Consider the following 56,644-nt stretch of genomic DNA (forward strand, 5'->3'; position numbering starts at 1 on the left):
GAGGGGGAAGGTTCCCAGCTATCTGGCGGAGGCGGCCTCGCGTCGGTTCCACCGCCCGATCACCGTTGATGATCTTGGTTGGGGTGTGGGAGAGGCTACGCCAACGGTGTCGGCGACCTTAGATTGGTCAGGAGACCCTGTCGCCGATCTTGTCACCGTGGGGAGAGCCGACTTGGAACGTCGAGCGTTTACCCAGGCCAGCGTCTACCTCCTGATGGGCGCCACCCTCCCGGCAACCACCTCGCGCGAAGCAGCCGAGCGAGGTGCCGCGGTTCAGGCCCGGGGCGGGCTCGTGGGCGTGGGGGACGTGGAGGCGGTGCGCGACATGATCGCCGCGCTGTCCAGGGTCGATGAACGCCAGGGCGGTGGCCACGCCCGCAGGGTGGTCGTGCAGTACCTGACCGATGATGTCGCGGCCTACCTCGACGGCAACTTCGCCTCCGAGGCGGTGCGGCGGGCGATGTTCTCCGCCGCCGCCGAGCTGACGTACCTGGCCGGGTGGAAGTCGTTCGACTCGAACCTGCACCGCCTGGCCCAGATGTACTACCACCGCGCCCTGCGGTTGGCCGACGAGGCCGATGACCGCGGCCTGGCCGGGTTCATCCTGCGGGCGTTGGCGCACCAGGCCGCCGACCTCGGACACGGCGCCGAATGTGTCCGACAGGCCGATGTCGCCCTGGACTGGTCCCGCAAGCACCGCACACCGGCCGCTGCCGCCCTGTTCACCGTCGTGCGTGCCCGGGGCCTGGCCGTCGACCGCCAGCCCGTCCAGGCCCGGGCCACTCTCCGGCACGCTGAGGGGCTGCTGGCCCGGGTCGACGTCGATGAGGAGCCGATCTGGCTGCGGCGGATGGGCTTCGGGGAGGCGTCGCTGGCCAACCAGACCGCCCAGACCCTCCGCGACCTCGGCGACCTGGGGGAGGCCGAGCGGCAGTTCCAACGCTCCACCGCCGTGCGCAACGGCGGCGCGCACCGCCGCATCCACGCCCTGACACTGGCCAACCTCGCCGCCACCCAGTGGGCGGCCGGGAAGCTGGGGGACGCGTGCGCGACGTGGAACGACGCGCTCGACCACATGGACGGCCTACGCTCCGCCGGGCGCGAGCGGCCGTGAACACCATGATCAGCACCTTGGGATCGCTGGGTACCCGGCTCACGCAACCCGCCCACGAGCTACGCCAGCGCGGCCTGGAGCACCGGGTCGCCAACGCCCGCAACGACCGAGCCTGACCACGCCCCGCCGTCGCAACCTGCCAGGAGAACCGCGTGCAGCACTTCCAGACTGTGACCAGCCCAGACTTGCCTGCCCTGGGCCCGTACTCGCCGGCCACCAAAGCCGGCGGCCTGATCTTTGTGTCCGCCCAGACCGGAGTGGACCCCAAGACCGGAACGCTCCCCGACGGAGGGTTCGAAGCCGAGGTCCGCCAAGCGTTGACCAACCTCAACGCCGTCCTGACCGCCGCCGGGGCCGATCTCACCCACGTCGTGCAGACCACGGTCTTCTACACCGACCTGAACAACCTCGCCACCATCAACAACGTCTACGCCGAACACTTCCCCACAGACGCTCCCGCGCGCTCGGCCGCTGTGGTCACCTTGGCCGGAGGGCGGGGTATCTCCCTCGCCGCGATCGCCGTCGCGTAGCCCTCCCGGAAGCGGGTGCCCGGGTGGAGCGAACGGAAACCGGGCGACGGATCACATGCACGTCAGCCTGCCAGGTGCCGGACAGATTCGCCGCCCAAAGTCCGCCCGCTTGCTGCCGTGGCGAGTGCGCAGTCTCAGGCGTGACGGAAGAGGTCGGGCGGTCCGTGATGCGCCAGGGACGTCTGGGCGTCGCGGTGTTCAACATGTTCAACATGCCCAGTGATCAACATGGGTACTCGCCGATGCGTTAGCGGAGTTTCCTCCTCGTAGAGGCAATCCGGGCGCGGAGGTGAGCGGTGGCGACAACGACGTGGCAGTCCGGCTCCAGGACCGACGGCCAGTGGGTGGGGTTGGTCTGCCCGCCGGGCTGGAACTTCGATGTGATCATCGCGCCAGTCTCAGCCGGGTGCGGGATCTTCGAGGCGCTGGATCGCCGAGCGCTGCACGTCGCGGTGGCCGAACGTGACGGTGAACTGCTGTTCCTCGTGCGGGCCGGGACCATCGGCGCGGCACAGGAGGCGCTGGGCGCGTGCCCGGTCTCGCCCATGACCGTCTGCACCCGTGGCCAGACCGTTCTCGGGAGACGCGCGCCGGCCTGGGTGTTGCCGCCGACTCTCACCGGGCCGCCGCTTGCCGAGGCGAGATTGGTCGTCGAGGCGCTGACGGACTCCTGGCGCAGCACCGCACTGTGATCACCCGGCACGCCGCTTCACCACCCGCTGATCTTCGCCTGGGAGGCACCATGGCAGCTCCGCCGGAACATCACCTTCACCTAACCGATCCTGCGGCAAGAGACTTCACCGGTCGGCAACGCGACCAGGTGGGCGACCTTGTCGCCCGCACCGGCTGGGCGTACATCACCGGGGCAGGCGAGTTCTTCGACCACGCCTCAGCTGTCGCCGCGTTCGGCGAGCTGATGCCGCAGCGCGACGGGCAACTCGTCGTCGACATCAAGCCCCGCCCTGATCTTGAGGACGTGCGCAGTTCGTTGAACACGAGCGAGCTGGCGCCGCACACCGAGAACTACGAGTTCCCCGGCGTGCCGCCCGCCTACGTCGCGCTCTGGTGCGTGCGGCCGGCCGAAGGCCCCGGAGGGGAGACCCTCCTGGTCGACGGGCACGCGTTCCTGGACACCCTCACCGGTGAGGAGCTGGCCACCGCGCGCACCGCGGTCACGTTCACCACCGGTGAGGGTCCGGCCCGTCTCGGGCTGCACCACTCCGCGACCCACCCGATGCTCGAGGAACTCGACCACGGCATGGGCCGGCTGCTGCGGTTCTCCACCTTCGAGGTCGACCGCACCGACCCCGCTGTCGACGCTCTCGTGGGCCGGACCGTGGACTACTTCGACGCCTGCCGGCACGCGGTGAGGATCGAGGCCAGTGGCCTGCTGGTCTGGGATAACTGGCGGGTTCTGCACTCGCGCAACGGCTTCAGCGATCCGCGCAGGCACCTGCGCCGTGCGCTCCTACGCTCACCCCTTGACCGTTTCCCCACACTTCAAGGAGTTTGATCATGAGTAGCAGTGCCGCCGGCTCGACCGAGACCACGACGGACGTCGCCTCCGCCCGCTGGGCGCGGTTCGCCGCCAGGCTGCATGCCCTGGCCCAGCAGAACCTGCTGTACGCCGACTCCGACTTCGCCCGCGAGCGCAACAGCGAGGTCCTCGACATCGTCGCGGAGATGATCGCCGACGGTGCAGGGGCCCCGGTCGCTGAGGTCCGGCCGTTCCTGGGTGTGGAGTTGGGTTGGCCGACGCCGAAGGTCGACGTGCGGGCCGTGATCTTCAATGACGCCGGCGAGTTGCTGCTGTGTCGGGAGTCTGACGGGTGTTGGTCGGTGCCGGGTGGCTACCAGGGCGTCGACGAGTCGATCGCCGCCGCGGTGGTGCGCGAGGTCGCCGAGGAGGTCGGCCTGACGGTGACCGCGACCCGGATCCTGGGTGTCTTTGACCGTTCGCGCAGAGCCGAGCACCAGCCGCCGTTCCCGTACGGGGTCAACATCGTCTTCGTCGGCTGTGACCGGAAGTCCGGGGAGGCTGCGGCCTCGAAGGGCGTCGGTTCGTACGGGGAGATCAAGGAGGTCGGCTGGTTCGCCCCGTCGGACCTGCCGGCTGATCTGTCGGTCACGAGGGTCATCCGCGACGAGCTGGTGGCGGTGTGCGCCGTGCACGCAGACCCGACCGCTCCCACCGTCTTCGACTAGCTGGAAGGGCACCCGATGAGCCAGAGTCCCGCACTGTCCCCGAACACCGCCCCTTGGACGCCGGCCGCCACCACCGGACCTGTGATCGTCTTTGACCTCGGTGGCACGTCGTTTCGGTCCGGCATCGTCACCGACGGCGCGCTGCACGACGACGCCCGTTCGCCGGCGATCAGCTACCTAGCCCGGCCCGAGGCGACGATCGCCGACCTGCAGGCGGCCCTGATCGACTACCTCACCACCACCGCCCGGGCACTGGCGCAGACGGCAGGCTGTACGGGTAGGCCGCGGGTGGGGCTGTCGTTCGGGGCCGCGCTCAACGGCGCCACCGGCTTCGTGTGGAACAACGGGCCCTTGTGGGGGCCGCTGTCCCGGCCGTTCGATCTGCCGGCGGCGCTGGCCGAGGCTGCCCCTGAGTTCGACTGGTCGGTGATCAACGACGTCACCGCCGCCCTGTTCGGCTACCTCGACGTGCGCCCGCAGACTGCGGCGAGGCGGGTGTGTCTGGTGACGGTGTCCACCGGCATTGCCGCCCGCACCGCCGAACTCCCCACACGTCGGGTGGCACTGGACGCCGTCAACGGGATGCAGGGGGAGATCGGCCACCTGCCGGTCCGGTTCGCGATCGACGGTGTGGAGCTTGAGGAGGTTTGCGACTGCGGCGGATCCCGGCACCTCAACGCGTACGCCTCCGGTCGGGGGATGGCGCGGATCCTGCGCGGACATGCCCCCTGGCTCGGTGTCGCCGACGAAGCCGACGACGCCGCTGTTCTGGCGGCGTTCGCCGTCGCGCTCCGCGAAGGTGACCAGGCGTCCCTGAACCTCCTCGACGCGTTCACCCGACCGATGGCAGAGGTGCTGGGGGTGTACCTGACGGTGGACCCTGAGGTTGAGGAGTTCGCGTTCACCGGCGGCGTTGCCCGCACGCTGGGACCGGTGTGGCTGGAGTCCCTTCTCGGGCAGATGCACAAGCTCGGTGTCTACCAGGCCCTCGACATCGACCCCGACCACGTGGCCCGGCGGCTGCGGCTCGCCGGCGACAGCGACGACCTGGGCCTGCTCGGCGCGGCCTCCTACGTGCTGGCCACCGCCGCCACCAAGGGCCCCGACAGTGAACAGCACCTGCGGGTCGGTCCGGGCCCCGGTTCCTGGACCGTCACGAGCGAGCGGCCGGCCACCTACACGGTGCGGGAGTCCGAGGGCGCGCTGTTCGACCCGGCCAACGGCCTGCTGGAACACGCCTCCACCGGTCTGGACGGAGACCCGCGTAGGCGTATGATCGTCATCGACGCCCAGGTGGACGCCCTGCACGGCGCGGCGATGCGGGCGTGGCTGGCCGCGCGGGGCTTTACCGCGCACATCGAGCCGATCGCCCTCACTGAGCAGACCAAGGGCCCGGCCGCGATCCTCGGCCTCGTCGACGCGATGCGCGCGGGCGGACTGCACCGCCGCGACACGGTGATCGCCATCGGTGGGGGAGTGCTCCTCGACGTCGCGGGGCTGGCCGCCGGTCTGTACCGGCGCGGCACCCCGTATGTGCGGGTCCCGACCACGCTGCTCGGGTACGTCGACGCCTCGGTCGGGGTGAAGACCGCCGTCAACTACGGCGACGAGAAGTCCCTGATCGGCGCCTACCACCCGCCGGCCACCGTCCTGCTGGACCGGTCGTTTCTGGCCACCGTCGACGACCGCCACATCCGCAACGGCCTGGGAGAGATCGTCAAGGTCGCCATCGTGCGCGACGCGGTTCTGTTCGCTGACCTGGAGAACCACGGAGCGAGGCTCGCCGCGGCCCGGTTCCAGCCGGCCGAGTCGGTCGGGGTGCTGCGCCGGGCGGTGCACGTGATGCTCAGCGAGCTGGCACCGAACCTGTTCGAGCAGCACCTCAACCGCAGGATGGACGCCGGGCACACCTTCTCCGGCGTGCTGGAGATGCAGGCCGCCGGTGAACTGCTGCACGGCGAAGCCGTCGCCATCGACCTGGCCGTGTGCGCCACCCTCTCCCTGCACCGACGGCTCCTTGACCCCGACGAGTACACCCGCGTCATCAACCTGATCACGGGCCTGGGCCTGGCCGTCACCCACGCGGTCCTCACCCCGAAGCTCCTCGTCGAGGGCCTGGCCGCATCGCTGCGACACCGCGGCGGTCAGCAGCGCCAACCCTTGCCGGCCGGTATAGGCAAGTCCGTCTTCGCCAATGACCTGACCGAGACCGACCTGCGGCGCGCGTTCGACGCGCTGACCGAAACGGCCGCTCGGTGACCGGCTGGAGCCTGTACCGCACGGAAACCGGAGTGCGGCTGGTCGCCAGGGTGCCGGCGGTGCTGCGCCACGGCGGGGCGACGGTGCGGGTGCGGTGGGCGGGGATATGCGGCACGGACCTGCAGATCCTGTCCGGCACCCGCCCCGACACCGCCCGTGTGCTCGGTCACGAGGCCGTCGGCGTCGTCACCGAGAGCCGCGCCCCGCACCTGGCGGTAGGGCGGAGGGTGATCGTCAACCCGGTCGACGCGGCCGCGCAGGACCACATCGTCGGCCACAGCACCCCGGGCTTGTTCACCGACACCTTCACCGCCGAGCCCGAACTGGTCTCACGCGGCGGTCTCGTTCCCCTGCGTGACGGGCTGCCGACCTGGGCCGGAGCCTTGGCCGAACCTCTCGCGACCGTGATCTACGGATGGCAGCTGGCGAACCTGGTCCGCCCGATCCGGTCGGCTGCGGTCATCGGCACCGGCAGCATCGGCGCCCTGCACGCCCTCTACGGGCAACACACCAGCGTGCCGACCTACCTGATCTCCGCCAACCCGGACCGGCTGGACTGGGCCATCAAACGCGGCTTGGTGCCTCCGCACCTGGCTCTGCTCGCCGCAGAGCGCCCAGCGCAACCGGTCGACGCGGTCTTCGTATGCGTCCCGCGCGCCGGCTTCGACACCGCCATCGACCTGGCCGCCCAGCTTCTTGACCCAGGTGGAGTACTCGACGTGTACGGCAACCCGTCCGCCGACAGCCGCCACGCCACACTCGCCACCTCGCTGGCCCAGGTACGGCGCGCGAACATCTGCGGCACGCGACCGAACTTCACCCCGATCGTTGTCGGGGGCGTGCATGCCAGCGGCGTCAGCCACCGGGGAACCAGCGCTGACCACCTCCAGGACGCGATGCTCGCACTCGCCACCGGGCCCGGCCGGTGGCGACCGGTCATCACCCACCTGGTCAGCCCCGCCGGAGCCGCAGCCCTCCTCACCCAGGCTGCGGCCGGCGACCGGCTGGTGACCATCGACGGGGCGCAGCGCGGAAAGATCCTCATCGATACCACCGCGACCGGGCGCACCCCTCTCTCCACCGACGAGGCGGGGCAGTGGTGACCGGCCGCCGTCCGACCGTGTTGATCACCGGAGCGGGCAAGGGCATCGGGGCCGCCCTCGCCCAGCGCCTGGCAGCCGCCGGCAACTACGAGCTGGTGCTCGTCTCGCGCAGCCCCGAGTCGCTCGAGGACGTCGCGACCCGATGTCGGCGCACAGTGCGGGTCACCGCCATCGCCGCCGACCTCGCCGACCCGGCCGCCGTGGACAGCCTCGCTCCGGCGATCGCAGAGGCAGAGGTCCTGCACGCGGTGGTCAACAACGCCGGCATCGGCGTCTTCGGCTCCCTGGAGGACTTGACCGTCGCCGAGTGGGACGGCCAGTGCAACGTCAACGTGCGCGCAGCGTGGCTGATCGCCAGGGCCTGCCTGCCCGCGCTGCACCGCGCCGGGCGCGGCCTGATCGTCAACGTGGGCTCCGAACTCAGCCTCGTCGGCAAACCCGACAGAGCGGCCTACATCGCCTCCAAACACGCCCTCGCCGGTCTGACCGCCGGGATGCGCGCCGACCTGACCCACCAGGGCATTCACACGTGCATGGTCTACCCCGGCCACACCGACAGCAGCTTCCGCGACCACCAACCCGGCGACCGCCCAGGGGCTCTAGACCCGGACGTGGTTGCCGAGACCATCGCCCTGGCCATCGACCTGTACCCGCGCGGAGTCCTGACCGAGGTGTGCGTCATGCCGACGAAGGACGACCTCACCGGCCCCCGCACCCTCTAGCCCTCAACCAACGAACGCGCCGAGACGACCGCGAGCACCAAGCCAGGAGAGGTGTCCAATGCCCAGGCCACCGAAGGAGCCCAACACCGCCCTGCGCGCCGCGATCACGGACACCGGCCTCACCTACGAAGCGTTCGCCGCGGCCGTACGCCGCATCGCCGTCGAGAACGGCGAAGCGCTGCCGGCACTGGGCCGCACGCACGTGGCGCACTGGATCGCCGGAGTACGCCCCAGCGGCCGAGCACCCCAGTTCATCGCGGAGGCCATCTCCCGGAGGACGCACCGTAGAGTCACCGTCGCCGAGATAGGCCTCACGACAGCGAAGGGCGCCGCTGAGGGGGAGCTGGGCTTAGATTGGTCGGGAGACGTAGTCACAGACCTCGTCACCCTGGGGAGAGCAGACATGGACCGGCGGAACTTCCAGCTCAACGCCTTGTACTCCCTCACGAGCCTGGTGCTGCCCCTGGATCGTTGGCAGGAGATCGCCGACCGGGGACGCACGGCCCGGGCCGCGGGCGGCAGCGGCAGGGTGGGAATGGGCGAGGTCGAGGCCGTCCGCGACATGGTCGCGGCCTCCCGCAGCGCCGACGAGAAGTTTGGAGGTGGGCATGCCCGCACGGCCGTGGTCGAGTACCTGACCTCCGACGTCGCCGCCTACCTCAACGGCACGTTCACCGCTGACGACGACCGCAAAGCCATGTTCACCGCCGCCGCTGAACTGGCGTTCCTCGTCGGCTGGAAGGCATTCGATACCTCCCAGCACGGGATGGCCCTGCACTACTACAACATCGGGCTTCGCCTGGCCAACGAAGCCGACGACCGGGCACTCGCCGGCTACATCCTCCGCGCCATGGCACACCAGGCCGTAGACCTCGGCCACGGACAGTTGTGCCTCAACCTCGCCGACTCGTCCCTGCAATGGTCAGCCCACCACTCCACCCCCGGCGCACACGCCCTCTTCACCGTCCTGCGCGCCAGGGGCCAGGCCGCCACCGGGGACAGCAAAGCTACAGCGGTGACCCTGGGCGAGGCAGAACGGCTGCTGTCGAAAGCAGCCGCCGACGCCGAACCAGGCTGGATCAGGTTCATGGACTTCGGCGAGTCCTCCCTGGCCTCTCAAGCTGGCCAAGCACTCCGAGACCTGGGCGACCACCGAGCCGCCGAAGACCAGTTTCGACGGTCCATCCAGCTGCGAGACGCGGCCAAATACCGGCGCATCCACAGCCTCACCCTGGCAAACATGGCCGACGCACAGGCCCGTCAGGGAAACCTCGGCGAGGCCTGCCACAACTGGAACAGCGCGCTCGACCTCATGACCGACATCCGATCCGCCCGAGCCCACAAGGCGATCGCCACCGTTCGAAGCACCCTAGGCTCCCTCGGCACCAACCTCCCCGCCGCAGGCAGAACGCTTCAAAGACGCGTTACGGAGGAGTTGCGCCAGAGAACCTCCGTGTAGCGCCCCCCGTACGACCCTCATGGGACTGCTCGCCAGTTCCAGGGTCTGGGGCCGTGCAGCCCCCGCAGGCAGGCGATCCGGTACTGCGCTTGTTCGGCGTGTTGGGGTTGTTCGTCGGCGATCTGGATGGCGAAGGTTGCTTTCCGTAGTTCTCGGATGTCGCGGAAGAGAGGGTAGTGCTGCCAGGTTGTGACGTCTCGTCCGTAGGTTGCGCAGAACTCGGTCCAGTCGGCGGTGGTGAGGGTGGCAAAGGTCTGGTGGTCGACGGCGCTGATGGTCAGGTCCCAGGCTGGGGGACCGATGGCGAAGCGTTCGAGGTCGAGCACTACGGGGCCTGAGGTGGTGGTGACGATGTTGTGGTCCCAGGCATCGCCGTGCAGGACGGATTCGGCTTCGTCGAGTCTGATCGCCGCGTACTGAGCCTGGAGCGCCGTCAGATGGTGCGTTAGCCATGCGCAGTTGCCCTTGGAGAGTGTCGTGCTGGCGATGATTCTGCGCTCCAGCCTGGCGAAGGGCTCCAGGCGGGGAAGGATGAAGTCTGTCGGTGGGGTGAGTGCGTGGATCGCTCGAAGCACGGTGCCCAACTGGTGGGGGCTGCAGGGTGTGTGTGGGGGGAGTTGGTGCCAGAACGAGACTGCCCGATCGTTCAGCTCCACGATGGGCGTGTCCAGCTCCTGAGCGGGGGAGACGGTCGGGATCCCGCATCGGTTGAGCCAGCCGGCGACGGTGACCTCCTTGCGGGCGGAGTCGATCTGGCCAGGGCGTGAGACTCGAGCGACGAGACCGAAGGGGAGCAGGAACAGTGTGTTCTCGCCGGCGCGCAAGAGGCGCAAGCCGGTCGGGTCGATCCCGTTGCGGCGACAGGCCCGGCGGGCTAATTGGATGGCGTCAGTGTTCACGCGGCGATGGCGTGCTGGATGTGGTCGCGGAGCTGGTCGACGCCTGGGTGGGGGCGCTGGCGCTGCGCTGTCGTGTCGAGCACGCGCAGGCACGAGAGGACGCGCCGGGACCGCACGCCATTGGCAAGTTGGGTGGCGGTGGTGCCGTGGTGCACGGCGGCGTCGATGTCTCCGAGATCGAATGTGACCTGGGCGTGACGGAGAGCGGCGAAGGTCCGGGATCGCTCGTATCCGGGTCCGTGGTGGGCGACGGCGTACGCGAGCCGTTGCTGCGCCTCAGTCCGGGTGGACGACAGGCGCAGGTCAGCGAGGGCGTGGGCGGTATCGCCGTGGTGTTGGGCCAGGTCGTGGAACTGCATCCACGGTGGGTCCTCCTCGACAGCCCGGTCGTTGTACTCGTCGTCTGCGGCGGCGATGGCGGCTTGGACTCGGTGTGGGTCTGTGGGGTCGAGGGCTGCGAGGGCGCGGGCCCGGACGGCGTGGAGCATCGCGCGTTCGGTGGAAGTGAGCCGGTCGGCGCGGACCATGGCGGTCTCGATGTGGGTGAGGCCGGTGTCGGGGTCGCCGATGAAGATCGAGCGGCGGGCCATGTCCGCGAGCACGATGGCTCGCAGGTGCCAGTCGCCGGACTCCTCCGCGCAGATCCGGGCGGCCTGGTAAGCGCCTTCGGCGAAGGGACCATCGCCGCTGTCGAAGGCGACGAAGGCGATCACGCTGGCCAGGCTGCCGACCGCGGCGTCCAGCCGAGGGCGAAGGGCTGGCGAGCAGTGGGCGTCGGCTCTGAGGCGGAGGGTCGCCGTCAGCTGGGTGTGCAGCGCGGTCAGGGCCAGGCCGCCTCCGCCCCGGGTGTTGTCCGTGGACGCGACGAACGTCGTGAGGTCCTCGATCCCGGCCAGATCGGACTCACCGACCCGGCTCGGGCCGCCTGCATTCGAGGGGGCAGGCAGTGGAAGCAGGACACCCGCCCCGAGGGCGACTGTCCTGCTGAGGAAGGTCTTGCGGTCCACGTCTTCCACGGTACCCACGGGCACGGACATCGCTGCCCCCGTTCCCGTTCGGCTGAACCCGAGCTCGGCGTTGCTACCCGCCTTCAGGATCCGCCGTAGCGCGGTGAGGTAGTGGGGGAGGGGGCGGCGGATCTCACCGCGTTCCCACTTGCCGATGTGGTTGGCGTCGAGAGCGTGTTCGTGGCCGGTGTTCTCGAACAGGGCGTGGTTGACCAGTTCCGCCAGTTCCTGGCGCGACATCGGCTCGCCGGACCCGGAAGGGGACAGCATCTGTTCCCGGGCGTTGCGCAGCGCGTTGTTGGGTGCGGGCATCGCGGTCCTCCGGCGGCCGGCTGCCCGAGTGGCGACTGACCGTGTGCGTGGAATATCCACTTGCGTGGTCAGATCAGCATTCCACGCTCAGTCGATGATCACAACACCGTACGTAGATCATGAAGGCCGCAATGGCCGTCAGAATTGCCGCTTCCGTACGCCGTGGAGGAACGCGGTCCATTCGGCGCGGGAGAACTCCAGCTGCGGGCCTTCGCGGTGTTTGGAGTCGCGCACGCCTGTGGTGCCGTCGTTGGTGAAGGCGACCTCGACACAGTTGGACGCCCCACCACTGCGGGTAGAGGTACGCCAGTTGGTGAACGTCGTGTCGGGCATGTTGCGCTACCTGTTCTGGAGGGTGATCTGGTCGGCGAGGTCGTGCAGGAAATCCATCGTGTCGTGCGTGCTGAGCGCGGCGTCGGCTAGTTTCTCGAAAAGCTCGTGGTAGGCGGCGACCTCCTCCGACGCGGTGATGATCACGTCGGAGGTGACGGTATCGGCGACGCCGATCTCCGGGTCGCCGGGCTCGTGTCGGTAGAGGCTGAAGGCGCTCTTGGGCACGCTGTTGCCGTCGATGCGGGCGTCGATCGGCAGCACCCGGACCAGTACCCGGTTGGGTGTGCTGGCCACCGTGGCGATGTGACGCAGTTGATCACACGTCACCTGCCAGGGCGCGGTCAGTCTGCGCAGGGCCAGCTCGTCGATCACCACCTGGTACCGCGGACCACCGGGGCCCAGCACCGCCCTCTGACGGCGGCGTCGGGCCTCCACGGCCAGCGCGGGGTCAAAGCCCTTGGGCCACTCGGCGGTGTCGATCGCAGCCCGCGCTGCGGTGTACTCCTGGGTCTGCAGCAGGCCGGGAGGGATCGTCAGGTGGTATTCGAACAGCTCCTTCACTCCGCACTCGAGATCGGCTGACAGGGCTTGGCGCGGTCCGATCTTCTCTCGGATCCGATGCCACCATCCGGCCGCCTGCGCGTCGTGGCCCACCTGCTCGAACTGCCGCGCCTCGTCGCCTTCCAGCTTGAGTACGTCGGCGAGGTCCTGGACCTCATCCATCGTCGGCTTCGAGTGCAGGTTCATCACCCGACTCACCCGCTGCCGGCTGACTTTGATCGCCCTGGCCAGGTCTCCCAACGTCCAGCCCAGCTCGGCGCACGACGCGCTGATGACCTGCACCAGCCGCAGGTGCCGCACATGCGGGCTGATCACCGCGCACCTCCCGGAGAGATCAACAAAACGAGAATTCCACTTCCGGGAGCCTATCCGCCCCAGCGGAAATCGCCAGGACTCCGTCGAGTGCAGGCCACGCGCTCCCCTCGGACTCCCTCAGTCCTCCCCGCATCCTCCCCCTGAATGCCGTTCAGCGGCATCGATCCTTCCGCGACTGTGGAATCAAACGTTGCCACGCAAGTCGGACACCCACGAACGAAGACCGAGCGGGAGGTCGAGTTGAACGCCACCACACATCAGCTCGTGGCGAACCGCGCCTGCACCGTTCAGCGAAACAGCCGCCCCAGCCAAACCACGAGCGTCGCTTGCCGTGGGAGTGGATCTTTCAACATGTTCACCACCTCTAGTCGGCGAACGGTCTATTCGCCAGCTGTGATCGGCGGTTGGCTCAGTGTGCACGACGGCTCGCCGGTCGTGAACAGCGTTCCTTTGACTCTCGTCATCGTCCTGGAGGTCTCCGTGGTTATCCCCAGCGCACGTGACCTCCCGCTGGCGGGTGGTGGGAGCCTCCCCCCTCCACCACTCGGCCGGCCGGCGGTCATCGCTGCCGGCGAATCCGGAGACGTATGGCGAGCGCGGGCCGTGGACGCGGCCCCGACGAGCCACAGCACTGTGGCCCGTGACCGGGCAGGCGCGTGCGCGCTGATCCTGGTCGTCCCCGGGTGGCCTGCCGTGACGAGGGGCACGGCGGCCACCCGGCACATCGAGATCCGTCAGGCACCCGAACAGGGCAAGGCGAGGACGGGTGATTCTCGCTTGCCGGAGGAAGCCGGCTGGGCGCCCGCTCGGAGAGAACCGGTGTTGAGTGCGGGCCTATCCATGCGGGTTGTGGCTGGCTTCGGATCTGAAGTCGGCGATGACACCGTCCACCAGGCAGGAGGGTGATGACGATGGGAGCGCTGCGACCAGCACTCTCTGCTCATGGGCGTCCGCCGGCTCCGCGTGGGCGACTGGACAGCGGCGTAGCTGGTCGCCATCACCGTCCTTCCGTGAACTCGCAGTCCCTGGTAGAGGGGCGACTGCTGGAGGGTGCCGGATCGCGGCTGGTCGAGGACCTGTACCTGATCGCCCACCATCCTGACTCCGGTCGAGCGCAGATCAACGGTGTGGCGCTGGGCGTGGGTGTGGTGGCGGCGTTGGTGGTCGCGGAGGTGGACTGCGGGCGGGCTGTGCTGCATGCCGGGTTGGTGCTGCCGACGAACAACGGCCAGGCGCACGGCCCGGCTGGACGGTTCGCGGACGCGCTCCGCGGGGTGGCACCAGCGTCGCTGCAGGTGTGGCTGCGCGCGCTGGCCGGTCAGGCGGCCGGGTGGGTACGCGATGACCTGATCGAACAGGGCGTCCTGACCCGGCCCGAGCGGTCCTGGCGTTCATGGCGGCTGGCCGTGCGGCCGGTGGACCCGACCGAGGCGGAGCGGTGCTCGGTGCTGGCCCGTAACCGACTTCGCCCGGGGGCTGAGACCGCGATGTCGGATGTGGTGTTGGCGGGTCTGGTCCAGGCGATCGGTCTGCACCGCTGGTGGCTGCGCGACTACCCCGACTTGCACGGCCCGTTGCGTGCCCTGGTGCGCGGCCTGCCGCCGGACTTGTTTGACCTGCTCGGTCTCGTTGAGCACGCGGTTTCCTCCACCGCCCTGGCCCCCCGGGCCTGACCTCACCCCGCCCCCATCCCTGGAGCTGCCATGTCCTCCCCACCCGCGCACGCCCAACGTCCCCTGGGCAGCAACCACGCTTCCTCGACACTGCGCACCGGCCAGCTCGGAACCGCGACGCTGGTGTTCATCATGCTCAGCGCCGCCGCGACGCTGACGGTCACCGCCGGGGTGATCCCCACCGGCTTCGCGTCCATCGGGTTGGTGGCCCTGCCGGCGGCGTTCCTCACCGTCGGAGCGGTGCTGGCGGTGTTCCTGCCGGGCTACCTGGCGATGGCCCGTCACCTGCCGTCAGCTGGCGGGATGTACACATTCATCGCCGCCGGCCTGGGCCGGGTGCCCGGGGTGGGCGCGGCGTGGCTGGCGGTCGCGTCGTACATGGCGGTGCAGACCGCCGCCTACGGCCTGATCGGCGCGGCCGTCGTCCCGCTGCTCCACGGCTGGTGGGGCATCTCGCCACCGTGGTGGACGGCCGCGCTGGCGTGCTGGGCGACCGTCGGGCTACTGGGGGTGCGCAGAATCAGCCTGTCCGGGCGCGTCCTGGCGGTGCTGTGCGCTGCAGAGCTGGCGGTCGTCGCGGTGACGGCCTCCTCGAACGTCGCCACGGCCGCCACCGACACCCACCCGATGCTCCAGCCGTGGGCCGGGCTGGACCCGGCCCGGATGATGGTGCCGGCGCTCGGCGCCGCGCTCGTGGTGATCGTCTTGGCGTTCGCGGGTTTCGAACACGGCGTGGTCTACGCCGAGGAGGCCCGGCCGGGCGCGGTCGCCCGCGCCACCCGCATCACCCTGCTGGTCCTGACGGTGCTGTACGCCGGCGCCTCCTGGGCCATGCTCCTACCGACCGGACCTGTGGCGTTCCTGGACCGGGCGGGGCAGCTCGGCCCGGACCTGGTCGCCACCGTCGCCGGCGAACAGCTGGGCTCGGGCATGGCCACGACGGTCCGGGTGCTGTTCGCGAGCAGCCTGCTGGCGGCGATGATGGCATTTCACCAGACGTCCAGCCGCTACCTGTTCTCTCTCGGCCGTGAGCACGTCGCCCCCGCCTGGCTGGGCCGCCTCGGGCCCCGCTCCGGCGCTCCGGTGGCCGCGTCGCTGGTGCAGACGGCCCTCATCGGCGCGGTCATCCTCACCTACGCCGCAGGCGGCTGGGACCCGGTCACCCGCCTGTTCTACATCGCCGGCACCGCCGGCGGCTTCGGGGTGCTGGTACTGCTGGCCGCCACGTCGGCGGCGGTGATCGGCTACTTCACCCAACGCGGCGACCGACCCGGCGCGTGGGCCCGGCTCATCGCCCCTGGCCTGTCCGGCCTCGGACTCGTCGCGATGGTGTGCCTGGCCGTCGCGAACTTCGCCGCAGTCCTCGGAATCCCCGACAACTCGCCCCTGGGATGGGCCGTCCCGACCGCCCTGGCCCTGCTGGTCGCCGCCGGCTGCGCGTGGGGCCTCACTTTGCGCCTGACCGTGCCGCACGTCTACCGCCGCATCGGCCACGGCGTACGCGCCGGCCTCGACACCCACCTCGACGACCCCGCACCCCGCGCCCACTCCTAGAAGGACAGAACCCATGGACAACCAGAACCTGATCATCACCCGGGCCACAGCCACCGACGTGCAGAACGTCTCCGCGCTGATCGCCGAGGCCTTCACGCAGCTGGACGTGTGCCGCTACCTGGTGCCCGACACCGCCGCGCCGCAGGAGCTGTGCCGCAACCTCGGGCCTGACGACGCCGAGCGTGAGCGGGTGCTGGGCGACTACTTCCGCATCTACGTCGAGCACGCCGTCGCCCATGGCCACATCGATTTGCTCGGCGACGGCCAGGCGGCCGCCGTGTGGTTGCCGCACCGCGGGGTCAAGGGCAGCACCGTTCCCGCGATCGTCGACCACCAGCAGCGCCTCACCGCCGCAGTCGGCGGCCACCTGGACCGGTTCGAGATCCTCGAGGCGTACTTCGACACCCGCCACACCGCGATCGAGGCCATCCCGCACGACCACCTGGCGCTGCTCGCGGTGCACCCCGACGCCCAGCGCCGGGGCCTGGGGTCGGCGCTGCTGGCCCACCACCACGCCGAACTGGACCGCGAGCACCTGGGCGCCTACCTGGAAGCCGCGTCCGAGGAGTGCCGGGAGCTGTACCTGCGCCACGACTACGCCGACCTCGGCGACCCGATCGTGCTGCCCGGCGGCCAGCGGGTGTTCCCGATGCTGCGCCCCGCCAATTTCCGCTAGCTCTCAGCAGACCCGCACTAAGGCGAGCCGGGCGCTGCTCCCGGCGTCCGGCTCGCCGCCAGAAACCGTCGTCGTAGCGCGCTGGAAGGGATCTCGTCGTGGCACTCGAACCTGACACTGGGCCGGTCGCTGACCCCCTCCTGGCCGACACCGCCGACAGGCTGGCCGCCGAGCACCAGCAGCACTCCGATTTTCCGGACCAGTGCCTGCATCCCACCTGCTACGGCACGTGGCCGTGCCTGTCGGCCCGGTTCGCCACCCACGCCCGCAGCGCCGCACACCTCGGCGGGCAGCTTGCGTGGACGGCCCGCCTGGACCTCGCCCAGTTGGCGGTGTGATGACAATGCGACCCCACAGATTGACCGTCCTGGCCGCCAGCGGCTGGGTGGCAGCCGGAGTGCTGACCGTCCTCGCGGGCCGCGCCCACCACCGCGCGCACCGGGCCCGCGCCGAACAGGCGGTGGCGATGCGCCTGGCGGTCACCGACGACCTGACGGGCCTTGCGAACCGGCGCGGATGGCGCGAACAGCTCCGGCAGCGTGCGGCCTTCCCCGGCGTGGTCCTGGCCATCGACATCGACAGGTTCAAGCACGTCAACGACCAGTTTGGCCATCCGGCCGGCAACCGGGTCCTGGTCGAGGTCGCCCGCCGGCTGCGCACGGCGGCCGGGCCTGGTGCCATCGTCGCGCGGGTGGGCGGGGACGAGTTCTCCGTTTTCCTGCCCATCCCGGGCCTGGTGTCCAAGGCTCTGGCCGAACGCCACGCCCGCCGTCTCGCCGCCGAGTTGGTCATCGAGGCCGGGGTGTGCGTGCCGATCCGGGTCACCAGCAGCGTCGGCGGCGCCGTCCTGCGGGCGGTCGCCCACCCGGCGGCGGCTCTGGCCGCCGCCGACACGGCCATGTACGCGGCCAAGGCCTCCCGTAGCCCGGGCACGAACGTGGCCCCGGCGGCCTGAGGGAGCTGGACATGGGACGGCACTCCCTTCCGGGGCAGACACAGGACTGGCAACTTTTGGGTTCCGTGAACGTGACCGGACTCGATCGCAAGCTCCGCCGCGGTCAGGTTGTGGGCGTCATGTGCCATCCCGTCGGCGGCGGACGACTGATCGGGGACTGGCTCCCGAAAGGCGACCTGCTCATCGTCCGCGACGAGCACGGCCGCTGGCTGGCCAGCCTCAGCGGCAAGCACCTCGTCCCGATCGGACACCTGGTCGCCGGCGAACACTACGCCCACGCCCTGCCCACCCACGACGGCGGCATCTTCGCGCTGGAGCCGGGCGCCCGGTACGCGGTGGGCTATACCGGGACGGAGGCCAGCCTGTGGCGGATGTGACCCAGCCAGGGATGCTCACCGGCCGTGCGGTGTTCGCGGGCCAGACCCACACCTGGATCCGCGAAGCGGTCCCCGGCCCGGGTGTCGTGACTCTTGGCGAGGACACCGCATCCGGTGGGCTGGTCCTCGGGAGCCTCGGTCCGTACCAGGCCCGATGGACCCCGCACCCCGGCCACGAGGTGCACCCCGCGGCGGTGCGCGCGGTGTGGGAGCCGGGCGTCCGTGCCGTCACCGCCGTCCCCGCGCTTGAGGGACATCTGCCGTCGGCGGCGCTGATCGGGGTGGCGCTCGCCGTCGCCGATGACCTGTCGGCGGCACGCTGCCAGCTTCTCGGGCACCACATGCCGGCCGTCACCCAGGCGACCCCACCCGACGAGCCTGCCCCGGCCGGGCACTGTCATGTCCCGCACATGATCACCACCCGGATGCCCGACGGGGACGCCCTGGCCGACCGGGTCGTGTGGGAGCTGCTACCCGCATCGCTGCTGGCCACCGTCGTCGGCCAACCCGTCCCCGACGAGGCACTGCTCGACGCGGTCCATCGCCGCGTCCGGTGCTGGCTGCGCCTGCGCACCCTGCACCGCAGCGGGGCGCTCCCCGAGAGCCTGCTCGGCCAGATCATCTCCCACCTCGCCGGCCGGCACCTACTGACCATGCCCCTGATCTACCGGCACGCCGCGACCCTCATCGCCCTGTGCGACCTGGAGGAACAGTGAGCGCGCCGACCCTGCACCGACCTCGCGATCCCCAGACGGCAACGGCGGCGACCCGGCCGCATCGGCTACGCGCGCAGCCTGACCAGCCCACGCCGGTCCCGGTCGCGGATGAGGGTGTGTCGTTGCCTGCCGCGCTCATCGCCCTCGCAGCGCTGTTGGGCTTGGCGGTGCCGGGCGCGGTGTGCCGGGTCCTCGGGCCGGTCGCCGACTGTCTGCTCACCGACTGCCCCTCAGTTCCCGTCATCGAAGCCCAGTGGAACACCGGGCAGCGGCTGCTGCTCGCCGGCCTGGCCGCCTACCTGGCTGTGTGCGCCCTCCCGGGCCGCAGCCACCGCCTCAGCCACCTAGCCCAACTCGCCGCCGCGCACCTCGCGCTCACCGGCGGGCTGTGGTTCGCCGCCTGGACGGCGTGGCTGTACCCAAATATACCTTCCTGACCCACCCTCACCGTGAGGCACCTTCCATGATCACCCCGATCCTCCTTCGCTTCAGTCCCCGCTGCGGCTGCGAGCCCGCCGTGCTCGCGTGGACGCGCTGCGGGCTCCTGCTGGCCGCCTGCGCCGACGCCCTCGTCACCACCGACCCCGACGGGCCCGCCGCTCACGCGGCCAGCCAGGCCAAGGACCTGGCCGGCCAGATCAGCTACGACATCGCCGACGCCTGCCGACAACGCACACTGCGGAGTACCGGGTTCACGGTCGTCGCAGGCCTCGGGATCGTCGCCGCCACCGTGATCTGGATGCCGCCGGTCCCCGCCGCGTGTGCCGCCGGCCTGCTGCTCGCCGGGTGCGTGGCCCGGGTGGCGCTACCGGGGTTCGCCGTGCTGCGCGTTCGACGGGCGCTCGCCGCCACCGACCGTGACGTCGACGCACTCCTGGCCCGCATCGACGGACCGCCGGACTGGGGCTGGCCGGTGGGGTGGCAGGTCGCTGAGACCGCACTCGTAGACGCCCGGTCGGCGTTCCTCACCGCTGCGACGCAACTCAACAAGTCGGTTTGCGCGGTGGGCTTGCGCCCCGGGCACAGGTCGGTGGCCGCGCACGCCCTGCCCAAGCTGATGGACACGATCACCGCCGCCCTCGCGGTGGCCCGGCCGGTGCGGGTGGCGCGGGGAACCGCCTCGTGGTGCTCGGAGTCGTGGTCGCGGTGGCCGTCGGTGCCTGGTTGGTGTGGCGGTCCCTCGGCGTGGCCAAGGCCGATCACCAACGAGCCCGCACCGAGTACCACACCCGCCGCACCCAGCACCGGCTCCTGTCCGGTCTCCTCGTGGTGCTGGCACTCGGGGCCGGCGGGGCCGTGTTCTTCGGGATCGGCGGCGCAGACGCGGTCGACGACGCGGGCCCGACCGCGTCGCGGCACCCGGAGAGCACGAGTTCCTGCCAGCGGGGAGCTACCGGCCAACTGACCCTGCGGCGCACATCGCCAACCACCCTGGCCTGGACGTACATCCACAACGGCGACACCGCGCCTTCGATGGATGCGCGGGTGACGGTCCGCGTCGACGACCAGCACGCCACCTCCGCCACCGGCGGCTCCGGGACCCTCACCGTTCCGGACCGGCCCGTCGGCGTGCACGTGGAGGGCACAGCCGGAGGCCTGCGCCGCGTCTACGTCACCTGCCGAGGCTGAGCCCGGTGACCCTGTCCAGCACCGCGTGGGGGATGACGCCCGGCCGGCCGGAAGGCGACCGGTTCGAGCTCCTCCTGTTCCTGCGCACCCCCCGGGAGACGGCCGGGCACACCCAGCAGACCGCCGCCGAGAGGCTGGGATGGTCGCTGTCGAAACTGCACCGGATCGAAACCGCCTTCAACGGCATATCGACCACCGACCTCGAGGCACTGCTGCGCCTCTATACGGTGCCGGCTGGCCAGTGGCGCTACTGGCAGGCTCTGCGCGCGGCGGCCCAACGTCCGCGCGGCGGCTGGGCCCGGGCCGGTGAACTGCTGGTCGGGGTGATGCGGCAGGTCGTGGCCGCCGAGCAGGCCGCCACATGGATCCGTGCCTGGAACCCGGGCGCCGTCCCCGATCTGCTGCGCACCGACGAGTACGCCGAGTGCCTCGCGAGTGAGCCGGTCGGGCGGCACCTGGTGGTGTTGGACCTGCGCCGCCGGGCGGTGTTCGGCCGCTCGGTACGCCTGGAGTTCCTGCTCGGCGAGGAGGCCCTGACCCGGGCCGCGGCGACCGGCGGCGGGCAGCTCGAGCATCTGCGGGCCGTGGCCGCCGCCGGGCAGGCGTCCATCCGCTGGCTGCCGCTGGCGCTGGGCATGCACCCCGGACTGGCCGGCCCGGTCACCGTCTACACCACCCCACCGAACGAGTTGATCGGCCTGCACCTACCCGACCCGGTCGGCGGACTCGTCGATGACACCCCCAGCGAGGTCGCCCGCTTCGCCGACCTCTTCGAGCACCTGCACGGCCGGTCCCAGCCGTTGGAGAAGTTCACCAGCACGCCCCCACACCGCAGAACGGGAGCCAGCACCAGATGACCACCCCGACCACCGGCACTGCCCCACCACCGGCCCGCAGAGCCCCCGCCAGGTGGTGGGCGCTGGCCCCGTCCGGCAGGGCGGCGCTGGAGATCCTCGTCGCCCTCGACGCGCTGACCGCCGCCGCCGACGCGATCACCCACGCCGACCCCGACGGGCCGGCGACCCCGCAGATCGAGACCCTCGCCGTTCGGTTGCGGCATTGGACCGGGCAGGTCATCGCCACCCGGTCGAAGATCCGCGCACACACCTGGATGCTGCTGGTAGCGGCCATCGTGGTGCCGGTACTGGTGTTGCCGCGTCCGTACGAACTGCCGCTGGCGGTCCAGCTCGGTTGGATCGTGGTCGCGTCGATTTTGCTAATGACGGTCCTGGAATGGGCAGGCGGGATCATGGCCGCCGGCCTGATTCGGGCCCGCAGGGGCATGACCACCCGCGCCGCGATGCCTGTCACGGACTACCTCGCCGCAGCCCACGCGACCATGCACGAGCTGGACGAGCACCGGGACTGGTTCGCCCGGCGAGCCAGGCGGCGGTGGCCGACGTGGCCGTACCTGTTCGCCCAACCTGAGCGCTGGTGGGACGACATGCCCCACGACCTGCAACTTCAACTGCAAGCGGTGGCCGCCGCCAACACCGACAGCACCACGAGCCCAGCCCCGTGACCCCCACACTCGGAGACGCCATGTCCACCACCGCACTGTCCAGTTCGCCCGCCGATGGCGGCTTGTCCGCGGCATCCCGGCCGGCGCGGCTGGGCCCGGTCGCCCTCGCCGGGATGACGGTGACCGCTGCGGGCGTGCTGCCGGTCGTGCTCGTGGGCGTGCCTGCGGGGTACGCCGCCACGCGCATGCCGGCCCTGCCGTGGGTGTTTCTGCTCGTCGCGGGGGTGTTGGCGCTGTTCCTGCCCGGCTATCTCGCCGCGATCGCCGCCCGGTCCCGCGTCGACGGCCTGCACGTGCTGATCGGCGCCGGCATGGGCCGTACCGCCGGTGTGGCCGCCGGCTGGGTGGCCGTCCTCGGGTACGGGGCGGCCGAGGTCGCCGCCTACGCCGCGTTCGGCTCCTACGGTGCCACCGCCATCGAGACGATCGCCGGGGTGCGACTGACGTGGTGGTCGCTGGCGCTGGCGTGCTGGGCAATGGTCGCAGTCCTCGGCGCCGAACAGGTCACCGTCGCGGCGAAAGTGATCGGGGTGATCTGCGCAGCCCAACTGCTCATCGTCGCCGGGATGACGGCGTTCAACATCACCGACGCCTTCATCGCGGCCGACCCGATTCTGGTGGCCGAGGCCATCAACCCGGTCGGGCTGATCGACCCGTGGTTCGCCGTCGCACTGATCGCGGCGGCAGCGGCGTTCTGCGGCCTCGAACAGGCCGTCGCCTACACCCGTGCGGCCCGCCCCGGTGCCGTGCGGCGCGCGAGCTGGGCCGGGCTGGGCGTACTCGCCGTGTGCCTGACGGTGGCAGGGTGGGCAGCCCTCCTCCCGCAAGGCGTCGGCGCCGTGCGGCGGGACGGTGCGGTCGCCGCGCCGTGGTCCAGCGCCGTCACCCACCTCGGGACCCCGGCGGCAATCGCCGTGTCCGTGGTCTTCACCGTCAGCCTGCTGGGCGCGGCGTTGATGCTGCACACCACCACCGCCCGCTACGTGACCAGTCTCAGCCGCGCCAGCCTGACCCGCCCACGGGCCACCCTGGGAAGTGCCGGCAGCGGCCAGGCGGCGCGGGTGAGAGTAGGCCAGTGCGTGGCGGGGGGACTGGTGCTGGGCGTGACGGCGGTGTTCGGCTGGGACCCGTGGGCGATCTATCGGCAGACCGGCGAGTTCGTCACCGTCGTGGTGCTCGCCCTGCTGGCGGCCACGGCGCTGGCGCTGTGCAACCAGCCCCACCGCCGAGGCGGTCAGTGGCACCCCGGAGACGGGGCCCGAACGATCGCCCGGTGCGTCAGCGCGGTCCTGCTGGGCGCGACGGCGATGTCGGCGGTCGAGTACTTCGCGGCCCTCCACGACGCCAACTGGACCAAACTCGCCGTCCTCGGCCCCATCGCTACCGCAGGCGGCACGCACGCCTGGTGGCTGCGCAGGCACCGGCCACGCGCCTACGCCCGGCTCGCGAGCTGCCCACCACGCGACGGCCAGTGCGGCTGCGAGGTGCCGTGACCGTCCCCAGCATCACCCGATCCACTCCGAGCCCGCTGTCCGCGCACCCTGGCGGCAGGCCGGTGACCGACGCCCGCCCCGCCCTGGTACCCAGCCGGGTGCCCGACGACGCCTGCGCGGACACGGTCCTCTGGGTCGGCGACATCCGTGCGGTGCGCGTCGCCCCCGGCCCCGGGGTGCTCGCCCTTGCCCACCCCGACGTCGTCCTCGGGGCCCAGCGCCTTCACGACGGCTGGTGGTGGACGCCGGTACCCGAGGGCTGCGATGCGGCGGTCGGGCTCGCGTGGAGCCTGGCCCGCGTGCCCGGCGCGGAAACCGTGGTGGCCACCACCGGCGTGGGCGCCAGTGTCGCGGCCGGGTTCGGGCAGCGCCTGGCCGCTGCGCGCCGCAGGCGCTGGACGCTGCCACACGCCCCCGCCCTATCGACCGCCCCGCCCACCCCTCCGCCCGAGCTGATCCGCGTCCCGCATCTGGTCACGACCCCGACGGGCTGCGTCGTCGTGTGGGAGGTCCTGCCCCCGGCAGCCGCACGGCGGCTCTTCGACCAACTGCTCGTGCCGGCGGACCTGCGCGCGGCGGTCGAAGGCAGCCTTCCGCTGCTGGTACAGATCCGAGACGCCCTCGACACCGGCTGGCGCCCGACCGGCGACTCCCAGGCGGCCCGACTCCTCGCCGACTGGGCGCAGCACGGCCACCGCCTCGACACCGCCCTGATCTACCGCTACTGGCCACGCCTCGCCCCGGCACTACCCGCCCTCGCACCACCCACGCCGGCCACTGGCGGCAGGCACCTGGCCCTCGTGTGCGCTTCCTGACCGACACCCTTCTGAGGAAAACCCTGATGAGCACACCCGAACACCCCTCCGTATCCCTGGAACCGTCGGCGCGCTGGTGGTCGCCACGGTCGCGTTCCGGACGGTGGCTCGCCGCCGTCGTGGCCATCGCGCTCGCGCTCGCCGGCGGCCTGCTCGCCGTCGCCCGCCCGTGGGACCTTCAACCCGTCACGCCTGGGAGCGTGTGGGACGCGGCTGGAGCGATGCGGATCAAGATCAGCGACGGGCCGCACGTCACCGTGCGCGCCCGGACCCGCATCGACCTGTCCACCAGCCCGAACGAGCCGCAGCGCTACGCCCACCGCCTGGCCAAGACCGCCTGGCGGGCGTTGCAGGACGAGCCGGCGTCGATCGAGGTGCAGCTGGCCGAGGCAGCGCACCCCGAACGGTCGACCACGCTGAAGGTGAGCAGGATCGAAGCCCGGATGTGGTTCGGACCCCGGCCCGGCGAACTGGTTCGCCTTCCGGGTACGGTCGCCGCGCTCGGGCCCGCGCCGGACGCCCGGGACCACGCGGCGGTGGCAGCCTGGTGGGCAGCGGCGATGAACCAGACCGCCCACCTTCTGGGCCGCCCCACCCACCCGGTCACGCCGACCGCCGACATCAACAACGCATGCGGCCTCGGCATCACGGCGCTTGCCGCCGTCGCCCGCACGACCATCGACGTCAACGGCACCGCCGAGGCGCAGCTGCCGACGGTCGTGGAGATCTGGCGGAAGATGGGCCTGCTCGCCAACACCGCCACCCTCGACTCCGGGCAGAACAACGTCTCCGTCAACCCGCCCGGCATGCTGCACATGGGTGCCACCGCCGAAGCCGTCGACCCGCGCGAGACCCGCCAGACCATCACCCTGCACGGTGGACCCGTCTGCCCTCCGACCGAGCGGGCGCCCCGATGACGATGACGGACGCGCCCCCCGCCCGGCGGGTGATCCTCGGGATGGTGGACACCGCCGCCGTGACCGGACCGTGGAAGCCGCTGCACCGCGTCGGGGACCTGCACCTGTGCCGCGAGGGCGGCAGACCGCAGAAGTGGTGGGCCACCACCGACCAGACCTACCAACTGCGCACCACCCTGACCGGCCGCGTGACCGTGCACACCGGCAGCGGTGCGAACTCCTACGTCGGCGACCTCCAGGACGACACCGGCAGCCCTCCCACCGCCCTGCCGTTGTTACGCCACGGCCCCCTGCGCCTGCGCATCCTGCACACCTACCTTTTGGCCCACCAAGCTGGCTACTGGCAGCTGTCCCACGACGAGCTCCAACACGCGACCGCGAGTACGCCATGACCACCAGCTCAGCTCCGGCTTGCCTGGTGCCGCGTGGTGCGCCCCCTCTTTTGGGGCGGACCTGCCATGCTGGACCGCCGTTAGCACATATGTGCGGAAGTCGGTGGTGTTCGTGCGATCTTGGGAGATGATGTGGTGACCTTGCTCGGGCTTGATGTGGACGGCACTCTCGTGCGGGGCGGGGTGATCGGCCAGCGGGCCGCGATCGCCGCGACCCGGGCCGTGACCGGCCGCGAGCCCGCCGACCTGCCGCCCAGGGCCGGCCGGACAGATCGGATGATCGCGCGGGACATGTTGACCGCGGCCGGGGTGCCGGACGCGGGGGTCGACGAGGTGATCCCCGCGTACTTTCAGGCCCTGGAGGTCGAGGCCGCGGCGCTGATGGGTTCCTTCCGGCGGGATGGGCGGGTGTTGCCCGGGGTGCGTGAGCTCCTGCTCGCCGCCGCCGATCGTGACGATGTCGTCGCCGCGCCGGTGACGGGCAACATCGTCGCGGTCGCCCGGCTGAAGCTGGCGGCCTTCGGCCTCGACCACCTCGTCACGTGGCCGGCGGGGGCGTTCGGTGACGACGCCGGGGAGCGTTCGGTGCTCGTCGACATCGCCCGCCAGCGCACCGCCGACCTCACCGGCCAGCCCCTGGCCCGCGACCAGGTCGTCGTTGTCGGCGACACCCCGCGCGACGTCGCCGCGGCCCGGCGGGCCGGTGCCCGGTCGGTCGGGGTCGCCACCGGCGACTACCCGCCCGCAGACCTGGTCGGCGCGGACCTCGTCCTGGACGGCCTCGCCGGACCCGACGTTCTCGGCCGGCTCGTCGCCCTCGCCAACCCCGAATCTGCCGGGCGGTGGCCCGGGATCGTGTCGTTTTGATGTCAGGTGAAGGAGAAGTTGTGGACCGCACCGCGCAGGCGCATCTGCCCCAGGCCCGCACCGCCGAATCCACGCCGGAGGAGGTGGTGGACGGGTCCACGGACCCGGGCCTGGACGCCGATCTTGAGGGCGACAAGTACTGGAACCGCTACACCAACGAGATGGCCGGCACCGGCTTCGCCGCCGTGCTGCGCCGGCTACCTGCCCTGCTACGTGAGGCGTTCGGGCTGGCGTGGACCGCCAGCCGCCGCGACACCGCCGCCACGATCGTCCTGCAGACCCTCGCAGGAGTCCTGACCGCTGTGGGGCTGCTGGCCACCAAGGGCGTCCTCGAACAACTCCTCGCAGCAGGCCCGACCCCGGAACGGATCCGGGCGGCCGTGCCGGCGTTGGCGTGGATGGCGGCGGCGATCGCGATCCGCTCCGGGCTGTCGCAGGCGGCAGGGCTCGCCCAAGCCCGACTCCTTCCGACCGTGCGCGCCGCCGCCGAACTGTCCCTGCTGGCGGTCACGACCCGGGTGGAGTTGGCGGCGTTTGACGGTGACGCCTACGCCGAAGACCTCCAACGGGCTCGGCAACGCGGCATGATCTCCACCGGCCTGCTCGTCTCCTACGCCATCGACGTGCTCACCGCCGCCGTCCGATTCGCCGGCGTCGGTATCGCCCTCGTCGTCATCCACCCCGTCCTGCTGCCCGTCCTGATCCTCGCGGCCCTGCCGTCCGGCTGGGCCGCGGTGAAAGCGGCCCGGGTCGGGTACCTGGGGCAGGTGCAGTGGAACGCCCGCATGCGCCGGACCTGGACGGTCGGGCACCTGCTCACCGCACGCCGCCACGCCCCTGAAGTGCGCGGCTATGACCTCGGCGGCTACCTCTTCGACCGCTACCGCCTACTCCTTGGCGGCATCGTCACCACCGACCTGCAGGTCGCCGGCCAGCAGGCCCGGGCCCGCACCCTCGGGGCGATGGGCACCGGGATCGGGATCTGCGGCGTGTACATGCTCCTCGGCGTCCTGCTCAACGACGGCAGCCTGCCCCTGGCGGTCGCCGGCGCGGCGGTGTTCGCCATCCAGGCCGGCAACGGCGCGTTCTCCAACCTCGTCTTCGCGATCAACAGCCTCTACGAGAACGCCCTCTACGTCCGCGACCTCACCGACGTCCGCGAACGCACCCTCGCCCGCGCCGAACGCACCAGCACCCACACCGCGCCGGCACCTCACGAGATCGAACTTCGCGACGTCACCCTCACGTATCCCGACACCGAACGCCCGGCCCTCGACGGGGTGAGTCTGACCATCCGCGCCGGCCAGACCATCGCGCTCGTCGGCCCCAACGGCGGCGGGAAGTCGTCCCTGGCCAAACTCCTGGCCGCCACCTACAGCCCCACCACGGGCCGCGTCCTATGGGACGGGGTCGACACCGTCGACTTCGCGCCGGCCCAGCTGCGCGAACACCTGGCCGTTGTGGGCCAGGACGTCGCCCAATGGCCCCTGACCGCCCGCGAGGCCATCCGCATCGGCGGCCACCACCAGCCCACCACCCAGCACCACATCGAGACCGCCGCCCGCCGGGCCGGCGCCCACGACATGATCACAGAACTCCCCAACGGCTACACCACCCTCCTCGACAAGGAGTTCAAGGGCGGCTCGGAACTGTCCCAGGGCCAATGGCAACGCCTCGCAGCGGGCCGCGCGTTCTTCCGCGACGCCCCCGTCCTCATCTGCGACGAACCATCCGCCGCACTCGACCCCCGTGCCGAACACGCACTCTTCGAAGAACTCATCGCCCGAGGCGGCGACAAGATCACTGTTCTGATCACCCACCGGCTCGCCAACGTCCGCAGGGCCGATGCGATCTACCTCATCGACCACGGCCGCATCGTCGAACACGGCACCCACGACCAGCTCCTCGCCGCAGGTGGAACCTACGCGGAGCTGTTCTCCCTTCAGGCCTCCGGCTACCTGGCTGAACGGCCTACCTCGTGAAAGCCACCGGCACCTCCACCGGGCCCGCGTGGTTCGGGACCAGCGGAGACCTGACCGCTGACCTCGCCGAGTTGGCGGTCGCGACCGCCCCGCTCGGCGGCCTGCTCGTCAGGGACGTTATCCACCACACCGACAAGTCCCTCGTCACCACGGGCACCTACCAAGGCGCGGACGTGATCATCAAGCTGCTCACCGCCGCGCCCCGCGACGGAGGACCTGACTGGCTCGACCGGCACCTGCACGAACACCGAGTTCTCGCCGCCGCGATCGCCGACCCGCCACCGGCCGCAGTCCCCGAACTTATGCTGATGGGCACCAGCCCGCTGACGATCACCAGTCGACTGCCCGGCGTGCGGGTCGGTGAGCACCTGGTACGCCGAAGGCGTCGACGAGCGGACCGCCACGGCGATCTGTGACGCCCTCGCAGGCTTCGCCACCTGGGATGCGCTGCCGGAGGTCTGCCGTCCTTGGTGGGACTACCCAACTCGGGTCGAGCAGGCCCGCGCCGACGGGCTGCTGTCCGCAGCCGGCCATCGTGCGACGACGCGACTCCTTGACGTCGTCGGGGACCGCCGTGTCCTGCAGCACGGAGACGCGCTGCCCGCCAACCTCCTGCACGACCCCGACACAGGCCGCGTCGCACTCGTTGACCTGGAGTTCGTCGGCACCTACATCGAAGGACTCGACCTGGCGCTCGTCGACCTGCTCATCGGCTCACGCAGCCCCGCCCTGCGCGCCTCAGTCACCGCCCGGGCCGCCTACGACGGACTCGAAGTCGGGTACGCGCTGAACCTGCTGCTGCTCGTCGCCCGCGAGATCGCCTTGCACCGCCGTCTGCCCGACCCCGCGGTGCGCGCCGCGAGGCAGAACCTCCTGGCCGGCGAACTCGACCGAGCACAGGCCCTGGTCGCCGACACCGCAAGGCGACACCCGTGACCGCCCCACCGAACGGCCCCACGGCCGCGCGCCGCCCAGCAGGAAGGTCCATGAGGGTCGCGCTGTTTCAATGACACCGACCACATCAACCAACAAAGGGGGGCGGCGCAGTGTTCGGCGTTCGATCTGGACGGAACGCGGGTCGCCGCCGGGGTGATCGGCCGGCGACCCGCGCTCGCGGCGACCCGCACCGTCACTGGCCGCGAGCCCGACGACCTCCCGCCCAGAGAGCGCGGACACGAGAGCGAACTGGGCGGTGCGGGACTGCGGGGCTGTCTGTCGGCCGAGTTCGGCACGCCCAGCTGGCCAGCGTCTGCGTCCTGTGGCGCGACCAACGGGTCCACCCCGAGATCGCGTTCGTGATCAGATCCGGGAATCCGCCTGGATTACCTGCTCAGGGCCGCAAGGCAAGGACCGCTCGGGCTAATCTGCCCAGGAGATGAGGAATTTCTCGTATTCGGAAGCGCCGAACTGGCAGTTCACGATCCCGCCTCCCCAGTGGTTTTCGGTGGTGAAACCGCTGGCGTCCAGGCGCAGAAAGACGTTGGAGAAGGTGATTGATCCGATGGTGAATCCGGATGGGTCGTAGGCGAACTTGAACCTCTCGTGGTCTCCGTCGGGGCGACCGAACTGGCAGTTCACGATCCCGCCACCGTTGCTGGTGGTGGCGGTGACGTCGAACGCGACCATGCGCAGGAAAACGTTGGGAAAGCGGGCAGACTCGATCGAGAATGACGAGTCCGGCTGCTTCCGCAGGAAGAACTTCTCGAAATTGCCCACGTAGGTCTGACAGTTTACTTCGCCGCCGCCGGGACCCGAGGGCGTGACATATCCCTTGCTGTCCATGCGCAGATAGCAGTTGAAGCGCTTCGACCTGATCGAAACGGGCCTACCCCCACCGTTGGTGGAGATGTCTGCGAGACTCAAATCCATGGGTCGCCTTTCCCTTGGGCAGTAGTCGCTCACTGGTAGACATTGTCAGATATCGATTCGTCTTCACATACTGCACGGCGGAGCGCGAGCGCGCATCCTTCTCCTCCACGCGTGGGATGAATGAATCCTGCTCTCTGCTCCGCCGGCGACTCGCTACGCCCGACCCTGACGGGGTTCGCGCAACCGATGTCGACCATGCGGACCCGTGCACGTCGCTCCGGCGTGGACGATCTGGCGGGTGGCGGTGGTCTGGTGGAAGCCGAGCGCGTCGGCGATCACGTGAGCTGGGGCTTGAAGGACGAGTCGGTGAAGGGCGGAGCCGCGGGCCTGTCCGGTCGGGAAGTCGAGGTCTGGGAGTAGGCGGTCGGCGTCGGTGCGTGAGTGAGTGGTGTTTGTCGTTGATCTGCCTGACTTGTCGATCACTGTTTGAAGTTGGTTGATATACGCTGTGTTTCGTTCGTTGCCGACCCTGACGCGGTCGCCCTGGCGGTGGACGCCGCATTGTCAGGTCATGCGACAGACGGCGTCTCCAGTGGGCGGCCAACTTCGTGGTTGGCCTGATCGGGCCTGACCCGCGTCCGCCCCAGCTCAAGGAGCAACGTTGCGTAGCATCTTCTCGCCTGCCATCCCGGCCAGGTTGTCCCACCTTGCGTCACGTCGTCTGGCCCGCATCGCCGCCACGGCGGCGATCGTCGTGACGGCGCTGATCGTCACGGCCGTTCCGGCGCAGGCAGCGGTCAGCGTCTCCCAGCCGACCGTGCCGGTCGTGGCCCGCGGCGCGACCTCCGAGGTCACCTTCGTCCTCGGTACCGCCAACGACTCGGTGGGCAAGATCGCCTTCACCGCGCCGGCGAACATGACCTTCACCCGTGACTCCTACACCTACTACGGCGGCCCGGGCGCGCTGTCATGCGGGGTCAGCGGTGACGCCAAGACCCTGACCTGTCCGGAGACGGGAATCAACACCCTCGGGTACTACTGGCCCGACGGCTCCGTCATCGGCGTCCAGCTCATGATGGACCCGGCCGCGCCCGAGGGCACCGCCATGACCCCGGGCACGGTCACCAACTACGACACCAGCGGCGTCCAGAACGGCCAGGGCACCTACACAGCCCAGACCCCGCCGCCGTCATCTGACCTCGCCGTGGCCGTCACCGACTCCGCCGACCCGGCCGCACTCGGCGGCGCCTACACCTACACCACGACGGTGACCAACAACGGCGCCAGCGCCGCCACCGGCGTCACCGCCGCCCTCACCCTGTCCGGGGCCGCGAACGCGATCGTGTCGGCCGCACCGTCACAGGGCTCCTGCACGGTCACCGCCCCGACAGTCTCCTGCGGCCTCGGCGCCCTCGCCAACGCCGCGAACGCCACCGTGACGGTCACCGTCGAACCGCAGGCCACAGGAACCGTGACCGCCACCGCCACGGTGTCGGCGACGGAGTCTGACCCGGTGAGCGGCAACAACACCGACGCCGAGTCCACCACCCTCGGCAACGGCCTCGGCTGCACCATCACCGGCACCTCCGGCAACGACACCCTCACCGGCACCAATGGCGCGGACGTGATCTGTGGCCTCGGCGGCAACGACACCATCAACGGCGGCAACGGCGACGACACCATCTACGCCGGTACCGGTAACGACACCGTCGACGGCGGCAACGCCGACGACGTGATCTACGGCGGCGCCGGCGACGACGTGATGGGCGGCGGCAACGGAGCCGACTACCTCTACGGTGAGGCCGGCAACGACACCAACTACGGCGAGACGCTCCTCGGGTCGATCCTGTACCTGTTCGACAACGGCTCCGACCACATCTACGGCGGCCCCGGCAACGACGACCTCGACGGACAGAACGGCAACGACACCCTCGTCGACACCGAAGGCGCCGACACCATGAGCGGCGGACTCGGCAACGACAACATCAACGTCCAGGACGGCACTGGCGGCGACACCGCAAACGGCGGACTCGGCACCGACACCTGCACCGCAGACGCAGGAGACACCACCACCAGCTGCTAGGACAGCCCAGGCTGAGTGGGCCTCCGCCAACGCGCCCGGCTGCGCAATGCCCGACGCGCAGCCGGGCTCCCGGAGCGCGGTGGAAGCCGGGCGCGCCGGTCGCGTACGGGCGACCGTGCTCAGGATTGTCTACAATGCCGTGTATGTCTACTTTTGAGGGTGAGGAAGAGGATCGGCTTCGCGAGGCGGCTGTCGCGATGCTCGGGCCGGTGATCCGGCACCTGGTCGCTGACGCGGCGGGCGACCGGAGAACCGACCCTGTGCGGTGGTTGAAGCGCTGGCGGGGGGCGGTCTACGAGGTCACCGGGGTACCGCAGGCCCGCACCACAGGGGTAGGCCGCATCGTGGCCGCGCTTCTCGCTGAAGGCGACAAGCTCTACCTCAAAGCGGTGCGCGTCGCGTACGGGGGCCGTCGGGGCGTGTTCGACGCGGACTCGGCGGCCCGATGGAGCGAGGACTGCCTGGCCATCCTCGGCCGGGCCCCGTCCCGGGCGGAGATCGCCGCGACCGCCGGTGTCACACCGCAGGTGGTGCGGGGCTGGTCCGACACCGCTCGCCGAAACGTCCGCGCCCGAGAATGACCCGCCGGCCCACAGGCACGAAGGTGGAGCCGCGAGCAGCAGCATGCCGCCGTGGGGCCTGATCCAAGGCCCTGGTGGACTTCGTCAGCTGGAGCGCAGCGTCAGGTCAAGGAGCGCGTCGAGGGCCTCATCGCCGGAGAGGTCGGTCAGGATGAGATCCGCGGTGGCGAACTCGTGCCAGGTGAACGCGCCGGTCGTGACCGCGACGCCGAGCGCGCCTGCCTCCTGGGCGGCGGCGATGGCCGCTGGCGTGTCGCCCACGACGACGGTGCTCTGCGGGGTGATGACCTCGTGGCGGATGCCCTGGGCGCGTCGGATCGCCAGAGCGATGAGGTCCGTGAACGTTTCGGCGTCCTCGCCGTAGGCGCCGAGCTCCCAGTCGGCCACGTGGTACAGGCCCACGCCGCAGGCCTTGCCGATCGCGATGTCCTTGAGGTCCGCAGTGATGAGCCCGGCGGCGATGTCGTCCTCGTCGATGCGATCGAGCAAGGCGTGCACGCCAGGTTGGACACGGGCTGGTGCGGTGTAGTGATCCATGAGGTGGTGGGAAGCGGCCCGCAGGGCGGTGCAGTACGCGGGCAGGAGCGCGCGCGCTTCTTCGCCGGTGCGGCCCACTCCCATCAGTAGGTCGATGCCGATCGCGGTGTCGGTACGGCCGGAACGCGGCGGCACGCACTTCGGGGTCTGGCCGGTCACGTTCTCTACGGCGATCATGGCGGCGCGGTCGCCGATCGCGCCGCCGGTGGCCAGCGTCTCGAGGTTCAGCAGTAGCAGGCTCATCGACTCAAATCCTCCGCGTGCTCCGGTCAGTGGGGAATGCCGACTTCGCCGCATTCATGTGGCAGTCGCCGGTGATCAGTACGGGTACAACTCCGCCAACGCGGCGAGGTGTTGGTGCTGGACGGGATTGTTCGAAACTCGTGTCTCAGGTCCGCGCTCCTTCGCACGGTAGACGACTTCTCACCGGGGGTGTATCGGTGGATACGCAGAGAATGATCCCTGCGGTATGATGATCACCCCGGGCGATGTTGGTCCGGAGGGAACACGATGTCCGAGCAGACGAACTCCGACCTGGCCGGCGATGTGGCGAGGCTACGGCGGCAGGTCGATGACCTGACAGCTGTGGTGACAGAACATCAATCCCACTTCGAGAGCCTGTGGAACGACGGGTTTCTCGGTGATCTCGACGGCCCGGTGTGTGACCAGCCGCTCGGGGTGGCACACGACCACGACCGTGACCCGCCCCGGTAGTTGACACCATCCGGCCGCCGATCACACCACCTGTGTACTGCACGATTTGGTAGGTGCCTGACAGGGTAATTGCGCAGCGCCGGTCCGGCCGCCGGTGACAACGCGTCGACCGTGCGGCGCCGCTATGGCTTGGCATATGAGAGGAAGGTTCGCTGATGAGCACTCAGAACGCATCCCGGCCCGTCCTGGCCCGCCCGGCGATCGACCCGTTCGCCGTCGATGGCGACTCGGCCGCAGTTCCGGAAAGGCTTTCCACATCGGCGTCGGCTACGCGGCCCCGGGCCTCGGTGTCGACGACGCCGTTCACGGTCGACGCCAACTGACAACGTCCGGCGACACCTGGCAGCAGCGTCACGGGAAGTCCGTGTTCGCAGAGCACGGGTTCAAAATCGACGCGGCCGGCACGGGCCGCCGGGCCGCGCGTCGTGAGCTTCCGAGTCTGCTCGTAGTGCACGACGAGCATGGGCTGCCCACCGAGGAGGCCGGGCCCGGAAAGGACACCGACACGTACGGGCCTCGGGGGGTGAGGACCGCGATGTCGGGTAGGCGCCTTGGGGGAAGTAACGGATGGCCTTCGCGCTGACATGCGAGAGGGTGCAGGGAAGCCTTTATGTTGAAGTGATGGCGTCTATATACGCGTGCAGGATGACCGAAGGGGCAGGCGGCGGTTCCCCAGAAATCGCGCGCTCGCCGTCTGCGAGGCCGTCGGGCGGGCCGTCGCCGTGCTGCCCAGCCGGTACGCGAGCTTCCGCCCGTTGGACCTGTTCGCCGCAGTCCACGATCTATACCAGGAGAAGCGATGGCTTCTGATGACCAGCGAGTCCCGGACGTCCAGGGGATTCCCACCGGAATGAGCGCGGTCGCCGTGCAGCTCAAGGCGTACGCGGCGGTCGCCTACGTACATCATCACAAGCTCCGGGTGTTCGGCCCGGGCGGGGAACTGCTGTCAAGCGACGGTTGGCTGGACAAGAGCCACTTGTTCGGCTGGTGCAGCATGCTCGACATGGCCGCCTGGGCGACCCCGCGCCCCGGCTGGCGCGCCGCCTTGCCGGCACCCACTTCGAAGTCGCGCAACCACACCCGGACGGCACCGGGGAGGTCCTCTGGTACACCGGGGACCTGCCCACCTCCGCCGCGTGGAGGGAACTGGCTCGCAAAGAAGGCCAGGTCCTGCACCTCTGTGGCGGTTTCGACGATCCACGCGACCTTACCGCAGCGATGCTGGCTGACAAGCTCCGCGTGGTGGTGTCCACCTTCGCCGGTTGACGACCTGGCTCTCCTCGCCGGGGGGAAGGGGCCGGGGTAGTGCCCGGGTGTTCCTGAGAATCGCGGCCGGCGTAGACGACGTCGGAAGATCGGCCGAGTCAGCTGGTCGTGCACGATGAGCAGGGCCCGGCCGGATCCAGCAACGAGAGCACCTACTTCCGCGACCGTACCCGCCCGTGGCTGACGCCAGGTTCACGGGCTCAGCTCTGGTCAGGCGCTCGTGCGTGCACGCTTCGCGGGGCCTTCTTCGTCGCCATCTTGGCTGCCGTCTGCTCTGATCAGCGGCACCCGTACGCCGATGCGGCTACCTGCCTCATCACGTCCGTTTCCGGTCGGGCTGGCGCGGGCCGGCGTCATCTCACTCAGTTGATTCCGGTGGGCGCGTAGGACCCGAACTCGAATTCGAGTCGTGCGGGGCTTCGTATGACGGTGTTCGCGGTGTACGTCAGAGTCTGTTCGACTAGCCGCGCGCCACGCAGGCGTCGCGTGAGAGTTTCGAGGACTACTCGCGCTTCCAGGCGGGCCAGGCCGGCACCGAGGCAGAAGTGTGGTCCTGCCATGAACGCGAGGTGCCGCGGTGTGGGTCGGGTGATGTCAAACCGGTCGGGATCTTGGAAGGCCGCTGGGTCGCGGCCGGTCGCGCCGAGAAGGAGTTTCAGCACTGTTCCGTCACTGATCTCAAGGCCGCCCAGTCGCATCGATCCGCGAGCAACCCGTCCCGATACCTGCACGGGTGGATCGTAGCGCAGCACTTCCTCTACCGCTTCTGATGCCAGGTCCGGATTTTCGGCCAACTTCCGCCACTGGTGGAGATGTTGTAGCAGGGCTAGGACGCCGTTGCCGATAAGACCCGTCGTGGTCTCGTGGCCGGCGATCAGCAAGAGGATGCAGACAGATAAGAGCTCCGACTCGGTCAGCGCGCCGCTGGCGTCGCCCTCTGCGATCAGGGCTGTGAGCAGGTCGTCGGCCGGGTGCTTTCGGCGTTGGGCGACGAGGCGTTGGAAGTATGCGGTCAGCTCGTCGAAGGCGGTCTCGCCGTCGGCGATCGCCGCGCCGTCGAAGGTATCGATCTTCGCATCCAGCGCGTGAACGACCCTGTCCGACCAATCCTTGAACGCCTCTCGGTCGGCGATTGGCACCCCAAGCAGTTCGCAGATCACCCGTACTGGAAGCGGGTGTGCCACCAGGGATATCAACTCGGCCGTACCGCCTTCGAGTGGCAGTCCGGCCAGTAGCTGATCGGTGATGCTGCGGATCCGCGGTTCCAGCTGCGCGATCGCGCGGGGGGTAAAGACCGCAGAAACCAAACGACGCAGCCGGGTGTGGTCTGGAGGGTCCATCGCCAGAAACGATAGCCCGCTGCGTGGTCGCCCCACCTCGGGACACCGAGCCGCCAGCCGCGAACCCGCTCGGTTACTGCTCACGTTCGGGTCGCGCAGAATCTGGGAGCAGTGCTGGTGTTTGGCGACGATGACAGCGTCACCGTCGGCCACGAACAAAGGCGAGTTCTCCCGCAGCGCCGCCCACACTGGGTAGGGGTCGCGACGCACACTCGGATCCTCAAGCATGGACAAGTCGACGCGATTTACCATGATTCTCCCCTGGCAATTCATGCGAAATGTAGTGTATCGGATGTGGGAACGTCCAAGTTGAACAACAGGCGGGCCGTGCCGTCGGAGGAATGTGAGAAGTGAGTCCACATGACCGATAGCGCGGCCGTGGAAACGGCAGCCGACTTTGCCCACGTCGCACGGTCTTCAGATATCGTTCGCTACGCCCAGGTGTGGGAGGACAGCGACGTCTTGCGCGCCGGGCTTGCTGTCACACCTGATGACGACGTTCTGTCCATCGGCAGCGCGGGGTGCAACGTTCTCGCCCTTTTGCTCGATGAACCGCGAGGGATCACTGCCATTGATCTCAACCCCGCCCAGTCGGCGCTCATTGACCTCAAGGTCGCCGGCATCCGCACGCTTCGGTACAACGAATTCGCCTGCCTGATCGGCGCCCGTGACGGAGATGACCGCCTCGCGCTGTACCAGCGTGCCCGCGGAACCCTTTCTGCCAAATCGAAGCGCTACTGGGACCAAAGACCGGCAGATCTCGCTCAGGGCGTCATGCATATCGGCCGCCTCGAGCGCTACCTGCAGGGCTTCCAGCGCGAGCACGTCGCCCGCCTGATTCCGGGTGCGGCCGTTGCGCACCTCCTCTCGCTGGATGATCGAGACGCGCAGCGGGCGCTGTTCGCGCGCCACTTCGACACCCCCTCCTTCCGCGCGTCCTTCAGTGAGTACTTCAGTCGTGACGCGCTGGCCCGAGACGGCCGCGACCGCACGCAGTTCACCTATGTCGGCTCCGCTGACGTGACCGAACTGCTCTGGAGCCGGTTCCGTGACGCGTGCACCCTGATCCCGGCCCGTGGAAACTTCTACCTGGAGTACATCCTCACCGGGACCTATCGTGATCTTGAACTCAGTCCCTCGTATCTGCGGCGCGGCAACTTCGAACGGTTGCGCGCCCTCGTGGACCGGGTGGAGATCATCACCGGCGACTTGGCCGACCACTTGGACGAGGTCGAGGCCGGGCGATACAGCAAGGTGAACCTGTCGGACCTGTTCGAGTACCTGTCCGATACTCAGACCGACGGGATCTTTCAGAAGCTGGCGGCGAAGCTCCGTCCGGCTGGCCGGATGTGTCTTTGGAATCTGTTCATCCCACGCTCGCCTTCGGCGTCTCAACGTGGGCAACTGAGATCTCACCCTGAACTCGCGACATCCCTGTGGCAACGAGATCGTGCGTTCTTCTATCGCCAGTTCCACGTGGAAGAAAAGCTTGAATGACGCCCTCTGTTGTCGAAACTCTTCAAACTCAGAGAGGGCGCCGTCTAGATGACCGCTGTAGTAGCTCCCGTTCCGCTGGACCCGGCAGTCGTGGTGCAGGTGCCGATGATTCCCGATCGCGGTCACTACACCGAGGACGCCCGGCTACGGCGCCTGGAGTTCGCTCGTCACAACAGCGCAGCGCCGTTGACGGCATTGCAGGAGACGCGTCTTGACGCCGCGCGTCTGACCGGCAACATCGAAAACCTGATCGGCGCCGTCGAGGTTCCGGTCGGTATCGCCGGCCCGCTGGAGATCCGGGGGGAGTACGTCTCGGGCCACGTCTATGCTCCGTTCGCGACGAGCGAGGGTGCCCTCGTGGCGTCAGCGACCCGCGGCGCCATCGCCGTCTCGAGGTCCGGTGGGGTCAGGACGCGGGTCCTTGGGCAGCGCATGACCCGCGTGCCGGCCTTCGCGGTGACAAGCCTCGACGGTGCCTTCACGTTCGCCAACCTCGTCCGCGATCATCACGACGAGCTGAAGGCCGAGGCCGGCCGTGTCTCCCAGCACGCGCGCCTCATCTCCGTGGAGCCGGTCATCATCGGCCGAGTGGTGTACGTCTACTTCACCTACGAGACAGGTGACGCCGCAGGCCAGAACATGACGACCTCCTGCACCTGGCATGCGGCCCAGTGGCTGATGCGGACGGCGCAACCACTGCCGGACATCGAGATCGAGCACTTTTACATCGAAAGCAACATGAGCGGCGACAAGAAGGTCGGCCATCAGTCGTTCACGACCGGACGCGGCATCCGCGTGATCGCCGAGTGCCTGATCGACCGCCAGACGTGCGAGCGCCTGCTCAAGACGACGCCGGAGGCGATGGCGCTGGCCCACCAGGTTGCCACCGCGAGTGCGATCCACGTCGGTATGGTCGGGTACAACATCAACATCGCCAACGTCATCGCCGCGACCTTCACAGCGACTGGCCAGGACATCGCGTGTGTCCACGAATCCAGCCTCGGACATCTCCAGGTACAGGTGCACTCCGATGGCCTGCACGCCAGCATGACCCTTCCCGGCCTCGTCGTCGGCACGGTCGGCGGGGGCACCCACCTTCCGGCACAGAACGCTCTGCTGGAAATGATGGGCTGTGCCGGCACAGGCAAGGCGTTCCGGCTGGCCGAGATCATCGCCGGGTTCTGTCTGGCGCTGGATCTGTCGACACTAGCCGCAGTGGTCAGTGGCCAGTTCGTGTCGGCACATGAGCGACTCGGCCGCAACCGTCCGGTTCGCCATCTCCGGCGTGAAGAACTCGACGCGGCGTTCTTCGAACCGTTCCTGCGCGACTCGATGAGGGACAGGGCGCTGGTGGCCCAAGCCGTCGATCCGCTCGACGGGGTAGTCGGCTCCAGCATCATCACGGAGCTGGCGGCAGGAAAGACGCACAAGCTCCTGGGCTTGTTGCCGCTTCGAGTGCATTACCGCGGCAGCGGTGTCGGCTGCGAACAACTCGACGTGGTGGTGAAGGTCAAACCCCTCGATGACGAGGTCGAGCTCATTGCCAGTTCCATGGCGTCGCTGTGTGGGGGAGCGCTGGCCACGCAGTACCCCCGCTTCCGTGGGCGCACGGGTTTCGCCGGCTGTCACGCCCGTGAGATCGGGGCCTACCGACAGACCGATCCGCGCTGGACGCGTCACGTGCCACGGATACACGGCACCATAGCCGACGCTGATCGTGAAGCGTACGTCGTGATCATGGAACATCTCTCCGATGTCCGGCTCAAAGACACCGCCGACGACATTACCGACTGGACAGCCGAGTCGATCGAGGTCGCGTTGCGGGGCATCGCCGAAATCCACTCGATCTGGCTCGGACGCGAACGCGAACTGGCAGGACAGCGGTGGATCGGAACGATACTCACCAGCGCCGACCTCGCAGAGATGAAACCCCTCTGGGAGGCACTGGCCGCGCACGCGGCAGCTGAGTTCCCGGAACTCATCGACGACGACATCCAAAAACGTTGGCAGACCATCGTCGCCACAACCGACCAGTGGCCAACCGAATTCGAGCGCATGCCAAGAACCCTCATCCACAACGACTTCAACCCGCGCAATATCTGCCTGCGCCCCCTCGGACCTGAACAGCGCCTGTGCGCCTACGACTGGGAACTGGCCACCCTCGGAGTGCCGCAGCACGACCTGGCGGAGTTGCTGTGCTTCGTACTGAACAGCCAGACGGAGAAGTCAGAGGTCAACCGGCTCATCGAGTGTCACCGCCTGGCCCTCGAGCAGGCCAGCGGCCTCGTGCTCGACCCCGTCACGTGGCGGCGCGGCTACACACTGTCTCTCTACGACCTGGCGATCAACCGATTCGGCCAGTACCTGATGGCCCACACCTTCCGCCATTACGGCTTCGTCGATAGAGCCGTGAGCACCCTGTGGCACCTGCTGTCGCTGGAGGACGACGACTGATGGCGGCACCGCGCGGGTCCGGCCATCGGACAGACGAGATCCTTGAACGCCCGGGCGTGGCGGGTGTGTCCGACGAGTTTCTCAGCCTTCCGCATCAGATCTACCGCTCCGATCCGGCCTGGATACCCGAGGAGCCCGCCCAGGTAGCTCATGCCTTCTCCGCCGCCAACCGGTGGCACGAAGCACGCTCGGCGAGAACATTCTGCCTAGCTGGGCGCGCACGCGCCGCCGTCTTCCTTGACCCGGCATGCCGCGTCGGAGGGGAAGCCTGCGCCTTCTTCGGCTACTGGGAGAGCGCCGGGGACATGGACGCCGATCGGAGGCTGTTCTCGCGCATCATCGAATGGGCAACGGCCGCCGGTGCCGCCCGGTTGTACGGGCCGATCGACTTCGGAACGGCGTTCGGCTATCGCGTGCTCCTGTCGGCAGAACCAGACGGACTGCCTTTTGCGGGCGAACCATACACCCCGACGTGGTACGGCCCTCGACTGCAAGCTTTAGGCCTAAGGCTCGAGCAGCGGTACCAGACGTGGCGCTTCGACAGTCGGGGCGCACGTGCCGCACTCGCCCATTATCAACCGCACCAACGCCGGCTGGAAGCCGATGGCTACCGCTTCAGCAGCGTCTCCGGCGCCCAGTGGCTGAGCCGGTACGCCGAGCTTCACCAGCTCGTCAACGCCGCCTTCGCAGACAACTTCGCCTTCACACCCACCGACCTTCCGGAGTTCGCGGCGGCGTTTGGAGCCAACATGCTGCGCCGCGTCTGGGGAGATTTGAGCGTGCTCGCCCAAGGCCCTGGCGGGGAGATCGTCGGCTTTCTACTCGCCTACCCCCACTACGGCCCACTGATCGTCCAGGGAGCGGGTACCGCTCGGATACGACCCGACGACCTGGACTTCCAGCGACACGGGCCGCAGATCCTGGGACACGGCAACCGTTGCGCGATCATCAAAACCTTGGCTGTGCACCCCGCTCATCGCCGCAGCGGACTGGCCAAAGCCCTCGTGGCGTGGACCTTCCACCACGGTGCTTCCCGTTGTGACGAGTACCTGGGCGCGCTCATCCGCGAAGACAACGCCAGTCGTTTGCTGTGCCCCACTAATTCTGTCGCATTACGCGAATATGGGCTGTACTCGGTGCGACTCCCGCAATGACAGGATCTCCCTGACCCGAGGTGTGGGGTCTGTCGTTTCCTGACACGCGAACTCGCCGGCCACGGCCGACTTCTCTCGTGTTGGTCTGACTTGTGGAGACCACTTCACGCTAGGTACGCGCTAGCCGCTGGACTAACGTGGATGCGGGCTATACAACGTTTCTTCTGGATCAGCGTGCTGGCAGGCGGATTCGCTACAAGGCAGGTCTTTTCGCTGGAATCAATACAACCTCCCCCCAGGTAGTTACGCTTCGCATATGGACAACTACAAACTGGGAATCGGTATGACCGACAGCGACTCACTCCACCCGCGTCGCGGTCGCCTTCCCCGCGGCCGTCGGATGGGTGTGCTGGCCGTAGCTGTGCTCACCGTCACCGCGGGTCTGGCCTTCGTCGCCGGTCCCGCACACGCCGCCGGCGCCTGCACCATCGACAGTGATCCCGCCGAGGTCATCGACGGCCGCATCCACGGCACCGACGAATCCGACCTCATCCAGTGCACGGCCGGCGTGCAGGGATTTGCCATCTACGCCGGCGACGGCGACGACGACATCATCTTCAACGAGCCGCGCGACAGCGGCATCGTCGCCACCAACATCACCATCTACTCCGGCAACGGCGACGACACCATCGAGTTCAAGGCCCCGGACAACGGGTCCGCCAGCTACTCAGGCATCACTGTCAACGCCGGCCCCGGTGCCGACAACGTCAAGTTCTGGGGCGAACTGTCCGACAGCACCATCAACGGCGACGACGACAACGACACCATGAGCGCCTTCGACGTCTCGGGGGTCACGTTCAACGGCGACGACGGCGACGACACCATCAACCTCTACGCCGCTCCCCACGAGCAGTTCAAAACGACGCTCAACGGCGGTGAAGGCAACGACACCCTCTTCGCGCCGGCCGTTCACAACGAATCTGTCGTCAACGGCGACAACGGCGACGACATCATCACCATCGGGAGCCTATCTAAAACGTATGTCGGTAACGGCACCGTCAGCGGCGGCGCGGGCAATGACCATATCGAGATCAGCTTCCTCGGCTTGCCCGACGAATGGACCAACGGAGCGGTCCGAGGCGACGGCGGCGACGACACCATCACCGCTTTCCGCATCTACCGCGGCAGCCTCGACGCCGGCGACGGCGCCGACACCATCACCGTCGAATACATCGACGGCGGCGGCCTCGTCAACGGTGGTGACGGCGACGACACCATCGGCGCCCGCGACAACGGCGACACCACCGTCTACGGCACCCTCGACGGCGGAAACGGCACCGACACCTGCCGATACCGCTATGTCGCGGGCACCGTCACTGGTTGCCCCTAACAGACACACCAGCACGCGGAACCCCCGGTAGACCCACCGGGGGGATGCTCCACTTCACTTCCAGCTAAGTAGGGTGCCGAAGTTAAGGCGAAAGTGCCCGACGCAGTGCTGCCCGATCGACTTTGCTGTTGTGGCGCGGATCGGTCGGAATGGCGTCAATGACGCGGACCGGCAGACCAGCGAGGCCTTCGGTGCGCAGGCGCTCCCGCACACGCTCCACAGCGCTGTCTACGGCCACCACAACAGCGACCTCACCTCCTGGCGCGCCGCGATGGGCGACGAGAGCTGTGCGGCGAACCCCGGGCACCTCGGCCAGCGCAGCTTCGATCATCAGCGGATGCAGGTCGCGTCCGGCATGACGGACCACGTCCGCCGTATGACCCAGCAGCCGAAGCCGTCCCGAAGGATCCAACTGGGCAATGTCGCCCGTGCGATGCCAGACCGTGCCGTCGGACTCACGAACCTTATTCGTAGCGACCGCCTCAGGATCACCGACATAGACACGGCTCACCACGGCACCGCGCACCACGACCTCACCCGTCCGGGCACCCAGCGAGCGGATCCAACCAGCGGGCACGACGCGATCCAGCCGAGCCGGAAGGTCCACCAGGGCGACGTCGACCTCCTCCACGGGTGTACCGACCAGCAGCCCCGGGTGGTCATCACGTAGTACGTCGGCCATCGTGACGTGGGCGATCGGCTCGGCCTCGGTCGACCCGTACACGACCAGCGTCTCCGCCGCCATGAACGTCCGGACGATCTTCGCGCACAGCGGCCGCGGCACCGGCCCGCCACCGACAGCTATTCGACGCACAGAGGGCAACGGGTCGCCATGGTCGGCCAGAGCCTCGACGAACGCGGGCGCCGCCGAGATGGTGGACACGCCGTGTCGTCGCACGACGTCGCACACCGCGCCCGGGTCGACCTGACCGGGCTCGCGTAAGTCGATCGGGGGCAGCACGGTCGTCACACCGCACGCGAGGTTGTGCAGCACCACAACCGGGAAGCACGTCATGTCGACGTCCCCGTCGCGATAGGGCAGGTGCGCGGATAGCGCGCGGTTTTGAGCAAGCAGGATCCCGTGCGTGCGCACCACACCCTTCGCGCGGCCAGTACTGCCGCTGGTGAAGCTCACGACCGCGACGGTGTCCTCGTCACTACCATCGCCCCATCGCGTCCGCGGTCCGGTAGGCAGGTCATCGACGAACCACCGCCGGACAGGCCCACGTTCGGGCGGTGACAGCATCCGGAGTTGGGATGCCGTTTCGGCGATGACCACCTTCGGCCGGGCGACGTACAGGGCGCCGAGAAGCCGTCGAGGGTTCATCCCGCCGTCGATCAACACCAGCTGCATCCCACTGCCGACGACGGCCAGTGCCATCGCGTAGAAGTTCGGGGACGGGGGACAGGCGAGAACAATGCGCGACCCGGGCTCGCAGCCAGCTTCGGCCATGCCGCCAGCCAGAACCTCCGCTCGCGCGAGGAGGTCCCCGTAGGTCACCGAAGCTTCCGCACCCGCCTGCGTGAACGCCAGGGCGACCCGACGAGGGGCCTCGTGCGCGCGGAGGGAGATGTCATCCAGGACGGTACGCATGTCATGCCCTTCGTGGCACTCGTGTGCGGAACCATGCACTTCGGTCATCTACACAGCGGCCCTGTCGCGGGACAGTCAGGGAACGGATTCGATCGATTGCAAAGAACCGGATCTCGGGTCTGTCATCATCTTGGCCGGCGGGTTCGCATTGAGTCGGGGCTCCCCGCAGCTGCGCCCCGGCGGCCTGGACGTGAGGAGGTGGGGGCCGCCGGCAATGAGGCACCGGACCGGTTGACCCACCTCCTGCGCTTCTCTTCGATCCCATCTGTCGTCGCGAGCCCCTATCCCAACACGGTGGAAGTGCCGGCACCCGTTGCGGACTCGACTCCTGTTGCCGTCAGGCACGCTGTGGGCGTCCCGGTGGTGATCACCGCTACCACCGCGAGGGTGCCGCCGAGATAGCGGCCCGCGGAGACCGTCCCTGTGGTGACTGCGACCGTTTCACCGAGAGGTCGCACCGACCGGGTCGTGAAGTAGGTGATGGTGCTGGTTTCGTTCACCGGAAGCCAGGTTACCTCCGCGCTGCCCTCGAGCTGGCCGACGGTGCATGCCAGCATGCCGCTGCTGGAGGAGGTGAAGGTCCCTCCCGTGACGGCGGCGTCACCGATGCACGCCGTGAGACTGCCGCTGCTGGCAGCTGTGATATTCCTGGCCGTCAGGGTGACCCCCGGGGTGTAGCTGGTCGCGCCCGTTCCGAGACAAGAAACTCTCAGGACCCGTGGCGCGCTCTCTTCACCGCCCGCGTGCGCAGCGGAAGTCGACAGGACTGTGACGGCGCAGATCGTCAGCGCTAATACAGACAGTGCTCGACGCATGATGCCCTCCCATAGTGATGAAGTCCCATCCTATGAAAATTTCGAATTGAAAAAGATAATATCGACCGCTCTAGATTCATTGGGGAATCTGTAAGAAGTCTGCGCGTTGCAATTTGGGGAGCTAACCTAAGCAAGGGAAAGGGCAGGGCAAGTCGGAGAATTCGGCGATACGGTCGTTGGTGCGCAATTTCAAAAAAACGCCTGCGACCTGCTTTCTCAGCGTCGCCACTACGAGACTACTTCGCGACCCATCCGGCCCGGGTGCCAGATAACTGCCTGGGTGATCCGCCTACAGAGTCATTTTCTCGCTCCTGGCGGGTTGTCCTTGGTGGGCGTGCAGCACCTTGTTGCTTCACGCGCTGCCGCTTGTTGTCCCAAAGGATGTGATAGACGTTCGGCCCGCTCTCAACCTGTTTTCGGAAAGTGGAGTCCAGGGGGAACAATGCCTACGTTGCGAACAGGTGCTGCGGCTGCCATTGTGGCTGCAGGACTGTTAGCGCCTTTCATCGCAGCCCCGGCCCAGGCGGCAAGTTGGGTCAAGTGTCGTCAAGGGGTCGCGCACACTGAGACCGTCACGGACGTGTACTTCGACCCGCCGACCTTATCGGCCAACCACGAAAACTCAATCGTCGTGACCGGCGACCTCCTCGCCCCGCTGACCGCCGATGCGCGAGCATACTTCTTCCTCGCGGGGGACGGAATCAAGGGCAATTATGGCACCGGCTACTCGGGTGCGCCGAGCCCGGCCGGGCCGAACACCACGACCATCACGATCTATCTGCCGCCAGAGTTCAGCACCATTCCCGCTGGCACTGCGGCGAAATTTCAGCTGGCAGTCACCGACGGCCCTGACACCGTCTACTGTATTTCGGCAAACCTGAGGTTTGAGTAATAGCAGTCCAGCGGGCGGTCGCGGAGCCTGTTTCCATGGGAAATGCCGTCGGTGTCGTAGAATGGCTGGTCGGATGCTGGCGTCATCGGCTGCTGTCAGCCTGAAGTGAGGACGGAGTCGGTACAGCGAATCTCGGCGAGTGCGTCCGTGAATCGGTCCACTTCTTCCGTGCTGGTGTAGAGATGGAATGAAGCCCTGGTCGTGGCTGCGAGCGCGAACCGGCCGCAAGCGGGTTGCGCGCACAGGTTCCCGACCCGGATCGCGATTCCCCTCTCGTTGAGGTGGGTGCCGACCGCTGCCGGGTTCAGGCCTTCGAGTGCGAAGGAGAGGGCGGGGCCCCGCATGAACGTGTCGGACGGGCCGATGATCCGAAGCCCGGGTACCGCCGCCATCGCGGAGAGCGCGCGGCTGGTCAGGGCATGCTCGTGCGCGGCGATGCGGCTTAGCCCGATTCTGCTGAGGTAGCGGCAGGCTGCGGCGAGTCCGATCGCCTGGGCGATCATCGGTGTGCCGGCCTCGAAGCGGCGGGGCGGTTCGGCGTAGCTGGAACGGGCCATGGTGACCTCGCCGTTCATCTCGCCGCCGGTCATGAACGGCGGAAGAGCCGACAACAAGGCCTTGCGGCCCCACAGCACCCCGACACCTGTCGGGCCGCAGGCCTTGTGTCCGGAGAATGCGAGGAAGTCCACGCCGAGAGCAACGACGTCGACCGGCATGTGGGGTACCGACTGACAGGCGTCCAGTACGGTGAGCGCCCCGACCTGCCGGGCTCTGCGGACGAGAGTCGGCACCGGGTTCACGGTGCCGTACAGGTTGGACTGGTGGGTGAAGGTGAGGATCTTGGTCCGTTCGGTGACAATCTCGTCCAGCCCGGATAGGTCGAGGCGTCCGTCATCGGTGAGCGGTAGCCACCGTAGTGTCGCCCCGGTGCGGCGGCATAGTTCCTGCCAGGGCATCAGGTTGGAGTGGTGTTCCATTTCGGTGACCACGATCGTGTCACCCGGCCCGATGGCCAGTGAACGAAACGGCCGATCGGCTGTCGAGGCGTTGCCGATGGCGTAGGCGAGGAGGTTGAGGGCCTCGGTCGCATTGCGGGTGAACACGACCTCGTCGCGGTCAGCACCGATCAGGTCGGCGACCACGTCGCGGGAACGTTCGAACAGTTCGGTTGCTTCCCGGGCGAGGGCGTGGGAGCCGCGGTGCACGTTGGCGTTGTGGTGGGCGTTGTAGTCGTACTCGGCGTCAAGGACGACCGTAGGCTTCTGGGAGGTGGCTGCGCTGTCGAGGTAGGCCAGGGGCGTGGTTCCCGTCGAGCGGGACCGCAGCAGCGGGAAATCATCCCGGACCACTGTGACGTTGAACGGGCCTGGCTTTTCGTCATCGGCCGGGCCATACAGGGCGGTGTGGGCACGGCAGGTACACATCATGGCGTTGCGTCCTTCTACGAGACGTGCGCGATCAGGTAGTAGCAGGTGTTATTCAGCAGGTACGAACCGTCACCGCGCCGGTAGGGCGCGATCGACTCGGCAATGGCTTCGGCGACCCGCCCGTATCCCGAGTGGTTGATGGCTTCGGCAGCCGGGCCCGTGGAAAGCAGCCCGCGCAGAGCCGTAGCAAGGTCGGGGTACTTCCACGGGCAGGGAACCACCCGCCAGGCTGAGAGAGTCAGGCCGGGCCTGGCCAGTAGACGCCTGAACGCGTCGACGTCGGACGGGTCCAGCTGGTCGTCCCCTCGATCGGGCGGTGGCATGAGTGCGCCGAGGTCGAGGAGATAGGTGAAGGCGTCACACTCATTCGGTGGGCCCCACGTCGCGATCACGATGCTGCCCGCGGTCCGCACGACCCGGAGCGCCTCGGTGACCGTGCGCTGGGGGTCGGTCGAAAAGTGCAGGCAGTTAAACGCGGTCACGACGTCGAACGCCCCGTCGGGAAAGGGCAGCTTCTCCATGGTCGCGACCTGAAACGCTCCCGTGGGATGGCGTGTCCGGGCGATGTCGATCAGTGCTGCGGACACGTCCAGGCCGCTCACCACGGCGCCCAGGGCGGCGGCGCGGCCCGTGAAGTCGCCCGCGCCGCAGCCGATGTCCAACAGGGCCCTGCCCCGCCACGGGCCCAGTTCCTCGAGTACCGAGTGGATGACCGGTCGTATGGTCGGCTCCTGCACAGCGGCCCAGTCCCGGGGCCGGGTTCCCCAGGCCAGGGCCTGTTGATCCGCGGTGTTCACCGGCACTCCGTCGTGGTCATCCGCCGGCGATCGCACTGAAGAACTCGACGTGATCGTCTTCTGCCAACGGCAGGTTCCCGTCGGGGTGGTTGATGAACTCGCCGTTGAGTACCACGCGGTGGGCGCGGCGCAGCTGCCCGGAGTTGTCCAGCAAGATCCGCTTCATGGCCGGATACTTCGCCGTCAGCTCCTCCAGCACCCCGCTGAACGTGGTGGCCGCGAAGGACACGGAGCGCTGGCTGTCGGCCAAACGCAGCAGCATCCCGTTGAATTCGAACGTCATGGGTAGGGCCTCTTTCTAGCGATGGTTGAAGGGCGGGTGACATCGCCGATGCGTTCAGTGCTCGGTGGTGGGGGAGCCGTGCGGTGCGCGGGAGGGGCGTCCTGCTCGTGCCACCACACCGGCGCCGAGGTTGACCTCGAGAATGTCCTGGGTGCCGGCGGCGAGCGTGAGGCCTGCGAAGTCGCGCATGTACCTGCCGAGGTGCGTGGTCCCGTAGTAGCCGTGACCGCCGAGCACCGCGAGCGCCCGTTCGAGGACGAAGCGGATCTGCTCGATCGCGAAGTACTTGGCGGCCGAGACGATCGGGTCGAAAACGGGCTCGGTGTTGCCCGCTGCGACCCGCCCCAGCGCGTGGTACAGCATGACCCTGGCCGATTCGATGGCCACGAACATACGCCCGAGGGACGCCTGGACGTTTTTGAGTTCGGCGACCGGCTCGCCGTAGCGGACGCTGCCGGCCAGATGCGCCGCGCAGTCCTCCAGGACGGCCTGGGCCCGGCCGAGGGGGGCACACGCGATCCACAGGCGCTGGAGGCTGAGGAACCGCTGGGCGTGGGTGAGCCCGTCGCGCGATTCGAGTATCCGGCCCGCAGGCAGTGTCACGTCGTCGAAGGTGACGGAGGCCGCGCCGGCCGTGCGCATGCCCATCGGCTCCGAAGCCGTCACGGTCACACCAGGGTCGTCGCGCTGTACCAGGCAGGCGATCATGTCGCCGGACTCATCCAGGGCGTAGGTGAGGAACACATCGCTGATCAGACCGCCGGTGATGTAGGACTTGTGCCCGTTGAGTACGTAGCCGTCGCCTTTGCGGTGCAGCAGGGTGCGGAAGGAGTAGGCGTCTGCGTCTTCGGTGTAGGCGATACCCGCTCCGCAGCGGCCCTGGGCGATGGGGACGGCGTAGGACTCGATCAGGTCCGAGCGCCCCGACTCGCAGATGAGCCGGGCGATGTCGATCTGGTGGTTGAGGATCAGCGCGAGTGCGGAGTCCTCACAGCGGTACCCGACCTGCTCGAGCACCATGCCCCACGTCAGGGCATCAACGTTCGCGCCGCCGGCCACCTGCGGCAGGGACAACGCCTGCAACCCGGCCGAACCAGTCTGAGCGAGAAGGTCCCGAGGCGGTGGCTGCCGGGCGTCGTCGCGATGAACGACGGTACTTCCGATTTCCGTCAACAGCGGCCCCCAGCGTTCGCCGACGAGCTTGGCAACGTCGGCCCGACGGGCCGTGTAGTCGTCCATGTCGCTTCCTCTCTGCGTGCCCAGGCGCCACGTCACCCCGCTGCGGTTACTCGAGCGAAACGCGCCGCCGCCGTGACGGCGCTGCCCGAAAGGGCAGCGTTGTGGCAGGTCCCCGCACTCGCGACTCTCCGTCGCGATCTAGGGGCTTTACCTGCTCAGCGGCTGGGTAGATATTTCAAGTAGGCGTCAGGAAGCCGTGCAAGCACCCCCATGGCGGATGCCGTCGTGTTGCTCGTGTTGCTCGCCGGCCTGTGGAGGAGTCCGATGACACCGACCCGTGGACACAATCTGCACCTGCGCGCCCTGCACACCGAGGCCGCCTGGACACTGCAGGCCATGGCCCACGCCGTCAACACGGTCGGGACCGAAGCCGGGGTTCGCCTGCACTACGACCGCACCTCCGTCTCGCACTGGATGGCTGGACGCCAGCCAGGAACAGGCGTCGCAGATATCGTTGCCGAGGCGCTGTCCCGGCGCCTGCGCCGCCCCGTCACCCCGGGCGACATCGGCCTCATCGCCCAGGACGCTCCCACGGCAGGCGTCGACCCGGTCAGCGCCCTGGCCGAACTGGCCCTGGCCGACTGCGACCCCACCCAACGCGTACAACTTCGTCGTGGCATCTATCAACTCCACGACACCCTCGCCATGCCCCGCACCGCACTGACCCCACACCGACACCTCCCAACCCACACCCGCCGGATCGGTGCGGGCGAGACCGAAGCCGCCCGCGCCATGATCGCCGCCCTCGCCCACGTCTATCTGGCACACGGAGGCGGACGGGCACGAGCCGCCCTCATCGCCTACGTCGCCCAGGACATCACCCGCCTGCTCACCACCATCAGCCCCAACAGTGCAGGACGAAGCTTCACCTCCGCCGCCGCAGGCCTGGTCTACCTCGCAGGGTTCATGGCACTAGACGCCCGAAGCCACAGGCTCGCCCAGCGCTACTTCACCCTCGCCCTCGCCCTCGCCGAAGACGCCCACGACATCGCGACCCAGGCCCTGGCCCTGCGCGCCGTCGGACTCCAAGCGCACATCCTCGGCCACCACCACGCCGCACTGCACGCCATCCAAGCCGCCGAAGACACCGCCCGGCCAACCGCGCCACCCCACATGAAGGCGCTACTGGCAGGACAAGCCGCAGTGGAATACGCCGCCCTCGGCGACAAGCACGAAGCCCTAGCAACACTCGCGCGCACCGACCGGCTTTTCGCACGCGCCACCCCACCCGCGGGCCCCCTCGGCACCTACAGCCCAGCAGACCTCCATCACGACGCCGGACTCGCCCTGCACTACCTGCACGACAACATTCCCGCCCGCCACGCCATCAACCTGTCACTCGACCAGCGACCCCCAGAACAACGCCTCCTCCGGGCACTTACCACTGCCTGGGCAACCCAGATGCACGTGCAACTCGGCCACCTGCACTCCGCGCATGCCCTTCTAGAACAGCTACGCCACGACTGCCACCTTTTGCAGAGCCAACGGGCCCGTTACGCGCTGGCGGAGATGACACGACGCGTTGTGGCAACTGCGGGGAGCATCGCACGTCAGTCACCATCAATCCCGCAAAAAACGGGTCTATAGGGGTACGACTGGCTGGCGCTCGCGCCGAGCCGCAACAGGTCGCAGCGCTCGAAAAGTTTCCATCTAGCCCGACATGGACGAGGGCGACACGATCGAAGGCGTACCCGCAGCAGGCCAGCTGCGGGCTGCGGGAGTGCTGGGGATCGGCCACGCGGTGGCCGCGCCGGGACCGGCGTGGTGACGGGTGGCTATTGGATGATCTCGCAGGTGAAGAAGGCGCCGCTACTGATTTCGCCGCAGCTGTCGATGCCGTCTTCGCCGTCGACGGTGACGTCGGTGGCCTCACCGTGCACGGCGAGCGTGTCATTTCCTGCGTCGCCGCTGATGTCGGCATTGGCGGCCCTATTGGGCTTGGCGGCGGTGCCGATGGTGATGGTGTCGTCGCCGTCGAGGTCGTCGGTGAGCGCTTGTCCGCCGCCGGTGATGTTGGCGTTGAGGACCGCGTTGGAGCTCGGGCCAGCACTGTTTGTGCCGGCGAGGATGGTGATCTGGTCGCTGCCGAGGCCGCCTTCGACTCTCGCGCCACGGCCGTCCGCGTTCTCCTCGCCTGAGACTCCCTCGCCGCCGGGCCTGCCGGCGGTCGTGGCGTCGCCACCGCTGATGATGATGACATCATCACCCCTGTCGCCGCGCACGGTGGCGGGATACAGATCGGTACCTGTGAGGCCGCTTCCGTCCGGGTAGGCGTCGTCTCCGCCGGTGAGGATGATCGTGTCGGCCCCGTCGTTCCGCAACGCGCCCAGCGCCGGGTCGCCTCCTGCGATGACACCGCCGTCGACGGCAGGTCCGCCTCCGCGGCTGCCACCTTTGCCGCCGGTGACGGTCAGCACGTCACCTCCCGCACCACCGGACAATATGCCGTCCAGAATGCCGGGCTGGCCCTCGCACTCCGCATCGGGGTCGCAGGAGCCGCCCGTGACGGTGATGGTGTCGGCGCCGTCGGCCAGGTCCATCAGGCCCGCCAGGTCCGGGTCACCTCCGTGCACACGCCCACCTCGGTAGATGCCGGCGCCAGGTGATTTTCCTCCGCCGCCGGCAACGGTGATGGTGTCCTCGCCCGCCCCACCGCGCACGTCCCCGGCGACCGCGTCCCCGCCCTCCATTCCTCCTGTGACGGTGATCACGTCATCGCCCGAGCCGCCCAGCACCGAGGCTGTAGCGCTCACCGCCACCCTGAAATAGGGAGAGTAATGGTCGTAGCCGTCGATCGTTATCTTGTCGTCACCGGCCTCACCAAAAACCGCGCCCGTCAACAACTGCACGCCGCGAGCTGCGGAGTAGAGTCTGATGTCGTCATTGCCGTCGCCCCCACGGATCTTCCCAGCGACACTTATTGTCACGGTGATCGTGTCGTCCCCACCCAAGGCGTCGAGGACTTCGCCAGCCTGTACCGTGCCGCACTCGATCACATCGGGGCCGGCCGTGGCAGCCCCCTCGCATCCAGCAGGCAGCTCCGCCTGGGCCGTGCCGGCCCACACCACCGACGACAAGAGCGCCACAAAAAGCACCAATAGGTGTGCCGTGATTCGCCCAAACGGCCTGCGATTGCTCCTGGCCAGCATCCGGTCCCCCGAGGTCATGGGCGCCACCCGACAGCCGGCGCCTCCACCCCACCCAACCAGGCCAAGCCGCCCAACAGCCCACGATCGACAAATCCCACACTGAAACCACCGAGCACGCCCACGTCCACTCGGCTGGTTCCGCCCAGCGCGGTAGCCGACAGCCCGGTGCGCCTGGCGCGCGGCGGATGACGGGTTCGGTTTCGTCGAGTTCGTTGAAGGCGCTGCCGATGGACGTGACCGCGCCGCCGATGCTGCAGACGGATGAGGTCAGGCGCCGGGCGCCGCCAGTGATCGGCCGGGCCGGCGAGAAGGTCGCGGCCGGCGGCGCGTTCCAGGAGGTCGGCCGCTGCATGGTCGCGGTCGACGCGATTGTGCACGTGTTGATGGCCATGCAGATCAGCCCGGCGACTTTCACCCGGTCGCGGTCGAAGGGCGATCCCGTCAGCCTGGAACGCACGGCGAGCCGCGGTCCGTGTGAACTCCACCACCGGGTGCGCGGCTGTCGATACGGTCGACGTCCAAGAGTCGAGCCTCCACCGGAGAGGCGAATGGCTTGTCGAGCAGTCGCTGGCGACTTCAAGCGGGGCTGGTGTCGGTAGCCCGACAGCGGAAGACGGGTGAATTCACGTCAGGACCTGACGGCTGGGCCAGTCGGTACAGGTGACGGCAGTTCGCGGAACAGGCCGCGTCGAGCACGAGCCGTCACGCGTTGGGGGAGTCATGGATGGCACCGGGGTTGGCCAACAGTGGGATCGGCCACGGTTGGTTGACCACGTTGTCGCCGTTGACGTAGATCTATGTGGAGGCCGTGCTGGGGCCGGTGCCGTGCGGGGGCGTCACCGGGTGCGGATTCTCGGTTCGCTGCTAGACGGTGAGTAGGGCCGCGGGGGTTACCGCGACCCTCTCTCCGCGTCGGACTGGTTAGTTAGTTGTGGAAGGCTCGTACCAGTTCGATGATCACTGCCAGGGTCCTCATCACGGTGTTCGCCGTGGTGAGGGCCTTGGTCCAGTCGCCTCGCCACATGTTCCGGCGGGCGGGTTGGTGGTCGCGGGGGTTGGGCCGGTCGTAGGCGTCTCGCCGGGTGTTGACCGGGTGGTCGGGGTGGGCGCGCGGGAGCCTCGGCTGGTGTCCGTGGTTACGGGGTTTGCCGGGTCGCGCGGGTCTCCGCCGATCCGATGGGTGTTCCAAGGTTGTTCACGTACCTTCCTTCGCCGGCGGTGCCGCGGGCTGCGGCTGTCGGGCGAGGGGTGTGTCCGGCAGGGCTTGAGGGCACGGCCGACGTGGTGCGGAGGACGCGAACGGCCAGAACCTACATCGTGATCCAGCCGACGCGCTACTCCCCGGCGGGAGTGTCGTGGGGACAAGCCAAATTGGATAACCGTTAGCACCATTATGTACGGATTTCGTTTGGGGTTGATACCCGGAAATCTTTCTCACTTCCGACACTGGCGCTCCCTGGCGGCCGTGACGCCGGGCCGGGTGGGTACATGTTCTTCCATGATCGAAAGATCTTCGATGTCTTGTTCTGCCTGCTCACGGCCGGTCTGGAAAATTGTTCCGGAAAATGTGGAAGATCAACGGCCGTACGGACGTGTACAAGGTGAGGGCACAATCCGCTGAAAACATGTGGGGCTGAGGGCGACAGGTACGGATGAAGATCAAGGAGCAACCTCCGACTGTGTCCACCGACCCGACGACCCTCGGGAACGACCCCGACGGCGTCACGAACGCGCTCACGAGCGCCTACCAGCACAACTACTCAGACCTCCTGCGCTACGCCGCCCGCCGGGTCGGCCCGCACGACGGCGCCGACGCGGTGCAACGCATGGTGGAGATCGCGGTGCAGAAGATCACCCCGCGCGTCGTCGAGCGCGGGCTTCGGCCGTGGCTGTTTCGGATCCTTGACTACGAGCTGCGCAACATGTCCCGGGAGGAGGAGGCCTGGCGGCGTTCCATGGACGCCGACATCGAGGTTGACGACCGGGGCCTGCACCTCGAACGCGTCGACGACGCGCTCGACGCCCTGCGGCTCAACTCCCGACTCGCCGCTGCCCTCGGCGCGCTCAGCCCGCGGCTGCGGGCGGTGGTGCAGTTGCTGGTGTTCGCCGAGTTGTCCCACGCCGACACCGCCGCCGCGCTCGGGATCCGGGAAGGCACCGTCGGCTCCCGCTTCGACCGGGCCCGCAAGAAGCTGCGGGAGTTCCTCGGAGACAACCTTGACCAGGCCCAGGACCGTAAGGACACGCCATGACCGCACATGATGACCTTGAGGCCCTGCGCCGCATCGCCCGCCAAGCCAACCCCGTAAGCCTGGAGATACCACCACACGTCCCCGAGCGGGCACTGGAGCTCATCGCCGACGGGCCACGCCTGCGCGCGGCGGCCCGCCGGGGCCGCCACCGGCGGGTCACCGTCGGGGTCCTCGCGGTGGCCGGTGTCGTCGCGCTGGCGGTGGCCATCGTGGCGGTGGTGCGCCCTTTCGCCGGAGCCGACCCCAACCCGAACCCGAACTCGACCCGGTTCCCCCAGGCCGGCCATGAGGTCCGCTACGTGCTCAGCGCCGCGAACTTCCCCGCCTCCGGCGTCACCAACACCCCACCCCGGCGGGAGCAGTTCGTGCTCACCGTGGCGAAGGTCTGGTACCCGGGAGCCGGGGGAGGCGGGCTAAGTGAGGTGGTCACCTGGACGAGTGTGGACGGCGAGCACGACGGACTGCGCCGCGTCACCCTTCCCGGAGGGCCGGTCCAGCCCGACCGGGTGATTCCCGCCTGTCGGGGCGGGCGGATGTCGGCGCTGACTCCGGACGGGCAGCTTGATCCGGCGGGGCGGGTGAGCTCGTGTCGGGCGCTGCCGGCGTACCGCTCCGACCTGCCGGCCACGGCCGAGGGGATGCTGGCGTACCTGCGCCAGGACGTGGCCGGCGATGGGGAGGCGTTCGCTCGGGCGCGGGTGCTGCTCACCGGCACGGTGCTCCCGCCAGCCGCGCAGCACGCGCTGTTTGAGGCCGTGTCCCAGATCCCCGGGGTCGGCGTCGACCGCGAGGTCGCCGACATCACCGAACGCAAGGTGATCGCGGTGACCTGCCCGGTGGGGGAGGACGGCGCCCGCCACGAGATGTTGTTCGACCCTGGGACGCTCGCCTACCGGGGTTGGCAGACCCGCACCGGTGCCGGCCAGCTCGACCTCGACGCCCGCCCCAGCGCCCTGGTGCGCACGGCCGTCGTCGACTCCGTCGGCGCCGGCCTCTAAACGGCCGTGGGGGGGGGGSCCCGCGGGCCRCCGGCGGGCCCCCCCC

At 68.8% G+C, this 56,644-nt stretch carries 57 protein-coding genes; 42 read left to right on the forward strand and 15 right to left on the reverse strand.

Annotated features, from left to right (window positions below; all coding sequences use genetic code 11):
* Positions 1 to 298: 298 nt before the first annotated feature.
* From PT931_RS20380 to PT931_RS20420, 9 genes are all read left to right on the forward strand, one after another.
* Positions 299 to 1,114, forward strand: a complete 816-nt coding sequence (locus PT931_RS20380; RefSeq protein WP_456247334.1) for a hypothetical protein — start codon at positions 299 to 301, stop codon at positions 1,112 to 1,114.
* A gap of 152 nt (positions 1,115 to 1,266) precedes the next feature.
* Entirely contained in the window at positions 1,267 to 1,644 is a 378-nt protein-coding gene (locus tag PT931_RS20385) for a Rid family detoxifying hydrolase (RefSeq protein ID WP_456247335.1), read from the forward strand.
* Between the two features lie 296 nt (positions 1,645 to 1,940).
* Complete coding sequence (locus tag PT931_RS20390) at positions 1,941 to 2,336, forward strand: hypothetical protein (RefSeq protein ID WP_456247336.1); 396 nt, start codon at positions 1,941 to 1,943, stop codon at positions 2,334 to 2,336.
* Between the two features lie 50 nt (positions 2,337 to 2,386).
* A complete protein-coding gene (locus tag PT931_RS20395; RefSeq protein WP_456247337.1) occupies positions 2,387 to 3,157 on the forward strand; it encodes a TauD/TfdA family dioxygenase in 771 nt (256 codons plus the stop codon).
* Positions 3,158 to 3,159: 2 nt separating this feature from the next.
* A complete protein-coding gene (locus PT931_RS20400) occupies positions 3,160 to 3,849 on the forward strand; it encodes an NUDIX hydrolase N-terminal domain-containing protein (RefSeq protein WP_456247338.1) in 690 nt (229 codons plus the stop codon).
* 15 nt (positions 3,850 to 3,864) lie between these two features.
* The gene (locus PT931_RS20405) at positions 3,865 to 6,108 is read left to right on the forward strand and encodes an ROK family protein (protein WP_456247339.1); all 2,244 of its coding nucleotides are present in this window, start codon (positions 3,865 to 3,867) and stop codon (positions 6,106 to 6,108) included.
* The gene (locus PT931_RS20410; protein ID WP_456247340.1) at positions 6,105 to 7,211 is read left to right on the forward strand and encodes an alcohol dehydrogenase catalytic domain-containing protein; all 1,107 of its coding nucleotides are present in this window, start codon (positions 6,105 to 6,107) and stop codon (positions 7,209 to 7,211) included. Before PT931_RS20405 ends, PT931_RS20410 begins: the two co-directional genes overlap by 4 nt.
* A 17-nt stretch (positions 7,212 to 7,228) precedes the next feature.
* Positions 7,229 to 7,933, forward strand: a complete 705-nt coding sequence (locus tag PT931_RS20415; protein WP_456247341.1) for an SDR family NAD(P)-dependent oxidoreductase — start codon at positions 7,229 to 7,231, stop codon at positions 7,931 to 7,933.
* A gap of 58 nt (positions 7,934 to 7,991) precedes the next feature.
* A complete protein-coding gene (locus PT931_RS20420; protein WP_456247342.1) occupies positions 7,992 to 9,392 on the forward strand; it encodes a Tat pathway signal protein in 1,401 nt (466 codons plus the stop codon).
* A gap of 17 nt (positions 9,393 to 9,409) precedes the next feature.
* Here the strand turns inward: PT931_RS20420 and PT931_RS20425 are convergent, their stop codons facing one another.
* The 4 genes from PT931_RS20425 to PT931_RS20440 all read right to left on the reverse strand — a co-directional run bounded on the left by PT931_RS20425 (position 9,410) and on the right by PT931_RS20440 (position 12,819).
* Complete coding sequence (locus tag PT931_RS20425) at positions 9,410 to 10,291, reverse strand: phosphotransferase family protein (protein WP_456247343.1); 882 nt, start codon at positions 10,289 to 10,291, stop codon at positions 9,410 to 9,412.
* The gene (locus PT931_RS20430; RefSeq protein ID WP_456247344.1) at positions 10,288 to 11,610 is read right to left on the reverse strand and encodes a helix-turn-helix domain-containing protein; all 1,323 of its coding nucleotides are present in this window, start codon (positions 11,608 to 11,610) and stop codon (positions 10,288 to 10,290) included. The genes PT931_RS20425 and PT931_RS20430 overlap by 4 nt, the downstream gene beginning before the upstream one ends.
* A 138-nt stretch (positions 11,611 to 11,748) precedes the next feature.
* A complete protein-coding gene (locus PT931_RS20435; RefSeq protein WP_456247345.1) occupies positions 11,749 to 11,943 on the reverse strand; it encodes a DUF397 domain-containing protein in 195 nt (64 codons plus the stop codon).
* Positions 11,944 to 11,949: 6 nt separating this feature from the next.
* Positions 11,950 to 12,819: a helix-turn-helix domain-containing protein gene (locus PT931_RS20440; protein ID WP_456247346.1), complete on the reverse strand. Its 870-nt coding sequence runs from the start codon at positions 12,817 to 12,819 to the stop codon at positions 11,950 to 11,952.
* A 1,010-nt stretch (positions 12,820 to 13,829) separates the two neighbouring features.
* On the opposite strand from PT931_RS20440, the gene PT931_RS20445 reads away from it, so the two are divergent.
* The 20 genes from PT931_RS20445 to PT931_RS20540 all read left to right on the forward strand — a co-directional run bounded on the left by PT931_RS20445 (position 13,830) and on the right by PT931_RS20540 (position 29,323).
* Positions 13,830 to 14,492 carry a GPP34 family phosphoprotein gene (locus PT931_RS20445; RefSeq protein WP_456247347.1) on the forward strand — a complete coding sequence of 221 codons (663 nt, stop codon included), beginning with the start codon at positions 13,830 to 13,832 and terminating at the stop codon, positions 14,490 to 14,492.
* A 30-nt stretch (positions 14,493 to 14,522) separates the two neighbouring features.
* Complete coding sequence (locus PT931_RS20450) at positions 14,523 to 16,046, forward strand: APC family permease (protein WP_456247348.1); 1,524 nt, start codon at positions 14,523 to 14,525, stop codon at positions 16,044 to 16,046.
* Positions 16,047 to 16,059: 13 nt separating this feature from the next.
* Positions 16,060 to 16,722, forward strand: a complete 663-nt coding sequence (locus PT931_RS20455) for a GNAT family N-acetyltransferase (protein ID WP_456247349.1) — start codon at positions 16,060 to 16,062, stop codon at positions 16,720 to 16,722.
* A 98-nt stretch (positions 16,723 to 16,820) separates the two neighbouring features.
* Entirely contained in the window at positions 16,821 to 17,060 is a 240-nt protein-coding gene (locus PT931_RS20460; protein WP_456247350.1) for a hypothetical protein, read from the forward strand.
* Positions 17,061 to 17,065: 5 nt separating this feature from the next.
* A complete protein-coding gene (locus PT931_RS20465) occupies positions 17,066 to 17,677 on the forward strand; it encodes a GGDEF domain-containing protein (protein ID WP_456247351.1) in 612 nt (203 codons plus the stop codon).
* Positions 17,678 to 17,748: 71 nt separating this feature from the next.
* Complete coding sequence (locus PT931_RS20470; protein ID WP_456247352.1) at positions 17,749 to 18,054, forward strand: hypothetical protein; 306 nt, start codon at positions 17,749 to 17,751, stop codon at positions 18,052 to 18,054.
* An 11-nt stretch (positions 18,055 to 18,065) separates the two neighbouring features.
* Complete coding sequence (locus PT931_RS20475; protein WP_456247353.1) at positions 18,066 to 18,770, forward strand: hypothetical protein; 705 nt, start codon at positions 18,066 to 18,068, stop codon at positions 18,768 to 18,770.
* A gap of 122 nt (positions 18,771 to 18,892) precedes the next feature.
* A complete protein-coding gene (locus PT931_RS20480) occupies positions 18,893 to 19,207 on the forward strand; it encodes a hypothetical protein (protein ID WP_456247354.1) in 315 nt (104 codons plus the stop codon).
* Between the two features lie 26 nt (positions 19,208 to 19,233).
* The gene (locus PT931_RS20485; protein ID WP_456247355.1) at positions 19,234 to 20,175 is read left to right on the forward strand and encodes a hypothetical protein; all 942 of its coding nucleotides are present in this window, start codon (positions 19,234 to 19,236) and stop codon (positions 20,173 to 20,175) included.
* A gap of 80 nt (positions 20,176 to 20,255) precedes the next feature.
* Positions 20,256 to 20,399 carry a hypothetical protein gene (locus PT931_RS20490; RefSeq protein WP_456247356.1) on the forward strand — a complete coding sequence of 48 codons (144 nt, stop codon included), beginning with the start codon at positions 20,256 to 20,258 and terminating at the stop codon, positions 20,397 to 20,399.
* A 5-nt stretch (positions 20,400 to 20,404) separates the two neighbouring features.
* Positions 20,405 to 21,256, forward strand: coding sequence for a Scr1 family TA system antitoxin-like transcriptional regulator (locus PT931_RS20495; RefSeq protein WP_456247357.1), 852 nt, complete (start codon positions 20,405 to 20,407; stop codon positions 21,254 to 21,256).
* The gene (locus PT931_RS20500; RefSeq protein ID WP_456247358.1) at positions 21,253 to 21,921 is read left to right on the forward strand and encodes a hypothetical protein; all 669 of its coding nucleotides are present in this window, start codon (positions 21,253 to 21,255) and stop codon (positions 21,919 to 21,921) included. The genes PT931_RS20495 and PT931_RS20500 overlap by 4 nt, the downstream gene beginning before the upstream one ends.
* 20 nt (positions 21,922 to 21,941) lie before the next feature.
* Positions 21,942 to 23,414, forward strand: coding sequence for a hypothetical protein (locus PT931_RS20505; RefSeq protein WP_456247359.1), 1,473 nt, complete (start codon positions 21,942 to 21,944; stop codon positions 23,412 to 23,414).
* Complete coding sequence (locus PT931_RS20510) at positions 23,411 to 24,229, forward strand: hypothetical protein (protein WP_456247360.1); 819 nt, start codon at positions 23,411 to 23,413, stop codon at positions 24,227 to 24,229. The genes PT931_RS20505 and PT931_RS20510 overlap by 4 nt, the downstream gene beginning before the upstream one ends.
* A gap of 26 nt (positions 24,230 to 24,255) precedes the next feature.
* Entirely contained in the window at positions 24,256 to 25,146 is an 891-nt protein-coding gene (locus PT931_RS20515; RefSeq protein ID WP_456247361.1) for a hypothetical protein, read from the forward strand.
* Complete coding sequence (locus tag PT931_RS20520; protein ID WP_456247362.1) at positions 25,143 to 25,538, forward strand: hypothetical protein; 396 nt, start codon at positions 25,143 to 25,145, stop codon at positions 25,536 to 25,538. Before PT931_RS20515 ends, PT931_RS20520 begins: the two co-directional genes overlap by 4 nt.
* 135 nt (positions 25,539 to 25,673) lie before the next feature.
* Entirely contained in the window at positions 25,674 to 26,405 is a 732-nt protein-coding gene (locus PT931_RS20525; protein WP_456247363.1) for a haloacid dehalogenase-like hydrolase, read from the forward strand.
* Positions 26,406 to 26,425: 20 nt separating this feature from the next.
* Positions 26,426 to 28,387, forward strand: coding sequence for an ABC transporter ATP-binding protein (locus PT931_RS20530; RefSeq protein ID WP_456247364.1), 1,962 nt, complete (start codon positions 26,426 to 26,428; stop codon positions 28,385 to 28,387).
* A complete protein-coding gene (locus PT931_RS20535) occupies positions 28,384 to 28,803 on the forward strand; it encodes a hypothetical protein (protein ID WP_456247365.1) in 420 nt (139 codons plus the stop codon). Before PT931_RS20530 ends, PT931_RS20535 begins: the two co-directional genes overlap by 4 nt.
* A complete protein-coding gene (locus PT931_RS20540; RefSeq protein WP_456247366.1) occupies positions 28,748 to 29,323 on the forward strand; it encodes a phosphotransferase in 576 nt (191 codons plus the stop codon). The genes PT931_RS20535 and PT931_RS20540 overlap by 56 nt, the downstream gene beginning before the upstream one ends.
* Positions 29,324 to 29,746: 423 nt before the next feature.
* On the opposite strand, the gene PT931_RS20545 is transcribed toward PT931_RS20540, so the two are convergent.
* Positions 29,747 to 30,169 (reverse strand): hypothetical protein, encoded by a 423-nt coding sequence (locus tag PT931_RS20545; protein WP_456247367.1) that lies wholly within the window; start codon positions 30,167 to 30,169, stop codon positions 29,747 to 29,749.
* 309 nt (positions 30,170 to 30,478) lie between these two features.
* Between PT931_RS20545 and PT931_RS20550 the strand changes: the two genes are divergently transcribed.
* The 3 genes from PT931_RS20550 to PT931_RS20560 all read left to right on the forward strand — a co-directional run bounded on the left by PT931_RS20550 (position 30,479) and on the right by PT931_RS20560 (position 32,860).
* Positions 30,479 to 30,616, forward strand: a complete 138-nt coding sequence (locus PT931_RS20550) for a hypothetical protein (protein ID WP_456247368.1) — start codon at positions 30,479 to 30,481, stop codon at positions 30,614 to 30,616.
* Between the two features lie 241 nt (positions 30,617 to 30,857).
* Positions 30,858 to 32,279, forward strand: coding sequence for a calcium-binding protein (locus PT931_RS20555; protein ID WP_456247369.1), 1,422 nt, complete (start codon positions 30,858 to 30,860; stop codon positions 32,277 to 32,279).
* Between the two features lie 143 nt (positions 32,280 to 32,422).
* Positions 32,423 to 32,860: a hypothetical protein gene (locus PT931_RS20560; RefSeq protein WP_456247370.1), complete on the forward strand. Its 438-nt coding sequence runs from the start codon at positions 32,423 to 32,425 to the stop codon at positions 32,858 to 32,860.
* A gap of 84 nt (positions 32,861 to 32,944) precedes the next feature.
* Here the strand turns inward: PT931_RS20560 and PT931_RS20565 are convergent, their stop codons facing one another.
* A complete protein-coding gene (locus PT931_RS20565) occupies positions 32,945 to 33,640 on the reverse strand; it encodes an HAD hydrolase-like protein (protein ID WP_456247371.1) in 696 nt (231 codons plus the stop codon).
* A 267-nt stretch (positions 33,641 to 33,907) separates the two neighbouring features.
* Between PT931_RS20565 and PT931_RS20570 the strand changes: the two genes are divergently transcribed.
* Positions 33,908 to 34,111 carry a hypothetical protein gene (locus tag PT931_RS20570; RefSeq protein ID WP_456247372.1) on the forward strand — a complete coding sequence of 68 codons (204 nt, stop codon included), beginning with the start codon at positions 33,908 to 33,910 and terminating at the stop codon, positions 34,109 to 34,111.
* Between the two features lie 163 nt (positions 34,112 to 34,274).
* Here the strand turns inward: PT931_RS20570 and PT931_RS20575 are convergent, their stop codons facing one another.
* Complete coding sequence (locus PT931_RS20575; RefSeq protein ID WP_456247373.1) at positions 34,275 to 34,574, reverse strand: hypothetical protein; 300 nt, start codon at positions 34,572 to 34,574, stop codon at positions 34,275 to 34,277.
* A gap of 524 nt (positions 34,575 to 35,098) precedes the next feature.
* Here PT931_RS20575 and PT931_RS20580 point away from each other — a divergent pair.
* The gene (locus PT931_RS20580) at positions 35,099 to 35,377 is read left to right on the forward strand and encodes a hypothetical protein (RefSeq protein ID WP_456247374.1); all 279 of its coding nucleotides are present in this window, start codon (positions 35,099 to 35,101) and stop codon (positions 35,375 to 35,377) included.
* Positions 35,378 to 35,739: 362 nt separating this feature from the next.
* Here the strand turns inward: PT931_RS20580 and PT931_RS20585 are convergent, their stop codons facing one another.
* The gene (locus PT931_RS20585; protein WP_456247375.1) at positions 35,740 to 36,969 is read right to left on the reverse strand and encodes a cytochrome P450; all 1,230 of its coding nucleotides are present in this window, start codon (positions 36,967 to 36,969) and stop codon (positions 35,740 to 35,742) included.
* A 108-nt stretch (positions 36,970 to 37,077) separates the two neighbouring features.
* Between PT931_RS20585 and PT931_RS20590 the strand changes: the two genes are divergently transcribed.
* From PT931_RS20590 to PT931_RS20605, 4 genes are all read left to right on the forward strand, one after another.
* Positions 37,078 to 38,214 carry a DUF3419 family protein gene (locus tag PT931_RS20590; RefSeq protein ID WP_456247376.1) on the forward strand — a complete coding sequence of 379 codons (1,137 nt, stop codon included), beginning with the start codon at positions 37,078 to 37,080 and terminating at the stop codon, positions 38,212 to 38,214.
* A gap of 48 nt (positions 38,215 to 38,262) precedes the next feature.
* Positions 38,263 to 40,668, forward strand: coding sequence for a phosphotransferase (locus PT931_RS20595; protein WP_456247377.1), 2,406 nt, complete (start codon positions 38,263 to 38,265; stop codon positions 40,666 to 40,668).
* A 65-nt stretch (positions 40,669 to 40,733) separates the two neighbouring features.
* On the forward strand, positions 40,734 to 41,822 hold the full coding sequence (locus tag PT931_RS20600; RefSeq protein WP_456247378.1) for a GNAT family N-acetyltransferase: 1,089 nt from the start codon (positions 40,734 to 40,736) through the stop codon (positions 41,820 to 41,822).
* A 256-nt stretch (positions 41,823 to 42,078) separates the two neighbouring features.
* Positions 42,079 to 43,152, forward strand: a complete 1,074-nt coding sequence (locus tag PT931_RS20605) for a hypothetical protein (protein ID WP_456247379.1) — start codon at positions 42,079 to 42,081, stop codon at positions 43,150 to 43,152.
* Positions 43,153 to 43,234: 82 nt separating this feature from the next.
* On the opposite strand, the gene PT931_RS20610 is transcribed toward PT931_RS20605, so the two are convergent.
* On the reverse strand, positions 43,235 to 44,746 hold the full coding sequence (locus PT931_RS20610) for an AMP-binding protein (protein WP_456247380.1): 1,512 nt from the start codon (positions 44,744 to 44,746) through the stop codon (positions 43,235 to 43,237).
* Between the two features lie 281 nt (positions 44,747 to 45,027).
* Entirely contained in the window at positions 45,028 to 45,561 is a 534-nt protein-coding gene (locus tag PT931_RS20615) for a hypothetical protein (RefSeq protein WP_456247381.1), read from the reverse strand.
* 580 nt (positions 45,562 to 46,141) lie between these two features.
* Here PT931_RS20615 and PT931_RS20620 point away from each other — a divergent pair.
* Complete coding sequence (locus tag PT931_RS20620; protein ID WP_456247382.1) at positions 46,142 to 46,453, forward strand: hypothetical protein; 312 nt, start codon at positions 46,142 to 46,144, stop codon at positions 46,451 to 46,453.
* A gap of 95 nt (positions 46,454 to 46,548) precedes the next feature.
* Here the strand turns inward: PT931_RS20620 and PT931_RS20625 are convergent, their stop codons facing one another.
* The 4 genes from PT931_RS20625 to PT931_RS20640 are packed head-to-tail and all read right to left on the reverse strand — an operon-like array spanning position 46,549 to position 50,199.
* Positions 46,549 to 47,880 carry an aminotransferase class V-fold PLP-dependent enzyme gene (locus PT931_RS20625; RefSeq protein WP_456247383.1) on the reverse strand — a complete coding sequence of 444 codons (1,332 nt, stop codon included), beginning with the start codon at positions 47,878 to 47,880 and terminating at the stop codon, positions 46,549 to 46,551.
* Positions 47,881 to 47,894: 14 nt separating this feature from the next.
* Positions 47,895 to 48,677 (reverse strand): methyltransferase domain-containing protein, encoded by a 783-nt coding sequence (locus PT931_RS20630; protein ID WP_456247384.1) that lies wholly within the window; start codon positions 48,675 to 48,677, stop codon positions 47,895 to 47,897.
* Positions 48,678 to 48,693: 16 nt separating this feature from the next.
* Positions 48,694 to 48,960 carry a MoaD/ThiS family protein gene (locus PT931_RS20635; RefSeq protein ID WP_456247385.1) on the reverse strand — a complete coding sequence of 89 codons (267 nt, stop codon included), beginning with the start codon at positions 48,958 to 48,960 and terminating at the stop codon, positions 48,694 to 48,696.
* A 54-nt stretch (positions 48,961 to 49,014) separates the two neighbouring features.
* Complete coding sequence (locus tag PT931_RS20640; RefSeq protein ID WP_456247386.1) at positions 49,015 to 50,199, reverse strand: acyl-CoA dehydrogenase family protein; 1,185 nt, start codon at positions 50,197 to 50,199, stop codon at positions 49,015 to 49,017.
* 225 nt (positions 50,200 to 50,424) lie between these two features.
* On the opposite strand from PT931_RS20640, the gene PT931_RS20645 reads away from it, so the two are divergent.
* Entirely contained in the window at positions 50,425 to 51,786 is a 1,362-nt protein-coding gene (locus PT931_RS20645) for a hypothetical protein (RefSeq protein WP_456247387.1), read from the forward strand.
* Positions 51,787 to 51,974: 188 nt separating this feature from the next.
* Here PT931_RS20645 and PT931_RS20650 read toward each other — a convergent pair whose 3' ends face one another.
* Positions 51,975 to 53,348, reverse strand: coding sequence for a hypothetical protein (locus tag PT931_RS20650; RefSeq protein ID WP_456247388.1), 1,374 nt, complete (start codon positions 53,346 to 53,348; stop codon positions 51,975 to 51,977).
* A gap of 1,679 nt (positions 53,349 to 55,027) precedes the next feature.
* Between PT931_RS20650 and PT931_RS20655 the strand changes: the two genes are divergently transcribed.
* Entirely contained in the window at positions 55,028 to 55,600 is a 573-nt protein-coding gene (locus PT931_RS20655) for an RNA polymerase sigma factor (protein WP_456247389.1), read from the forward strand.
* The gene (locus tag PT931_RS20660) at positions 55,597 to 56,598 is read left to right on the forward strand and encodes a CU044_5270 family protein (RefSeq protein WP_456247390.1); all 1,002 of its coding nucleotides are present in this window, start codon (positions 55,597 to 55,599) and stop codon (positions 56,596 to 56,598) included. Before PT931_RS20655 ends, PT931_RS20660 begins: the two co-directional genes overlap by 4 nt.
* Positions 56,599 to 56,644: the final 46 nt, after the last annotated feature.

The organism is Longispora urticae, from assembly GCF_053902585.1.

Coding starts and splice junctions, on each gene's coding strand:
- PT931_RS20565 (WP_456247371.1), bottom strand. CDS start 33,640: ATGAGCCTGCTACTGCTGAACCTCGAGACGCTGGCCACCGGCGGCGCG.
- PT931_RS20435 (WP_456247345.1), bottom strand. CDS start 11,943: ATGCCCGACACGACGTTCACCAACTGGCGTACCTCTACCCGCAGTGGT.
- PT931_RS20395 (WP_456247337.1), top strand. CDS start 2,387: ATGGCAGCTCCGCCGGAACATCACCTTCACCTAACCGATCCTGCGGCA.
- PT931_RS20400 (WP_456247338.1), top strand. CDS start 3,160: ATGAGTAGCAGTGCCGCCGGCTCGACCGAGACCACGACGGACGTCGCC.
- PT931_RS20615 (WP_456247381.1), bottom strand. CDS start 45,561: ATGCGTCGAGCACTGTCTGTATTAGCGCTGACGATCTGCGCCGTCACA.
- PT931_RS20455 (WP_456247349.1), top strand. CDS start 16,060: ATGGACAACCAGAACCTGATCATCACCCGGGCCACAGCCACCGACGTG.
- PT931_RS20520 (WP_456247362.1), top strand. CDS start 25,143: ATGACGATGACGGACGCGCCCCCCGCCCGGCGGGTGATCCTCGGGATG.
- PT931_RS20640 (WP_456247386.1), bottom strand. CDS start 50,199: ATGGACGACTACACGGCCCGTCGGGCCGACGTTGCCAAGCTCGTCGGC.
- PT931_RS20650 (WP_456247388.1), bottom strand. CDS start 53,348: ATGCTGGCCAGGAGCAATCGCAGGCCGTTTGGGCGAATCACGGCACAC.
- PT931_RS20585 (WP_456247375.1), bottom strand. CDS start 36,969: ATGGTAAATCGCGTCGACTTGTCCATGCTTGAGGATCCGAGTGTGCGT.
- PT931_RS20420 (WP_456247342.1), top strand. CDS start 7,992: ATGCCCAGGCCACCGAAGGAGCCCAACACCGCCCTGCGCGCCGCGATC.
- PT931_RS20660 (WP_456247390.1), top strand. CDS start 55,597: ATGACCGCACATGATGACCTTGAGGCCCTGCGCCGCATCGCCCGCCAA.
- PT931_RS20505 (WP_456247359.1), top strand. CDS start 21,942: ATGTCCACCACCGCACTGTCCAGTTCGCCCGCCGATGGCGGCTTGTCC.
- PT931_RS20575 (WP_456247373.1), bottom strand. CDS start 34,574: ATGCTCGTCGTGCACTACGAGCAGACTCGGAAGCTCACGACGCGCGGC.
- PT931_RS20465 (WP_456247351.1), top strand. CDS start 17,066: ATGCGACCCCACAGATTGACCGTCCTGGCCGCCAGCGGCTGGGTGGCA.
- PT931_RS20590 (WP_456247376.1), top strand. CDS start 37,078: ATGACCGATAGCGCGGCCGTGGAAACGGCAGCCGACTTTGCCCACGTC.
- PT931_RS20635 (WP_456247385.1), bottom strand. CDS start 48,960: ATGACGTTCGAATTCAACGGGATGCTGCTGCGTTTGGCCGACAGCCAG.
- PT931_RS20570 (WP_456247372.1), top strand. CDS start 33,908: ATGTCCGAGCAGACGAACTCCGACCTGGCCGGCGATGTGGCGAGGCTA.
- PT931_RS20595 (WP_456247377.1), top strand. CDS start 38,263: ATGACCGCTGTAGTAGCTCCCGTTCCGCTGGACCCGGCAGTCGTGGTG.
- PT931_RS20610 (WP_456247380.1), bottom strand. CDS start 44,746: ATGCGTACCGTCCTGGATGACATCTCCCTCCGCGCGCACGAGGCCCCT.
- PT931_RS20485 (WP_456247355.1), top strand. CDS start 19,234: ATGATCACCCCGATCCTCCTTCGCTTCAGTCCCCGCTGCGGCTGCGAG.
- PT931_RS20515 (WP_456247361.1), top strand. CDS start 24,256: ATGAGCACACCCGAACACCCCTCCGTATCCCTGGAACCGTCGGCGCGC.
- PT931_RS20405 (WP_456247339.1), top strand. CDS start 3,865: ATGAGCCAGAGTCCCGCACTGTCCCCGAACACCGCCCCTTGGACGCCG.
- PT931_RS20500 (WP_456247358.1), top strand. CDS start 21,253: ATGACCACCCCGACCACCGGCACTGCCCCACCACCGGCCCGCAGAGCC.
- PT931_RS20625 (WP_456247383.1), bottom strand. CDS start 47,880: ATGATGTGTACCTGCCGTGCCCACACCGCCCTGTATGGCCCGGCCGAT.
- PT931_RS20475 (WP_456247353.1), top strand. CDS start 18,066: ATGCTCACCGGCCGTGCGGTGTTCGCGGGCCAGACCCACACCTGGATC.
- PT931_RS20450 (WP_456247348.1), top strand. CDS start 14,523: ATGTCCTCCCCACCCGCGCACGCCCAACGTCCCCTGGGCAGCAACCAC.
- PT931_RS20545 (WP_456247367.1), bottom strand. CDS start 30,169: ATGGACAGCAAGGGATATGTCACGCCCTCGGGTCCCGGCGGCGGCGAA.
- PT931_RS20430 (WP_456247344.1), bottom strand. CDS start 11,610: ATGCCCGCACCCAACAACGCGCTGCGCAACGCCCGGGAACAGATGCTG.
- PT931_RS20605 (WP_456247379.1), top strand. CDS start 42,079: ATGGACAACTACAAACTGGGAATCGGTATGACCGACAGCGACTCACTC.
- PT931_RS20560 (WP_456247370.1), top strand. CDS start 32,423: ATGTCTACTTTTGAGGGTGAGGAAGAGGATCGGCTTCGCGAGGCGGCT.